The sequence below is a fragment of the Lactobacillus sp. ESL0228 genome, assembly GCF_003692825.1.
Taxonomy (GTDB): Bacteria; Bacillota; Bacilli; order Lactobacillales; family Lactobacillaceae; genus Lactobacillus.
Genome location: NZ_REHJ01000011.1, coordinates 1 through 57,671, shown reverse-complemented (window position 1 = coordinate 57,671; position 57,671 = coordinate 1). Strand labels below are relative to the sequence as shown.

The following is a 57,671-nucleotide window of genomic DNA, read 5'->3' as shown; positions in this document are numbered from 1 at the left end:
AGGTGGCAGTTTTGATCATATTGGCATGCCGGCAACTTTGCATGGTTATCAAGAAGGTGGTACAAAAGCCGTTACCAAACTGATTGAAAAGTTTAAATCTCTTGGTGGACAAATGTACTTCGGCTTTGCAGGGCAGAAGTTATTACAAGATGATGATGGTAAGGTAGTTGGCTTAATTGCGCAAGGTGACGATCAAGAATTACAAGTTAATGCTAAGAAAGTAATTATTGCAACAGGTGGCTTTGGCGGTAATGCCAAGATGCGCAAGCAATATCTGGGTGATGTCAGTACCCAAGGTCAGGTTCTACAAAATACTGGGGACGGTTTGAACATGGCTTGGGATGCTGGAACAGCTCGTCATATTAATGGTTCAACTCACTATTTCTGGCAAACTTTCAGCAATGAGGATATTGGCGCTATGGCCAAGTTAGTGGGACCGAATTGGATGCCATTAAATGCTTTAGCAGATTTTCCTAACTTACGGGTTAATAATCGTGGTCAGCGCTATGCTAGTGAAACTCATGCTTTGGATTTTGCAGTTCACGGTGCGGAATTATCAGAGCAGCCTAAGCAAACCGAATTTGTGATTTTGGATCAAGCGATGCTTGACAAGATTAAGGAAGGCGGCACGGTTGCGATTGAAGATCACTACGGTAAGTGGAAGAATAAGCGTGAATTCTATATGGAATTCAATTATCCGACTGATACCGACGAAAGTATTAAACGTGAACACGAAAAAACTGATTTTACAAGTCTTTTAAACAAATTGGCTTCTACAAATGTTGTCTTTATTGGCCAAACTATCGCAGAATTAGCTGAACAAATGGGTGTTGATCCTGATAATCTGCAAAAATCGATTACACAATATAATGAAGCCAAAAACAAAGGTGAAGATGATCTATTCTTCTCTGATACTAAGCGAATGATTCCGGTGGAAGAGGGACCATTTTACGCAGTTAAGTTTATTGCCCGCAATCTTGGTACATTAGGCGGTGCCACAATTGATGAAAGAATGCGTGCTTTAGCGCCAAACGGAGAACCAGTTGCTAACTTATATGTCGCAGGAGCCGATGCTTCAGGCATGTATGGTAAGGCTTATGTTGATTTTGAAGGCGGTACTTTGGGCTTTGCATATATTTCGGGTCGCTTAGCCGGAATTGATGCAGCCGAGTCAGTTAAGAAGAACAAGTAATTTTAAAAAGCATGGGCAAATTGTACATGCTTTTTATAAAATAATGAGGTCTGAATAATGGAAGAATATGATGTAGTAATCGTAGGTGCTGGGTTAGCTGGTTTTGCTGCCGCTACTGAAGCTGCTGACCAGCATTTGAAAACATTGTTGGTAGAAAAGGGCAGAACAACAGGTGGTACTGGCAATTATGTTGAAGGAGTCTTCGCTGCTGATTCTGAAATACAGCAAAAGGAAAATGCTGTTATTGATAAAGACGAATTGCTCAACGAAGAATTGACTTATTCTCATTACCGAGCTGATGGTAGGATGTGGCAAAAATACATTAATCACGCTGGTAAGAATGTATCTTGGCTACAAGATCACGGTGTTAAAATTGCAATGGTTGCCAGTTGGGGGTCTGGTGCAAGAACATGGCATTTGTTTGAAGGTAAAGGCCATGATGCAATTCACAATAGTCTTGAACCTTATGTTAAAGAAAAAGGAATTGAGATTGTAACTTTAACAAGAGTAACAAGTCTTAAGAAAAATAATGATCATACTTTTATTGTTACTCTGACTCAAGTTGAAGATAAGAGTGAGCGACTAGTCCGAACAAAGAATGTTGTTCTAGCAACAGGTGGTTACCTTAATGATCAAAAATTAATGCAAAAGACGCCGCATCAAAATCCAGATAATATTATTCCTGTTAATTCTGGTAAAAATACTGGAGATGGCTTGAGACTAGCATGGAGTTTAGGTGCCAAAAAATTCTTTACTGGTATGGCCATGATGTTTGGTGGTCAGCTAAAAGATCATACAATTCCTTCATTCAAACTGTGGGGAACCGCTATTTGGAGTTCTGTTTGTGATCAACCACAATGCTGGGTTAACGAATTGGGAGAGCGTTTTGTTGACGAAAGTGCAGCTGTAGTTAATTGGGCAAATGAGGGCAATGCCATGAACCGCCAAGATCGTGTTTTCTGCATCTTTAGTCAACAAATTTTGGACGATTTTACTGATAAATCTTATCCAAGGTCAATGAAGCCATTTGTTCCAGAGGATCGTTATCCAAGTTTGCGTTCTGACATTGAACAGGCAGAAAAAGATGGGCGCGAATATTTGCATAAAGCGCTAACCATAGAAAAACTTGCAGAAGAAATTGATACGCCAAATTTGCCAGCTTACATTGAGCATTATAATGAAATGGCAGCACAAGGTGAGGATACCGACTTTCATAAGCCAGCTAAGTATATGTTGCCAGTTGCTGGTGAAGGTCCATTTTATGCCATTGAATTAGGTGTTGGAGCCTATACGACTGGTGACGGCTTGCGTGTTAATATTAAAAATGAGGTTTTAGATACTAAAGGACGACCAATTCAAGGACTATATGCTATTGGCGGGGATGGTTCCGCTGTATTATATGGTGATACTTATGGAGTAAATGTACCAGGAACTCATGCCGGTTATTGTGTTTTTTCAGGTAGAAATGCCATCGAAAATATTGCGAGGAAGTAAAATATTAAAAATGAGTCTAAGGAAAAACAATAAATAAACAAAGAAGCTGATAATTTTCGTTAATTAAAACGTTAATTGATCAGCTTTTATTTTGGGATTTTTTTAATCTGCATGTCGCCACTTGGCGTCTGTCAAAATTCTTGCCGTTAGAAGGCCAATTGGTAAAGCAATGATAATCATTAAGGCATTCATAATCCAGTAAGCACCAATGTTAATATTTGTAATGCCAAAGTTGAATACAGCACGATACATATATAAACCTGGAACCATGATAACGATGGCTGGTACAGTAATTGCAATTCTAGGAAAGCCGACTCGATCGCGGACAAAACTAGCAATCAACCCCGCGAGTAGTGCACCAATGAATGCGGCCATGGCAGCAGGTGTATGTGAAAAGTCAACTAAACTTAAGCGTAGGGTGTTGGCAAAGGCGCCGATAGCTGCTGCAACTGTTGCCATTGCTGGTGTAGCATTGAACATGATTGAAAACCCATAAACCCCACAAAAACTAGCAATAATGCGAAATATTGTTAAGAAAAGAGGGGATAAATTAAGTGCGGGCATTGAACCAGGACGCAAATTAAGTAAAGTCGCCATTCCCCAACCCGCCATTGTTGCAATCATAACAACCAATATGGCGTATGCAAGTCGCTCAATTCCAGAACGCATATCTAGTTTTGACATATCAAGTCCGGAAGTGATGAATGGAAAGCCAGGAATGACATAAAGCATTGAACCAATATAACCGAATGCATGATGATAATCCCAATGAAGCATAGATTCGCCAAGCTTAAAGCCTAAAAAGTAAACAGCACACGAAATAGCTACACCCACAACAATTTTTGCTACTAAAGTAATTTGTTGTTTACCAAGCAAACCGCGGAAGTAATTTCCTATTGCGGCACCGAAAAACGTACAAAGCATTTCAGGCCATCCCCCACCAAGCAAAAAGATAAAACCAGCACATGCTACGCCTGCGCTTAGAGCTGAAATAAGTAGTGGATAACTTTTAGTATTGCGCTCAATTTGCGATAAGCGATGGTGAACTGCACCGATTGTGATGTAATCATTTTCTGCTTCAAAACGACGAACGAAGTTTTCAAGTTTATTTAATTTATTCATATTAACAGCGGTTGAAGCCAGCGATAAGGTTTGAGAATAAGATTGGTTATCAACATCAAAACAGGTATATTCAATAGTAATCAAACCAATATCAGCCGAACAGGTAATATTTAATGCCCGTGCAATTGTATTCATTGAATCTCTAACACGCCAAGCTCCAGTACCACAAGATAATAACATAATGCCAATTCTGCCAACTAAGGAGCCTTTTTCTACAAGTGTTGCGTCTTTGACCAAAGTATCATCTGAACTTTTAAAAAAATCTTTCCAATGAATTTTCATGTGATGTTTAGATGATAGATGATTTTCTACATTATTTGGATTGTTATGTTCCATTAATTAAAATTCCCCCTTAATAGCCAATTTTAATTTTACCACACCGATAATGGAGGAATTTTTTACGAAAATAAAAAAAGTCTGGTTAAATTTAATTTGTGTAGTATACTACATAAATAGAGGATAAATAATATGTCAAAAATGTTTTTAAATAATTTAGGACCCAAAATAAAAATCGCCAATACACTAATTGAAAAACAGTTGAATAATGAATTTGCTAAAGTATTTGATAAGTATTCTTTAACCGGTGCCCAAATTTCTTTACTGCTTTACTTATATGATTCTAAGGGCAGGACAGTTACCCAAAAAGAAATTGCTGATGCTTTTGTATTGAGTCATCCAACGGTTAGAGGAATTGTTAAACGGTTGGCTGATAGCAATTTAATAGCAACATCACACCTTGAGCATGATCAAAGGCAAGTTGTTCTGACCCTAACTAATCAAGGGTTCAATCTAATTAATGATAATGCTGAAAAAATACGCATAATTATGGATAACGTTAATCAACGAATTGTTCTAGGCTCTTCACCTCAAGAAGTTGAGAGGCTTGAACAGGCAATAGAAAAGATCATTTCTAATTTTTGATATTTTAATTTAACCAAAAATGTAGCTTACTACATATAAGGAGAACAAATGAAACAAGAGATTAAAAATATTTCTAGTCAACAAAGAACTACTATGATGGCAGTTTTGCTATTTGGAGCCTTTGTGGCCTTATTAGCAGAAACTTTTTTAAACAATGCCTTGCCGTCAATTATCAAATCATTTAATATTAGCCAAGCGACTGCTCAATGGTTGACTACTGCTTATTTGTTAGTGGTGGGATTAATGATTCCAATGTCGGCTTGGGTGTTTGAATCATTTAATTTACGGCAAAACTTTATAGCAATGATTGGCATCTTTTTTACTGGTTCGATAATTTGTATTTTTGCTTCTAATTTTTATGTTTTACTTTTGGGAAGAATTATTGAAGCAATTGCAGCAGGCGGCTTGATGCCATTTATTCAAAATGTTATTTTGATTATGTTTCCACCAGAAAAACGTGGCTTGGCAATGGGAATAACTGGTTTGGTTATTGGTTTTGGGCCAGCAGTCGGTCCAACAATTTCGGGTTTGATTTTAAAATATGCAGATTGGCAAATGCTGTTTATTATTCTAAGTATCACCAGTGGTTTAGTTGGAATTTTGGCTTTCTTTTTAATTCAAAACTTTACAGTACCCCATAAAGGTTCGATTGATATTATTTCGTTATTGGAATCAACTTTCGGCTTTGGCTTGATTTTATATACATTATCTGAAATCGGTAATACTGGGAAAATTTCACTGCTATTAATAATCACTTTTATACTTGGTTTGATAATTATTGTGTTGTTTTGCCTGCGTCAATTAAACATGAAAGAACCATTATTGGATATTCGTGTTTTTAAAAATATCGGCTTTGATTTATGTACGATGTTAAGCACAATTAGTAATATTTCAATGGTTGGTGTTGAATTGGTCTTACCTCTTTATTTACAGACAACTAGAGCAGAAACAGCTTTGACCGCTGGGCTAGTCATGATGCCGGGTGCGTTAATTATGATTATCTGTAACCCAATTTCTGGTATTATGTATGATAAAGTTGGCATTAAGAAATTGTCATTATTTGGCTTTGCAATGTTACTTCTAGGTACATTACCAATGGTAATATTTAATGCTCACTCTAGTCTAATATTAATTAGTGCTTGTTATGCACTACGTATGGTAGGTATCTCATTTACGATGATGACTACTTTCACAGCTGGAATTAATATGGTTGAAGATAATATGACAGCACATGCCAATGCCTCCTCATCGACTATCAGACAAATTGGTGGTTCATTAGGAACAGCCTTAGCAATGTTGGTAGTAACAGTTAGTGCTACCAGTTCAAAAGGTAATAAATTAGTAAAACTGACTAGCGGATATCGTTTTGGTTTCTTATTAATGCTGGGGTTTGCATTAATCGGGCTTGTGTGTTCATTTATGTTACCAGGTATTAAGAAAGATGAAGAATAAGTTATTTATATAAAATTAGGTTGTGAGGTAACTCATAACCTAATTTTTATTTATCAGACTTAGTCAAATTTAATAATTTTTGCATGAAAATGACGTATTTTGATTGTTAATGATTGATTTTATTTACTTAACAGAATAAAATACTTTGGAGGTGAATGGGATGCTCACTCAAGAGCGACAAAAATTAATTGAAAATCGTGTTAATCAACATGGCTTATGTCGGGTAAGCGACTTGTGTGCAATGACTTCAACATCCGAGTCAACAATTCGGCGTGATCTTAATCAAATGGAAGAAAAAGGTTTGATTAAGCGAATTCATGGAGGCGCTCAGTCGGTCACCAGTTTTGCTCATGATGTGTCACAACACATTCGTTTTACAATGAATCACGATGATAAAATCCGAATCGCCCAGTATGCTGTTCAGCACTATGTTCATGAAAATGACTACATTTTTATTGATGCTGGAACAACAGCTTACGAAATGGTGCCATTCTTGGCTAATATGGTCAACGTGACCGTTGTGACCAATGGTCTTGAAACTGCCTTAGGGGCACTTAACCATAATATTAATACTATACTTTTAGGTGGAAGAATTAAGGAAGATACACATGCGGTTGTTGGTCAATCAGCAATTAAGCAATTGAGGAATATGAATTTTGCAGCTTGTTTTGTTGGCACTAACGGGATTGATCATTCGGGGAGTCTGACCACTCCAGATCCTGAAGAAGCGGCAATCAAAAAATTGGCATGGAAACACGCAGAAACAACTTATATTCTTTCTGATATATCAAAGATAGGTGATCAAAGTTTTGCAACGTTTGGTAATATCAAAAATGCAATGTTGATCACTACTATCTTAGATAAAGCGCATCTGGACTTATTACCAGCTAAAATCAATTTGAAAGAGGTTAAATAATGATTTATACGGTCACTGTTAACCCTGCTTTAGACTATGTTATTCAGTTACAGCAGGTGAAAAGTGGGGAAGTTAATAGAAGCAATAATTGCTCATTTTTAGCGGGAGGCAAAGGAATCAATGTTTCTCAAATTTTGAACCAGTTAGGAATTGATAACACTGCTTGGGGATTCGTTGGTGGATTTACTGGTAAAGAACTTGTCCGTCAGCTTAATCAACGGCGAATTGTGAATGATTTTGTTACAATTTCTGATGCTACAAGAGTTAATGTTAAAGTTCATGCCGAAGCCGAAACAGAAATTAATGCTGCAGGTCCAAGCATTACTGAGCAGGAAATAACTGCTTTTAAGGATCGATTAAGTGATTTAAAAAAAGGTGATATTGTTGTTTTAAGTGGTTCATTGGCTCCCACCTTGCCACCCGATTTTTATCAGCAGTTGTTACCAACAATTACTCAGGCAGGAGCCAACTTTGTTGTTGATACTACTGGTCAAGCATTGCTGGATACACTTAGTTTTCATCCACTTGTTGTTAAACCCAATCATCATGAATTGGCGGAAATGTTTAATACAACGTTTAATTCTGATGATGAACTGCTTGATTGTGCTCGTAAATTGCTTCAATTAGGTGCACAAAACGTAATGGTATCAATGGCAGGTAAGGGAGGTTACTTAATAACTACTGATCATGTTTATCATGCTAAAGGTGCTGTTGGAACTGCTATAAACTCTGTTGGTGCTGGGGATTCAATGATTGCCGGCTTTGTAGGAACATACGTTAAAAATAATGATCCAGCTGAAAGCTTTAGAATTGGAATGGCTTGTGGTGCAGCAACCGCTTTTACCAAGGATATTGCAGTTAAGAGTCAGATTGAAGCTGTGTTACCGCAGATTAAAGTGGAACAAATTTTATAATTAAGGAAGGATTGTAATGAAAATTAAGGACATATTAGCTCCAGAATCAATGATTATGGAGCTAAAGGCAACTAATCAAGAAGATGCTATTAAAGAAATGGCGGACCTAGAGGTTGAGACCGGTATTGTTAATAATGAAGATGAATTTATTTCAGCAATATGGGCCCGTGAAAAAGAGTCGACTACTGGTATTGGTGACGGAATTGCAATGCCTCATGCTCGTAATAAATCGATTAATAAAGCACGGGTATTGTTTGCAAAGAGTAAAGCAGGAATTGATTATAATTCACTTGATGGTCAACCGGTTTACCTCTTTTTCATGATTGCAGCACCAGCAGGTGCGGATAATACTCACCTTGAGGCTTTAGCAAAGCTATCTAGTTTATTAATTAATCCAGATTTAGTCGAGGCATTGAAAAAGGCTCAGACTCCTGAAGAAGTAATTCAACTTTTTGAAGATGCAGAAGAAAAAACAGATGCAGAGAAAAAGGCAGAGAAAGAAAAGCCCGTTGTAAAGAGTGACCGACCTTTAATAGTCGGGGTAACTGCATGTATTAATGGTATTGCTCATACATATATGGCACAAGAAGCCTTAATTAAAGCTGGTAAAAAACTCGGTGCGGATGTAAGGATTGAAACCAACGGCTCCGAAGGTGTGAAAGACCAGCTGACCGCAGATGAAATTAAGCGCGCACAGGGTGTAATTATTGCTTCTGACAAAAAAGTTGATATGCCACGCTTTGATGGCAAACCATTAATTAATCGGCCTGTTGTTGATGGGATTAATAAACCTGATGAATTAGTTGAGAAAATTTTATCTGGTAATGCCAATGTGTACCATGCGGACGGTCAAGCGGGTGTCCAGGATAATTCTGGTGAAAATACCAAGCAAGGCTTCTGGGGATCCGTTTACAAAAACTTGATGAATGGTGTTTCTCACATGTTACCGTTCGTTATTGGTGGCGGAATTTTAATGGCTATTTCTTTCATCGTGGAAAACTATGCTGGTGGTCCTAAATCTCCTGCATTCATCTTCTTAAATAATGCTGGTAACATGGCCTTTGCCTTTATGGTACCAATCTTGTCGGGTTACATTGCTGAGTCGATAGGTGATCTGCCTGCTTTAATGCCCGGTTTTGTTGGTGGTTTTATGGCCACTGTATATAGCGGTGCATATGGTGGTGCATATGTTGCCAATGTGGTTACTAATGCAAAATCTCCTGCCGGATTTTTGGGTGGACTTGCCTCAGGATTTATTGCTGGATACTTGGTAGTTGGTTTAAAGAAATTATTCGCTAAGTTACCTAAGTCATTGGAAGGCATGAAGCCAATGCTGATTTATCCAATTTTAAGTTTGCTATTAGTCGCTTTGATTATGTATTACATTGTTAATCCGATTTTTAGTACGATTAACTTTGGTATTACCAGTTTCTTAAATCAAATGGGTACAGGAAACTTAACTGTTTTAACCTTGATTTTGGCTGCTATGATGTCAATTGATATGGGAGGACCTTTCAACAAGGCTGCTTATGTCTTTGCTTCTGGTGCATTTGCTAATGATCCTCATTCAACAGTGGCAGCTGTTATGATGGCTGCCGTAATGGTTGGGGGAATGGTTCCACCATTTGCGACTGCAATTGCAACTACTTTCTTTAAGAATAAGTTTACTGCTGATGAACGTCGTGCTGGTGTGACTAACTGGATTTTGGGCTTCTCCTTTATTACTGAAGGTGCTATCCCATTTGCTGCTGCTGATGCTAAACACGTTATTCCTTCATGTATTGTAGGTTCTGCAGTTGGAGGAGCTTTAGTCGGTTTTTGGCGAATTGGTGTGCCTGCACCTCATGGTGGTTTATGGGTATCACCATTAGCCAATCATATTGTTTTGTACTTTGTAGCTACAATCATTGGCTCAATTGTCGCAGGTGTAATTTTAGGTCTTTGGAAGAAAAATATTAAACAATCATAATTAACAACATAGTATTTAATAAAAAATCTCAATCGTTTGGATTGAGATTTTTTTAGTTCCTTTTTTTGGTTGTTTAAACTCCAAAAATGGTAATTAAACATGTTTTGTAAATTATGAAATTAATGTTATGGCATAATAAAAGATAAAACTGGGGTAGTCTAACATAAATTAAAGAAGTGAGTACAATTTGTTTAATCTATTTATTTTATTATCAGAGCGATTAGGTCTTATTATGGTACTGGCATTTATGCTAGTAAATATGCGTTTTTTTAGGAATCTAATTGAAAAAAGAACGCTTAAATCGCAGACATGGTTGTTTGTAATTTTTTCAATCTTTGTAATTATTTCAAATTTAACTGGGGTGGAGATTTCGAATTCAAAAGAGATTGTAACTCCACTAATTATTACTAAAATGTCTCAATCTGATTCGATTGCTAATACAAGAATGTTAGTGATTACCACAGCTAGCTTGACCGGTGGGCCTTACGTTGGAATGCTGGTTGGATTAGTAGGTGGCTTACATAGAGTCATTTTTGGTGGCTTTTCTGATTATTTTTATATTTTTAGTTCGGTCTTAATTGGATTCTTAATTGGCTTTTTGGGAGACCATGTTAAGAAAAATAATTTGTATCCATCTACACTTTGGACAGTGGTTTTAGCGTTGCTGGCAGAATTGATTCAGATGGCCTTTATTTTTGTATTCCGCGGTTTGGGATTGGTTAAATTGATTTTTGTTCCGATGATATTGCTCAACTCAATTGGCTCTTACTTGTTTATTGAGATTTTGCAGACTTATTTATCTAACGAAAGACAATTACGAGCAGTCCAAACTAAAGATGTTTTAGAACTGACTAACAAGACACTACCTTATTTTCGCAATGGGCTCGATCTCGATTCGGCTAAACACGTTTGTCAAATAATTAAAGAATATACTCATTTTGATGCAGTAGGCTTGACCGATCAAAGAAATGTTTTAGCTCATATTGGCATGGGAGAAGATCACCATATTTCAGGAGAACCAGTGCTTACTGATATGTCTAAGTATGTAATTTCAACTGGAAAGGAGAAGGTAGCGTATTCCAAAAAAGACATTGGCTGTCCTCACCACGATTGCCCTCTGACTTCAGCGATTGTTTGTCCATTAAGAGTTAATGATGCAACAATTGGAGCATTAAAGCTCTATTTACGTGAAGGACGGGAAATGACGGTTGTTGAGGAAAATTTGGTTCGTGGGTTAGCGATGATTTTTTCTGGTCAATTGGCAATTGGAATTGCTGAACATCAGACCAGCCTAGTTAATGAGGCTGAAATAAGAGCACTTCAGCTCCAAATTAACCCACACTTTTTATTTAATGCGATTAATACCATTGGGGCATTGATGCGGGTGAATGTTGATAAAGCGCACGAAGCATTAATGCAATTAAGTACCTATTTTCGACTCAGTCTTAAAAATGGTCAAAAACAAGAAATTTCATTAGAACAAGAAAAAAATATGTTGAAGCATACACAGGAATTGAGGCACTCCGCTTTCCTAATAAGTTTTCAATTGATTATCAAATCAAAGTACCGGCTGATACCTTGCTACCACCATTTTGTTTACAAATTTTCATTGAAAATGCCATTAGGCATGCTTTTAAGGGGAGAAAGACCGGAAATAAAATTATGGTTGGTTTGACAAAAAGGGGACAATCTTTGGAAATCAAGGTTAGTGATAATGGAAATGGAATCGATTCAATGGTTCTTGCTCGGTTAGGACAAGAAGTAATTGATGAATCACGTGGAAGTGGAACCGCACTTTATAATTTAAATCGACGACTGCAAGGGTTATACGGAACGAGTAGCAAACTTAAAATTGTAACCAGTTCTGCTGGTTCAACTTTCAGTATGAAAATACCAATGAAACAAAGCAAAAATATTGAGAAGATAGCAGGAGATTAAGTTGAAAATTTTAGTTGTAGATGATGAACCGCTGGCACGAACGGAATTATTATATTTAATTAAAAAGAGTCCAAGTCTAAAAAATTACCCGGTAACACTTTATCAAGCAGAAGATATTAAAGAAGCTCAAGGAATTTTGCTAAAGTATCCAATTGATTTATTATTTTTAGATATTTCATTAAATGATGAAAATGGCTTTGAACTTGCAGAAGAATTGAAGCAGTTAGCTCACGCACCACTAATTATTTTTGCCACCGCATATGATGAATATGCAGTTAAGGCTTTTGATATAGGGGCGTTTGACTATATACTCAAGCCATTTGAACAGAAAAGAATTGACCGTGCTTTAAAAAAAGCGACTGCAAATCTAACAGCTAAATTTCAGAAGACATCAAGTAGCGAAAGTGAAGTTTTAATTGTTGAACTTGATGATCGAAATGTGGTAATTAAAAAAGCAAATATAGTTGCTGCTACAGTTAATAACGGGGTATTAACGATTACCACTGTCAAACAAAAGTTTGAAACAAGGAAAACTTTGGCCTGGCTAAAGCAGCATTTAACTGATGTAACATTTGTCCAAGTTCATCGTAACGCTATCGTAAATATCGGAGATATTAAAGAAATTCAGCCGTGGTTTAATCATACCTTATTACTTTTGATGAATAATGGTGTCAAAATTCAAGTAGGTCGATCTTATCGAAAAGAATTAAAAAGAAGGTTAGACATGTAAGGACATAAATTCACCTTAATCGCATTGTGAAATCGCTTTTAGGTAATTCGTGGCTTATTTTTTGCAGTTCATCCAATAACCAGATACAATTTTCTCTATTTAGCTTATGGTATTACTTGAAAGCAAGTTGTGAGAGAAAGGGAATGGTTTTTATGGAAGAAAAGAAAGTGAAGTCAGCACCAATTTTGGTTCAGATGTTCATTTATGCCGCAATCTTATTTGTGTCACAAGTGATTTCAGATTTGATGCCGAAGTCATTTCCGGTACCAACACCAGTGATTGGATTGATTCTACTTTATGTGTTATTAACTACTAAAGTGATTAAGATAGAATGGGTTGACTCTTTTGGCAGTGTTCTAATTTCTTTAATTGGTTTTATGTTTGTTCCATCAGGAATTTCATTAGCAGCTAACTTGAAAATTATGAAAGCACAGGGAGTGCAGCTAATAATTGTAATTGTGGCAGCTACAATTATCTTGTTAGTGGTTATTGCATATACAACCAGATTTTTTAGTTGGCTTGTTAATAAGATAACCGAGAGTCAGGTAAATATACATCACAAAAAGAAAATAGGAGATGCTAAGTAATGAAGTTTATAACTAATCCGTTATTTGGGGTTTTCTTATCACTGGTCGTTTTCTTGATCGGTCAATGGCTATTCAAAAAGTCTAACGGCTTCTTTCTTTTCCAACCTCTGTTTGTAGGAATGATTTTGGGAATTGCTGTTTTAGCAATTTTAGCCAAATTCTTCAATACAACTACAGCAATAGTTTACACACAAGCCTATAAGCCTGGTGGAGATATTATTTTTTGGTTTATTACTCCGGCAACAATTGCTTTCGCTGTCCCGTTGTACAAGCGTAACGATGTTGTTAAGAAAAACTGGCTGGTAATTTTACTTGGCTTAGTTGTTGGTACATTTATTTCGATGATATTAATTACGCTTGTTTCTAAAGCAGTTGGCCTTGATAGTGTTGGTATTAAGTCAATGCTCAGCCAATCAGCTACCACTGCAGTTGCAATGCCATTAACTAAGTCAATTGGTGGTAATGCTTCAGTAACTGCAATGGCATGCATTATCAATGCGGTCGTTATTTATGCACTTGGTAAGCAACTGGTAAAATGGTTTAATCTCAATGAAGATACCTTAGGTGCAGGCTTAGGATTAGGAACTTCAGGTCACACAGTTGGTTCAGCTTTTGCGTTAGAATTAGGATCTGTTCAGGGAGCGATGGCATCCGTTGCCGTTGTTGCAACTGCTTTAGTTGATAATTTGTTGGTTCCAATCTTTAGTCATATGATTGGATTATAGTTGTTAAAAATTTTATTATTATGTTACTTACACTGAAAACGTACTGAATATCTGGTACGTTTTTTGTTTTAAAAAATGAATATAATTTATCACGATAAAAGAAAAATAACTGAAATGTAATATTAATCAGATTGTTAGCAATGTTTAATGCGTTACTTTAATCGTGGCGTTTTTTTAGTGTATAATTGTTATTAATTGTAAGTAACTTTAGTAGAAGTTACGGTTATTTTATTTGGCGATCCCTAACGATAGCCTAAAAATTGTAAAGGAATGACAACAATAATGAATTTTACTAAATTGAAAAAATTATTCGCTGTGACTACCTTAGGGTTACTAATGCTGACGCTTACTGGGTGTTCATCACAATCAAAAAAAACAGACAAAATTTCAATTATGACTACAACTAATGTTTATGCAGATATTGCAAAGAACGTTGTTGGCAAGTATGGCACAGCACAAGCAATTATTAAGAATGCCAATGTGGATCCCCATGACTTTGAGCCGACTACTAATGATGCTAAAGCTATGTCTCAAGCAGATATTGTTGTTGCTAACGGCTTAGGATATGACAGCTGGATGAATAAATTGGCTTCCTCTGTTGATAAAAAGCCTATATTAGTTGGTGAAGACTTGCTTGGCTTAAAAAAGGGAGATAATCCACATGTCTGGTTTGATTTGAAAATGCCTGCCAAGTATGTTGATTGGTTAGTTAAGGAACTAAGCCGTAAAGATCCACAACATTCACGATATTATCGCAATAATGGTCGTCGGTATTTGGCAGAGATTGCTCGTGTTCAAAAAGCTGCTTCAAAAATTGGTGGTCATCACCAGTCAGTCTATGTCAGTGAGCCTGTTTTTGATTATGCATTAAAGGCAGCTGGCTTCAAGGTTGCAGATAAAGATTTTGAAAAAGCAGTTCAAAACAATACGGATCCAAGTCCTGCAACAGTGCAAAAAATATCGCAGGGAATTAAAGAAAGAAAAATCTCGTTTTTTGTAGTTAATTCTCAGACTTCTAGTTCTACTGTTGATAATTTCGTTAAGATGGCCGATGAACATGATGTTCCTGTTTTAAAAATTCGTGAAACAATTCCAGCAAAAACCACTTATCTAGAGTGGATGACAACAAGTTATCAAAGTTTAGCAGAGATTGCACAAAAATAATATATGAGGAAATAAAAATGAAAAAATTAATTGCTACGATAGCTATGGTTATCGGAATGAGTACGATGCTAACAGCTAGAGTGGTGGAAGTTCATGCTAGTGCCCAGGGTAGTACAATAAATAGTAATGCTAAACAGGAAAGTTATGGCGGTCTGACCTATCTGCAGCAAATGTTGCAGCAGGAGGGGATTAAGTACAACTGTTTTTATACAGACAATCCGTTAAATTATCGTAATGGTAAACCTGAAGGAGTTGTCATTCATGAAACAGCAACTCCTAATGCTAGTGCACATGATGAGGCGGTCTATTTCAATCGTGAATGGATGAATATTTATTCTTATGTACATGCTTTTGTCGACCATAATGGTGTTATTCAGATGATGACGCCAGCATATGGTGTTTGGGGAGCCGGTCCTATCGCCAACAATCGCTTTTTCCAAGTAGAATTATGCGAAGAAAACAATCTTACTGATTTTACTAAGAGTATAAACAATGATGCAATTTATGTGGCTCAAATTATGCACAGATATAATATTGTTCCCGTTAATGCTGTACATACAGGTCAAGGAACAGTTTGGTCACATCGTGCTGTATCGCAGTTTCTTGGTGGAACGGATCATGGCGATCCTGATGGTTATTTTGCCAAATGGGGCTATTCTATGGATGACTTTTTTGACCTAATCAAATATTATTATGACAAACCAGGTTCGCAAGATTCACAAAGTTCGCAGGGAACGCAGAATCCAGACAATTCAGGTAATCATGATAAAGATAATCATACTTCTCAAAAGCCAACTTTGCCAGAAGCTATCGGAAATAAAACTTTAATGCACAATGCAAAAGTTTATGATGAAAATGGTGTAGCTACTTCTACAGAATTAAAAAAAGCTGGTGTAAAGCTTACTATTTATGGTGATAAGATAATTAAAAATAAAAAGTATTTACAAGTAGGACTAAACCAGTATGTTGTTGCCAGCAATGTTGAAGGAAAAATGCGACTTTTAAAGCATAACGCTTATATGTATGATGCAAGCGGAAATCGGACTAATCTAGGCAAATTGTTCCGCGGTAATTCTGTGCGAATATATGGCGGGGCACTCAAAATAACTAATCGCAAATATTATCAAATTGGAATAAATCAATTTGTTAAAGTTGGGAATTTCTGAATAACCAAGTAAGGAGTGTAAATTGTCTGATATTTTAGAAGTAAATAATCTTGCCATGAAATTTGACCAAGAATTAATTTTTGAAAATTTAAAATTTAAATTGAAGCAGGGATCGATGACTGCACTTTTGGGACCAAATGGGACTGGCAAAACGACTTTGATTAATATTTTAATGAAGATGCTAGTACCAACAGCAGGAAATTTCAAGTTTGATTCAAATACTCGTCTGGGATATGTGCCACAGTTTCGCAATATTAATCCAGAATACCCATTATCAATTGAAGCATTTGTTGGCTTAAATGCTCCCTTAATCAAGAATCGTAAAATTAAGCAGGCAATTAAAGCGCAACTTAAAGAAACAAATTTATATCAAATTCGAAATACTCGAATGGGTGAAGCATCGGGTGGACAAAAACAACGTGCATATTTAGCACAAGCATTGCTGGAAAATCCTAACATGATTATTTTAGATGAGGCAACAGCAAGCCTAGACCCACTTGCTAAGGATGAATTAATGAAGTTAATCAGACATTTAAATCAGAAGCATAAAATTACGGTATTGTTCGTAACCCATGATGTGCCATTGGCAAAAAAATATATGCAGGATTACCTTTATTTAAATCATCATAAAATTGAACAAGGGTCAATGGCACAATTTGAGGAGGCTTACGATTAATGTTTGCTTTTGGATTTATGCGTAACGCCTTTTTAGCTAGTACATTTATTGCAATTACCTGTGGTATTGTCGGTGTTTATGTGGTGGCGCGCAATTTTAGTTTTTTAGCACACACTCTTTCGGAGATTGGCTTTGCTGGAGCCGCTTTTGCAGTTTGGCTGGGAATTAATCCCCTATGGGGAATGCTGCTATTTACTTTGTTAGGGTCAGTTAGTGTTGGTGAGTTATCCCTGCATAGTGAACAAAAAGAATCATCGATTAGCGCAATTTCAGCGCTATTCATTGGGTTAGGGGTCTTGTTTTTAGCAATTTCAGGTAATAATAGCAATTATGCGACCAATATTCTTTTCGGCAGTATAATTGGAGTTGATAAGCAAGGGGTTTGGCAATTAATTATCTTATCTATTATTGTACTATTGCTAATTTTTGTTATTCAAAGACAATTGAATTTTGACTCTTTTGATCATATTGGTGCACTTGCTCACGGTGTCAAAACCGGCTTAGTTAGTTTGATTTTCTTGGTGACTTTGGCGATGTCGGTTTCAATTGGGGCTCAAATTGTGGGATCATTGTTAGTATTTATTTTGTTGACCCTTCCGCCATCAATTGCTAGTTATATTGGCAAGACTATTCCGGCAATGTTGGCTTGGTCAGTTTTCTTTGCATTATTAGGTGTTTGGCTTGGGCTCTATCTTGGGTTTATAACCAATTTACCAGTAACATTTTTTATTGCACTAATTGAAGTGATTATTTATCTTATTGCTTACTTTGTCAGTGTTATTAGACATAATTTATAAGTGAAGATAATATTTACAAGATAAATGTAATTGTTTTCACTAGAATAGGCGAACATATTGAAATTCAACTAACCTGTGTAAGCGATTTTATGTATAATGATAGTTGTGTAGTTTATTGAATAGAATTAACAAAAGGAGTTTTAAAAAATGACATCCTATTACAACGGTTTTCCGCAAAGTGATCGCGATGAAGCGATTAATATGATTAATCTTGATGAACTTGAGGAACGTGCAAAGAACGTTATGCCTGAAGGTGCATACTACTACATTGCTTCTGGTTCAGAGAATGAATGGACTTGGAGAAACAATACGACCGCGTTTAATCATTTCCAAATTATTCCGCGTGCTTTGACTAATATGACAGATCCTCAGCTTGATACTGAATTTATGGGCATGAAATTAAAGACCCCGGTTATGATTTCACCGATAGCTTGTCATGGAATTGCACATAAAGATGCTGAAGTTGCAACACAGATAGGTGCTTCCGCTGCCGGAGCATTGTTTAGCTCTAGTACCTATGCTAACAAGAGCGTTGAAGATATTGCTGCTGCTGCTCCAGAAGCACCACGCTTTTTCCAACTATATCTCAGTAAAGATTGGGATTTCAATAAAATGGTCTTTGATGCAGTCAAAAAAGCCGGCTACAAGGGAATCTTTTTAACAGTTGACGCATTAGTTTCAGGATTTAGAGAAGCTAATTTACGAACTAAGTTTGCTTATCCAGTACCGTTAGATTTCTTTACTCGTTACCAGGGTGCTAAGGGTGAAGGTCAAACAGTTGCTCAAATGTATGCTTCATCTGCTCAAAAGATTGGTCCGGAGGATGTGAAACGGATTAAAGAAATGTCAGGGCTGCCTGTTTTTGTTAAGGGTGTTATGTGTGCTGAAGATGCTTATCTTGCAATGGGTGCCGGTGCTGACGGAATCGTTGTCACTAACCATGGCGGTCGTGAAGTTGATTGTGGGCCTGCAACAATCGATATGCTTCCAGAAATTGCTAAGGCGGTTAATCATCGTGTACCAATCATCTTTGATTCAGGAGTTCGGCGCGGTTCACATGTCTTTAAGGCATTGGCACTTGGTGCCGATCTTGTTGGGATTGGCCGGCCATACCTCTACGGGTTAGCATTAGGTGGAGCAAAAGGAGTTCAATCGGTAATTGAGCAACTAAATAAGGAATTATTGATCGATATGCAATTAACTGGTTGTAAGACGATTGAGGATGTGAAACGAGCAAGAATAACGCATATTAACTATACGGCTGATAATTTGAGATCAAATACTGATCCTGCAAGGATTAAGCCATATCCTGTCACAAAAGAAAATCAAATGAAAGTAGATGACTCGGATACTGTTTCAGGTGCATCTCATTCATAATTAATTGTTTGCCTGTTAATGGGCATTGTTTAATTTTGAAAAGAATCACTATTGTAAAAATTGATAAAAACCCCGAAGTTAGGACAACTTCGGGGTTTTTATTATAATCAAATTTAGGAGACTTACTAAAATATTGAAATTTAAGTTGTAATTCTATAAAATAAATTAAATTATAATTATATTTATTTATTTTTGTTATCAATTAACTAAAATTATATAATTAAATTATTATATTTTTGTGGTAGGTTCTTTGGATGACTGCTATCTATGCCGAATTTTGAATTAGTCGTTGTACTTTTATTTTTTGATTATTATAATTATTTTTATTACATACACGGAGGGAAAACAATGAAAAAAGCATGGAAATGGCTTGAAAGTATTCTATTGTTAATGATACTACTAACCATAATCCCGCAAAATGTTGGTGCTGCTAGTAAAACAGCACCCAAGGTGACAGATAATTATTTACAAAAAGTTAAACAAAAAGGCGAACTGATAATGGGGACTAGTCCTGATTTTCCTCCATATGAATTTGTCAAAAATATTAATGGCAAGTCGAAAGTCGAGGGAATCGATGTTGAAATCGGAAAAAAGGTGGCGCACGATTTAGGTGTTAAGCTGGTTGTCCGGACAATGGACTTTGATTCATTACTGGTAGCATTAGAAACCGGCAAAATTGATATGGTTATTTCCGGTATGGATGCAACGCCAAAACGGGCACAAAGTGTAGACTTCAGTCATGCATATTACAAAAGTGGCCAGGATCTTTTAATTAGAACTTCCGATAAGAATAAATATCATGATTATCACTCATTTGCCGGCAAGGCAATTGGTGCACAAACCGGTAGTTTACAGGCCACGCTTATTAAGCAGCAGGCTAAAAAAGTTACATTAAAAACAATGGATAAAGATAGTGATTTGATTTTAGGTTTGCAAACCAAAAAGTTTGATGCTGTTGCCGTTGATACGGCTACTGCCGGTGCTTTTGCAAAGAATACTTCTGGTATTACTGCTATTCCATCAGGCTTTAAAGTTGATTCAGCTGGCTCAGCAATTGCCTTTCATAAGGGGGCAAAGAGCTTAGTGAATGCAGCTAATAAGTCGATAGCAGAAATTAAACAAAAAGACCTGATTAATCAGGTTTATTTACCTAAAGCTGGTAAATATTTGACCAATGGTAAAAACCAAAAGGCTGCTAAGGTCTCTAATTCAATGTGGGCATATAAGGATTTCTTTATAGCTGGTGTTGGGTATACTTTATTCATTTCAGCAATTTCGGTTTTCTTCGGCTTCTTACTTGGTGCAATCTTAGCGTTAATGCGGTTAAGCCATAATCAATTTGCTCATACAATTGCTACGGCCTATATTGAATTTGTCCGGGGAACGCCATTAATGGTACAGTTGCTTTTTATTTATTTCGGGTTAGGGCTAATTATTAATATTCCGGCATTATTATCAGGAATCATTGCTGTTGCTCTTAATTCTGCTGCTTATGTGGCTGAAGTAATTCGTTCGGGGGTTAGTTCAATTGCCAAAGGACAAACAGAGGCTTCACGTTCATTAGGGCTTTCTCGCTCAGCAACAATGCGTTATGTGATTATGCCTCAAGCAATGAAAAATATTTGGCCAGCTCTTGGTAATGAATTTGTTTCCCTTATTAAAGAAAGTTCAATTGTATCAGTCATTGGAGTTAAGGATTTAATTTACCAATCGCGAATTGTTCAAGCGGATACTTATCGAGGTGTTATGCCCTTAGTCATTACGATGATTTTATACTTTATTATTACTTTTAGTTTATCCAGTTTAATGAAAGTATTTGAAAGGAAAATGAAACATGACTAATGAGACAGTGATTAAAGTTGAACATTTAAAAAAATCGTTTGGTCAAAATGACATTTTAAAGGATATTAATGCTGAGGTTCGGGATGGTCAGGTTATTTGTTTAGTTGGACCATCTGGTGCTGGTAAAAGTACCTTTTTACGTTGTATTAACTTGTTAGATCAGCCAACTGCGGGGAAAGTTTTATTTAAAAACAAAGAATTAACAGCTTTAAGTGAAAATCAACTTGATACTTTACGTGAAAAAATGGGTATGGTTTTCCAACAGTTTAATTTATTTCCCCATATGAGTATTATTGAAAATATTAAGTTAGCTCCGATGAAAGTTAAGCATGTTAGTGATAAAGAGGCTACAGCAACGGGAATTGAGCTCTTAAAACAAGTGGGACTGGAAGATAAGGCTGATACTTTTCCAGCCAGTCTTTCTGGAGGGCAACAACAGCGGGTTGCTATTGCGCGAGCCTTAGCAATGGGACCAGAAGTAATGTTATTTGATGAACCTACGTCTGCACTTGATCCCGAGATGGTTGGTGAAGTTCTTAAAGTAATGCAGGATTTAGCACAAAAAGGAATGACGATGGTTGTTGTAACGCATGAGATGGGGTTTGCCAAAAACGTTGCTGATGAAATTTGGTTCATGGCTGATGGCTATATCCAAGAAAAGGCGAAACCAGAAGAATTTTTCTCACAACCAAAAACACAAAGGGCTCAAGACTTTTTGGCGAAGGTATTAGAAACGTAAGAGAGGGAAAATTGTGGATGAGAAGCGTGCAATAAAGATTTTGACTGATTTATTAGCAATTGATTCGGCGAACGATCATGAAAGCTTAGTGGCAGACTATATAGCAGCTTTATTTGCTAATTACCCAGTCCAAATTGAGCGTATTACTTATGAACCTGGTCGGGATAATTTAGTTGTTACACTAGGCAATAAGGGACCGTTATTAGGCTTTTCTGGTCATGAAGATGTTGTAGATGCTGGGAATCAAACCAATTGGCAATTTCCACCGTTCACACCAACGCTTTATAATGGAAAAATTTATGGTCGTGGAGCCAGCGATATGAAATCTGGATTAGCTGCGATGATTGTATCAATGCTTGACTTACTTGAGAGTGGCAAAAAGTTACCTGGTCGAATTCGTCTTTTGGCTTCAGTTGGTGAGGAAACTGGTGAATATGGGGCTGCACAATTAACCAAGAAAGGTTATGTTCAAGACTTGGACGGACTTATTATTGGTGAGCCATCCAATTTTAATATTCGAGTAACACATAAAGGTATAATTGATTATTATGTGTCTTCAAGTGGAAAATGCGTACATTCCTCTATCCCACAAGAAGGTAAAAATGCTATTATGCCACTAATTCAGTTTGCACAACAGGCGCAATCTTTAATGGATGGTCACCAAGAAAAAGATCCTATTTTAGGTTCTTTGACACATGTAATTAGTCAGATTCAGGGTGGTAATCAAATTAATTCTGTGCCAGATCAGGCTTGGCTTTCCGGTAATATTCGGACAACTCCGAAATATCCGAATGATCAAATTTGTGGTGAGTTAGAACAGATAATTGCAAAATTAAATTCTCAAGGAGCAAAGCTTTCAATTCGTTACAGTTATCCTGAAGTACCCCTACCAGATCAATCTAATAGTCAATTAGCCAGATTGGCACAAGAAGTTGTTCAGCAAGAATTTGGTAAAGACTGCGAATTTACAGCAGGAACAGGTGCGACTGATGCCTCTGAATATATTCAGGCTGGTAATTTTCCTGTAATTATTTTAGGGCCAGCGGAAGGTAAAACTGATCATCAACCAAATGAATTTATTGAAGTAGCAGATTATCTTGATGGCTGCAAGTTATATCAAAAGCTTGCATGGCGCTTCTGGCAGGAGCGGGTTTAATATAATCAAAAATCACTTTCCTATATAAAATGATGAAGTGATTTTTGTTTTTGTTATTTAAAATTGTTTTTGATAATACTTTTGAATTCCTCAAGGCGTTGAGCAAAAGTTTTAAAAGCTTCCTCCAAATAATCGGGCTTGGTCATGTCTATTCCTGCTTTTTTCATGATTTCAACTGGATAATTACTTGAACCGGATTTCAAAAAATTAATGTAGTTTTCTTTTTGTGTATAAGTTCCGTGGACTATGTTGTTAGCTAGTGCTGTCGCTGCAGCAAAACCTGTCGCGTACTGATAAACGTAAAAGTTATAATAAAAATGAGGGATTCGGGCCCACTCTTTATCAATATCACTATGTTCTTCAACAGCATCCCCATAATAACGCTGATTTAATTTGCCGTAAGCGTCATTAAGAAAGTCTGCGGTTAATGGTTCACCTTGAGCATCCATTTCATGGATATACTGTTCAAATTCAGCAAATTGGGTTTGTCTGAATAAGGTACCTTTAAAGGAATCAAGATAGTAATTAAGTATAAAAGCGCGCTCTTTTGGTTCAGTAAGATGATTGAGAAAATATTCAGTTAAAATATTTTCGTTAGTAGTTGAAGCAATTTCTGCTACAAAAATAGGGTAATCGCCATAGGCGTAAGGCTGATTTTGTCTAGTATACATGCTATGAACAGAATGACCGGTTTCATGGACTAATGTGTAAAGAGAATCAACGCTATCATTCCAATTGAGTAATTCATAAGCATCTGTGTCATAGCTACCGCCAGAATAGGCACCTATTACCTTATGTTGTGACTCAACGACATCGATAACGCGGTTGTTAAAAATGTAATCGACTTGTTTGAGATAATCACTTCCGAGAGGCTCTAGAGCTTCTTTTGTTTTATTTTTGGCTTGATCAAAAGTATAAGAAAGAGAGGGCGTGCCAGTCAGTGGCACATACATGTCCCACATTTGTAAGTCATCAAGTTGTAAAAGCTGCTTACGTAAAAATACGTAGTCGTGTAGCAAGTTAAGATGGTCGTCTACTTCTTTGATTAAGGTATCATATACTACTTTAGGAATACAATTTTCACTTAGGGCATTATTACAAGCCGAATCATAATGATGAATATTAGCGAGATAATTATGCTTTTTGACAACGCCTGCCAATGTTGATGCAAGAGTATTTTGAAATTGCCCATAAGTTGCATACATTGAATCAAAGGCATCATGTCGCACTTCACGCTTTTGCGATTGAATTAACAGCGAATATAGGCCATCAGACAATTGCACCATTTCACCATCATCGTTTTGGACATAACCGTATTCCATATCGGAGTTTGTTAATACATTATAAGTATTTTCGGGATTTTCTAGGGCATCTCCCGCCGCTGCAATCAATTTCTCATCATTAGAAGATAAGGTATGTGGTTTCATTTGAATAATTTCATCAAGCAGATGCTGATACTTATTTAAATACGGCTCTTGTTGCATAAATTTATGCAATTTTTCTGGAGAAAGATTTAAAATAGTAGGATTGATAAAAGCGGTAACTGATTCAAATTCATTAGCAAGAGTTTGTGCTTGCGCAACATACCCCAGATAATGTGTATTACTTGTATCAACATCACTTGCCATAGTGGCATAAGTATAGACTTTTTCAAGGCGCCTGCGTATATCAAGAATTTTGGTTAAACCAGTATATAGTTTTTGACCAGATGATATAAAGTCAGAGCGTAACTTAGATAAAGTGGGAATTTCTTGTTTGATTTGTTGGTATTCGGCTATCCACTCATTGTCAGATTTAAAAACACGAGTAAGGTCCCACTTAAGTTTAGTTGGAACTTGCGTTCTTTTAGGAATTGTCATTAGAAATCTCCTTTGAAATTTAGTAATAATTGTGCTCAAAAGCAAAAAATAAGATATTATTAATTATATTTGATAATATTTTAATTCAAGTTCTTAAGTGATACAAATAAAGATGCATAATATGGATGGAAGGATTAAATAAAGGAATGGATCCAAATTCAAAACGTAGAGAAGATTACCGTAAGAAACAATCATCGTTAAATATCCAGCGTAATCATGTCTTGGCTGGTCCAACAAGTACGCGTCACGGTAATTCCTTTGCTCGCTTATGTGGTATAGTTGCTGTTATTTTTGTGAGTCTGGCACTTGCATGGACAGCACACATGTATTTTGCACTCCATAGTGCCATTGATGGTGAAGGTGGTAATACAGCTACATCAGCTCGAATTGCTAAACGTCAACCAATTTCGATTTTAATTCTAGGTGTTGATCAAGGACTTGAGGGGCGGCATGATCGCGGTAATTCAGACACTATAATACTGGCTACCGCTAATCCAGCTAAAAGTAAGTCGACAATGACCTCAATTCCTCGGGATACTTTAGCCAATATTTTGGGCGATCCAGGTGATAAATATAATATTTTTAGGATAAATTCAGCTTATGGTGTAGGTGGTAGTTCAGCTGCAGTGAAGACGGTATCTGCGTTAGTTAATGTTCCCATCTACTACTATGTTGAAGTTAATATGAAAGCATTACGAAATTTGGTTAATGCAGTTGGCGGAGTAGATGTCAATGTCCCATTTAGTTTTTCGTATGATTGGTGCGATTTTCATAAAGGTAAGCAACACCTTAATGGTCGACATGCTGTTGCCTATGTTCGAATGCGACATGACGATCCTAGGGGAGATTATGGCCGACAAGTTCGTCAGCGACAAGTAATTACGGCTGTTGTTAATAAGGCGATTTCAGTTGATACTCTTGCGAATTATCGTAAATTAGTTAAAATTTTTACTAAATATGTTAATACGAATCTAACTTTTAATGATATGCTAGCTTTAGCATTAACCTATCGCAATTGTTCGCAGCATATTGATAGTGATTATATTCAGGGGCATGATGCGTGGATTAATGGGTCATCAATTCAAATAGCATCAACTGCTGAATTGCAACGAGTATCTAATAAATTACGTCTGAATTTAGGGTTAGATAGTGAGATTCTTGATAACGATGAAACAAGGCTCAATAAAATGAATGAACAAAATAACAATATTAAATGGAAAGATCCTACTCCATTTAATAATTATCAGATCTATCAATCAGTTCTTTCCAATGACTCTGATGCAACAACTAATAATCAAAATTCTGCAAATTAATAATTTCTCACTGATTAATTAAAAAATTTCAAGATGTGGAGGCTAAAGGATGCATAAGCAAAGAGTTTTTCCTATTGTCTATGGGATTATTTCATCATTAATCGCATTTATTGCTGTTTTTTTCATTAGTAATCGAACTTTTAAATGGTCTTTACCTATAGCTGTTATGGTAGCTAGTATCTTTGCAATGTTTTTCTTTGTTTTATCATGGTTTCGGGGTCATGCTTCAGTTGAAATTAAACGCATTGCTCATGAATTTCAGTTATCTGATGAGGATTTAGCACAAATTACTGGAATGAAGAGAAGTGACTTTCCAATTTATCATGATCGCTTACAGTTGATTCTTCCTAAGCGATATTGGCCTAAAGTATTAACAGCCCTACAAAAATTTGAGCGGGACCAAAAATAAGTTGTACTTTATATGAAATTATTAATTAAGAAGTTAGATATTATTTACAAGGTAATACCTAACTTTTTTATTGAATAGCAATTATTACTTGATTAATTTAAAAAAATTTAGCTGGCGAACAAAAACAAGCTAAAGATATAACTTTATTATATACTAGAGCAAGTTGTTTTTTACTTTAAGGGGATAGATAATGAGTTTACTGACTGTTAATAATTTAGGCCAGCACTTTGTTGATAAAACATTATATGAAGATGCAAATTTTGTTTTGAACAAAGAAGATCACATGGGAGTTACTGGACAAAATGGTGTTGGTAAATCAACTTTAATTAAAATTTTAACTGGTGAAATTTTACCAGATGATGGTCAAGTTAAGTGGCAAAGTCGGGTAAGTGTTGGTTATTTAGACCAGTATGCTAAGCTGACCCCAGGAGTTACAATTCGTGACTTTTTGAGAACCGCTTTTGCGCCACTTTATCAACAAGAAAAAGAGCTAACAAAGCTGTATATGCAGTATGGCGATAATGGTACTAATGAATTGCTGCAAAAGGCCGGTAAGATACAAACTTACTTAGAAGAGCATAACTTTTATGGAATTGATACGGAAATTGAACGAGTTGCCGCGGGATTAGGATTAGCTGATTTAGGTTATGATCATGATGTGGCAAAATTATCTGGTGGACAGCGATCAAAAATAATTCTGGCCAAGTTACTTCTGCAAAATCCAGATGTATTATTATTGGATGAACCTACAAATTATTTAGATGTAACACATATTGACTGGCTTGTAGATTATTTAAATGATTTTTCAGGTGCTTTTATCGTTGTCAGCCATGACTATGATTTTCTAGACCGAATTGCTAACTGTATTATTGATGTTGATTTAGGGACAATTACGCGGTACACGGGAACACTTAAACAGGCAATGCGCCAAAAAGAAGCCAATAAAGAGACCTATTTAAAGGCTTACACTAATCAACAGCGCAAAATTTCCAAGACTGAAGCCTATATTCGCAAGAATAAGGCGGGAACCAGATCCAAGAGCGCAAAGTCTCGAGAACGTCAACTTGCTAGGATGGATATTTTAAACCCTCCAAAAGAAAATCGGCATGCCCACTTTGAATTTCCTTATGTTGCAACTGCCTCAAATTTACTGTTGCAAACACAGGATCTGGTCATTGGATATAACGAGCCACTAGTTAAAAAAGCATTTAATTTTTCTATTGGTGGTAAAGAAAAAGTTGCTATCACAGGTTTTAATGGTATTGGTAAATCAACCTTGTTGAAGACTTTATTAGGCCAACTTAACCCACTTGCAGGTTCTTTTGAAATAGTGACAACTGCTAAAATTGCTTATTTTAAACAAGATTTAATTTGGCCCAATAATAACATGACTCCGCTTCAATATTTACAAGAAGAATTTGAACGTAAAAGGCCAAAGGAATTACGTGGAGCATTGGCTAGATTAGGGGTAACCGCCCAGCAGGCAATGAGTCCGTTAAAAAAATTATCCGGTGGCGAGCAGGAGAAGGTCAAATTAGCCAAAATGCAATTCGAACCAGCCAATTTATTGTTTTTGGATGAGCCAACTAATCATTTAGATCGTGATTCCAAGGATGCTTTAAGAAAAGCAATAATTAATTTTGCAGGTGGTGTCATTATTGTTAGTCATGAGCGAGACTTTTTCCAAGGAAATTGGATTGATAAAACAATTGATATTGAAACGATGAAATAAGTTTTGAGGTATAGAATTGTGAATGAGCAAGATAAGACTTTTTACCAAGAGTTGTTAGATACTTGTTTGACTGTAGGTGAATTGATGATTGAGGGGGGGAGTGAAATGTACCGCGTAGAGGATACAATGATTAGGATTGCGAAAACAGCAGGGGAACCAGATCCGCGTGTTTTTATTGTTCCAACGGGAATATTCATGAGCCTAGATCGAGGAAATTATTGTCAAACGGTGCAAGTTCATGAACGAAATATTAATCTTGAATTGGTGGATCGAATTAATTCATTGTCAAGGGCATTCGCAGATCAAAAAATCAATTTGCAGCAGGTCAGAAATGAGGTAGATAAAATTGCTCATGGAAGTTATCCGACATTTCCAATCTGGTTACAGGCTGTTGGGGCTGCTATAGTTAGTGCAACTTTAATGGTTATGTTTATGAATAATTATGATTGGATTGATTTTCCAGCTGCTGCAATAGTTGGAATGTGTGGCTTCATTTCTTTTTACTATTTTAAACGATTTACAAACGTTAAATTTTTGTCTGAACTAGTTGCTGCCATTGTAATGACAACAATGGCAGTTGGTATGGATCACATATTCCCTACAATGGTCATTGATCATATCTTAACGGGAGCACTAATGCCGTTGGTTCCAGGCTTAGCTTTAACAAATGCTTTGCGTGACTTATTTAAAGGTGACTTGCTTTCTGGAATGGTTAAAATTTGTGAAGCATGTTTAACTGCTTTTGCCTTAGGTGGTGGCGTTGGAATTATATTGAAGTTTTTAGGAGCATAAAAATGCCATTGTGGTTAGAAATAATTATTAATCTTATTTTTGCTTATGGAGCTTCGGTTGGTTTTGCGTTGACAATCAATGTTCCACGAAGAGTTTTGAATTTGAGTGGAATGGCGGGGGTTATTTGCTGGATAATTTATTGGCTGGCAATGAGAGCTAATATGGGGCGCTTAATTGCAAACTTACTTGGGTCCTTTGCTGTAGGAATTTTGGGAATTATTTTTGCAAGAAGAAAGAAGTGTCCAGCAACGGTATTTTATATTCCAGCTATTGTACCACTTGTACCCGGAGTTCCGGCTTATCAAGCGGTGCGTAGATTGACTTCTGGCAATATTCAAGGAGCCAATGATGCTATTTTGCGAGTGATTGTAGTTACAGGAGCAATTGCATTAGGAATGCTATTATCTAATATGTGTGTTGAAATCTTTTTCAGAATAAAAAAATTTTACAAGCGAAATAAAGATGTTTATAATAAGTAATTGCGAGTCGACAAAAACGCGAGATGCGGATTTGGATAAGGACACCCGCCTTAAGTGGCAGACACGGGAAGTGTTGGTCGTTGACTAACCTGATGTGAACAGAAGTGGTCACTCATTGTAAAAATGAGCCTTGATTTAAAAAGGGCAGGTTCTTAATTGAACCTGCCTTTTTTGTTATTTTAAAAATAATGCCTGCTTTCCTTGCTGATTATAGCTACGTTCTAGTCCACTCCAGGAAACTTTTTTATTTTTTTGACCAAAGGGATCATTAACGTAAATTTGCCTTTTTTCCTTGTTAAAACCTGTAAGAACACAAGCATGTGATGATGGCGTAACATGCACTATTCCTTGCTTAGTTGACCAAGTTTGCATGTCTTTAACGCGGTCAAAATTAGTGGTAGTAATAATCAACACGGGGTGACCCTCAGATACCAGTTTTACTACTTGAATAAAGTCGTGTCCAGTAAAATTTTGAATACGATTAGTATATTTGCGAGCTACCTGCATTAAGGGCTCGTTATAAACGCACCATCCTGCATTTGCTAGACTCATATAGCCCACAAAACCGACATGGGGATTTCCACGATACTGACCATTATCAGTAAAAGAAGCAACATGATTAATCTTTTCTGATAGGTCTAACTTAGTTACTTTAATATTATAATAGCGCAAAAGCATAGCTAAAGAGGTTACTTCACAGCCATTAGGCAGCTCTGGGTACTGATTTTCTAAAGGAACATTTATCTTCTGCTTCGAATTGAGAGTTAACCAATCATAATGATTTATGATCTCTTTTGAATTTAGGCAAACAAAAATAAGCCCCACAATAAGTAAGCCTGATACAACTTTAATTAAAACCTTGTTGAAGAATTTCTTTTTAGTCATAAGGTATTTATATCATGAAAAATAGTGTAAAGCAAAAATCGCTCAATAAAATGAGCGATTTTAATATTTTTATTAATGGTTAAATTAATGGTGACTAGCACCAGATAGAGAATCCATAGTATGGTCAGTGCCTTTAACATCCATTCCTTCGACGTCCATTCCTGGGCACCAAACTTCATCCATTGGGATTCCTTTTTCTTCAGCAAACGCCTTGGTTAAGGTTTCCATATCCATCAAATCATATTTCTTATCTGGTTCTTTTGGATCTACGATCTGGATTTGAGCCATCATTCCTGCATCTTCGTGTTCAATAATGTGACAGTGATACATGAAGACACCAGCATTTTGGAAGTAAACCTTAACGCGGACTGTTTCTTGTGGAGCAACTTCTACGGTATCCTTGTAAACATTTCTTTCATTTGGATAAGGTTCTTTGCCATCGCGCGAAACAACTAAGAAGTGAGCACCATGAATATGGAATGGGTGAAGCATACCATGAGTCTTGTCATTAGTATTAGTAATATCCCAATATTCAGTGCTCATTAGCTTTTGCTTCATATCAATTCTCTGCATTGAAAATTGCTTGCCATTGATCATGTTGTGATTATCCATTGTTACTTTACGTACTTCTGCATCTGGATTAACTTCAGGATCATTTGGCGTAAATAATGTGTCAGGAATAACGCTGTCGTCTTTTTCGTACTTATGAATTCTAAATTCAACCAATTTGAAGTCATCAGTATATAGGTTAACGATATCGCCATCATGATATGCACCAAAATCAACGACAACTTGTTGACGTTCACCGGGCCCGATTAAAACCTTAGTCATTTTCACAGGATGTTCCAAGAAAGAATCATCACCAGCGATCTGAGTCATTACAAGATCATCAGTAAAGTGGAGTCGCCATTCTCGTCGGTTTGAGCCACCTAAGAATAGTAAACGAACCTTTTGAGTAGTTACATCAACATAAGGTTTAATCACAGCATTGATAACAGGAACATCACCAAAGATTCCCATAGCATTATAATCTGCCTTGTAATCAAATTGGTTGTCTTCATGGAAAATTCGATCTTGTAAAATAATTGGAAATTCATCTTTGCCATAAGTCTTAGGAATTGGTAGCTTAGCCTCATTTTCGTCAGTTACTACAACCCCCATTGCTAACCCCATCCAAACTTGGGCAGCAGTTGATGGACATGGATGAGCATGTAGCCATGTTAAGGCAGCGGGTTGGTTAACAGTGAACTCAATGTGCTTTTCTTCTCCAGGATATACAGGTGAATGACATGCACCATCTGCTCCAGGTCCTGGAACTTCCATTCCGTGCCAATGATAGGTTGTTAACTCGGGTAAGCTATTTTTTAGTGTGACATGAACATTTTGTCCCTTTGTTAAGACCATGGTTTTACCAAGGACGGGGAAATTATATCCCCAAGTATGTGTTTTTTTACCTGGTAAAAATTGGAAATCTCCTTCTTGAGATTCAATTGTAAACCAAATATCGTTACCTTCCTGCTTATCTGGCTCCAAAACTGGAGGTACAATTAGAGGCTGTGCCTCGACACCTTCTGGAATATGAAGTTCTTTGTACCCCATATTATGATTTTTATCAAAGTCGGCTGATTTATAGAAATAATCTGTATAAACTTTATCTGACATTTTTGTCTACCTTTCACTAAAAAATTAATTTAATTTTTTATCTGTATGATAAATTTACTCTAGATGAAAACGCTTGTAAAGTGGTCATAGTTATGTTTTCCGAGTAGCTAACAAAAATAATGCGTTTTCGCAAAAATATAAATAATTTTGTTATTTTATTTTTTGGCAAAACACTTATAAATAAAGTGGTTTTATGATAACAATTTAACTTTTGGCAAAATAATTTTGTTTTTTAAATTTGATGTTTTTTAAAAATAATTTTAAAAGAAATAAAAATAAATTGTTTTTAGGTAAGAATTTGAGTATCGTTATAGAAGACTAATAACTAAGTTTTAAATTTGAAAAGGACTTTTACTTTGAAAATCAATTTAATCGATTTAACCAATAAAATTGAACAGCAAGATTATTTAGAAGATTTAGAAACGATTAAGTACGCTGAAATTAGCAAATCGAAAACCAAAATTAAGACATTGGCATCTAAGATGGTGAAAGAGTTGGGTGCGGCAATAAGGCATGATTCTTTAGGACATATTGCTCTTGAAGTGACAGGACAGCGACCAGTTACATTCGCGATAGAAAATAATATTATCAACTTGCCGTACAGTGATTATAAGAAAATTGCTAATTTTTTTGATGAAAATACGAAACAACCTCTGAATGTTTATTTTGAGACTGAATCAGACTATTTGAATGCATCTGGCTTTCGAATTGACCAATTGGCTACGGATAAGGAACTCATTGAAAATGAAGATGAAGTAAGTGAGCGTCTTGCTGATGCGGTAATGGCTAAACTCCATCAAGTGCGTGAGTATCAAAAAAATGAGACACCAGTAAAAAGCAAGACAGTAAGCAATAAAAAGGTAAGTACAAGCAAGGGTTAATTTGGAGTGAGTAAAATTTGGTTGATGAAGTGACATTCATTTAAAGCACCTATCCAAAATAAACTTTTTACAATATAATGGAACTTATAGGAGGTCTATTATGATAAGCTGGAATTTTCTTGGTGTTTTATTATGGGTTATCGCTATTCTTTATCTGGTGTTTATTGTTCAAAATATTCGTAAACGTCATTTAGCGATGATTATCAAGAAGCATCAGCAATTTAATTGGCCCAATTTATTAATCGATCTTTTGGAAGTTCTGGTTTTGCTAATCGGAGTAGGATACCTTTTTGGTAAAACAATGCTCGATAATCCTGATCTTGAAGATACGAGTGAAATTTCATCAACTATTACGTATCAACCATTAATTATTAATACGGGAGCTGGTAACTCCAGTTATGTAACGATTGATTCAAAAAAGAAAAAAATTGGTACCCAGACATACACCTACTATTGTGCTGGGAATAAGACAACAGTTTCAAGTAATTTTGCGACAGTGGCCTATGATAAGAATCCCTTAGATATAAACGCTGCTCGGATTCCATATAATGAAAAAGAATTAAGAAAGCAGGATCGCAAATATCAACGAGCCTATGTAGCGGTTTATACAGCAAAGTATAAATCGGTATGGCAAAATGGTATTGGGTTACATGCTGGTCATACTGCTACTCGCTATTATTTAATTAGAATTCCAGATGCTTCGTTTATTAAGCAAAAATAACTAAAAACAGGTAACAGCCAAAATAATGGTTAGTTACCTGTTTTAATTATTTAGTGTTACGAATATTTCAACAAATTACCCTCGATAAAGGCAAGAATAAAGCTGGCGGTTAGGAAATCAAGGACATTACCGGAAGAGAAAGCAGCTAACAAAATAAAGCTGCTTGAAAGAATGAGTGAGCTTACTAAGTAAGTTCGAGTAGATTGATACCGCAACCAGCGGTAGATTGCATAAATGATAATAATTAAGTACGGGCTAACAAAGAGTATCATCCCCAGCCAACCCAAGGAGTAAATTTGAGCAGAAAAGTCGCGCTCAAGATTAAAAATATTGTTCTCACGCACATAAGAAATGCCGAAGAACTTGTCACCCAAGTTATTATTAGTTTTAACAACTTGCTTAAGCATTGCTTGCTCAATATGACGATTTCCCATACGACTTTGGCCCGGCTCACGCATAATCTGCAGCCAAAATTCGGGATCATATTGGTAAGGATAACTTTTAAAAACAAATTTAGGATTAAGAGCGTATACTTGGTAGTATTGTTTAATATAGCGCTGTAAAAATTCAGTGCGCTTATTTCCTGTAGGATACTTTTTAAGTCCCTGCGTTAGTTCTTGCTTTGCTTTAGTTAAATCATGGTCGGACTGTTTTGCTAAATAAATTTCATAATGGTAGCGTTGAACAGCCGGACCTATAGTTATTAATCCAGCAGCAGATATTCCAAGCAAAATAACCACTAATAAAGCTCGCCCATCTGACTTAATGTCTTTAACTAGGTACTTATGGAAAAGAAATAATCCTAAACAAATGATTATTCCCCCAATTAGGCCAATTGCTGCAACCTTTGTCCCAATTTCCACCATTGCCAGTGCCTGAATGATATTTAAAGTGACAATGCGCCAATTAAAATTGGTGAATAGATAGTAGACCATAAGTGGTAATAGCATGAATAAGACTGCTGAAATCATATTGGTAAAATTGAAAAAACCTTTTGAAGCTAAGTGTGAGTAACCAATATTGGTATTAAAGAACCAAGCAAAAATATTGGCACTGATCGTTCCGGATTCGTAAGATCTTAATGAAATTACGAATAAATTAGATACGACAATTGTTCCGGAGAAAAGCGTTGAAATTCCTGTGATTACTTGGCGTAAATTTAACGCACTAAAGTGCAATTCTGAAGTTAAATATAAGACAATTAAGGGCAATATCATCCTAATTAAGTAAAAAATTTCACCACTAGTTGAGTAATTATAGCCACTGGGATTAATACTGGTAAAGTTTTTAACATGGAGAAGATGCAATACCGAATAAATGAATAAAACTAACAGATAACAAAATAACCATTTGTGGTTAATTAGCTGCTTGCGTGCCTTTTTTTGACTAAAGAAAAGGCCTAGCAGTATTCCAATTGTCACAAGACGAATAATAGTAGGTAAGGTAAATGGCAAAATATTGGCTAACTCTCCATGATAGAACCAATATAAATCTAAAAACGGTTGACTGAGGATGAACCAAAATAGAATGGTTTTTACTTTTTCTTTCACTTTTTTTCTCCAAGTAATAAATATTTATTAGTTAATTGTAGGCAAAAATAGTGTAAAAAAAAAGGCTTTAAGGATAACTAATAGTCCGATCTATTTTAATTACTATTTTTGCATGGTAATTAAATAACTTTTTATTGCTTGTTATTAATTTAAAAATTGCTTGTGACCCCAATTATGACAACAAAAATGAAATAATAATCAGTTGAAAAAGGACGTGCTTCTATTTGAAAGATAGGTAATTTTATATTGTTTTTTTTTTTTTTTTTTATAATCTGTACGAGCTGTCAAAATGATATATCATATTCTTAAGCACATTTGGTAATAGCTTTTAAGCCCTATTTATTACCACTTAATATGATATATTTGGTATTTGTAATTAATAAATACCTATCATAATTTATTGCTTATATATGACGTTACAAAATGTGTTATTCAAAAGTTGAATGCTCCCATAATTTTAAGAAGTGTTAACTTATAGTAGTTTTTGGAAGAAATAATAATTTTATAGCTTATTCTTATTACTGCTAGGTTAGGACAAACTAAAGAGAGCGTCATTTTTTGAAGTCATCGCGTTGGATTGACTCTAATTCAGCGGGTTTAAGTGCTAATTATATTTTTAAAAATTGAACAGTAGGAGTATTTTTGCAAGGTAGCAATGCAAAAGCTACAGATGGTAGCTAAGATTCAGTGAGTCCTGATTAAGTTTGCTTAAGGGCAAGTTATTTTACGCTAAGAGAGACTCTATTTTTAGTTAAACTAGCGATCATAGTTTTAGTGAAAGTTTGGGTTTATCTTGGCATTAGGTATTAATTCATACTAAAAAAGCGCAATTTTTGTTAACAAGAAATTGCGCTTTTTTGTTTAAAACTCACTAGAGAAACTATTATTTATCATTAGTTTGCTTTTCAGTAGAATTTTGCTCTGATATCTGGTCAGTTTTGGCAATTTTTTCAACTTTGACATCGCTCTCTGCAAGGTCTCGAATTTCTTTGATTTTGCGCTTAGGTGCAGTCTTTAAATTCTTAAAGTTGACGACAATCTTATGATTAAGATCACCAACTGAAGTTTTATCGATGGGATCAAAGTCAATGATCTTTAACAGGGCAGAATTTTCGTAAATTTTTTCAACCTTGCCAATAAAGGGTTGGGTGAGTTCTTCTTCAGATTTTGCACTCAGAATATCATCTATTTTTACATCTGTTTTTTTCATGATAATTTTTACTTCCTCTCTTACCCATGTTTCATTATAATAGAAAGATATTATTATAAAAGCAAATGGTTTTCAAGTAAAGGGGGCTTGGATTATGCGAAAATTAATTTTAATTGCTGGCCCGAGCGGTGCTGGTAAAACTACTATTTCGGAATATTTGACTCGCGAATTTGCTATTCCACGAGTAGTGACGCATACGACCAGACCCATGCGCCAAGAAGAAGTGCCTAATCAATCATATTATTTTGAAAGCGATGCAAGTTTTGAAAAACTACATTTTTTCGAACATATTAAGTATGGCTCTTACCAATATGGCTCTAGTAAAGAGGCTTTAGATGAAGCTTGGCAAGAACATGAATTAGTTTCACTAATTGTTGATATTAATGGCGTTAGGTCGTATCTTACGGCCTTGAAACAGCAAGTTTATTTTTTGTATGTTACTACCAGTACTAAAAAAGAATTAGCAGCACGATTAATGCAAAGAGGTGACAGTCCAGCCAAAATTAGTGAACGTCTAAGTGGCAGTGAATTAAACGAATTACCAAAAAGCCTAAAGAAACAAGCTCACATATTAGTTAATGATGATTGGGCCACTACCACAAAAAAACTTGCAACATTAGTACCAAAATTATTAAAAGCCTAAGCCTAATCCTAATCGTAGAGTTTTAAAATTACACTTCGACTAATTCTTAATGTTTTGTAGCTTCTTTGACATGAATGTGTAACATTTATTGAGTAGTATATAGATTGTCAGTCAAGTTAACTAGCAAATTAAACAAGAAACAATAAGAAATATTTAGTTGAGAGAAGAGATTGGTTTTGAAACACGGACATAAATATGGGTTAATAAAGATAATTGCAGTAGTAGCACTGGTTTTAATAGGAACTACGACTGCTGGTACAGCGTTGGTGACTACATCAAATGATGTTAGTGCTAATTCTATAACTAAATCCCGTAATGCTGTTGTACGACTTGCTAAAAAGCAGGTGGGAAAAGGTTATGTATATGGTGCAACTGGTCCTTATTCTTTTGATTGCTCGGGTTTAGTACAGTACGTTTATCGAAAAGCTGGTAATACCCAACTGCCAAGAACTACTTACTCTCAAGTGACACTTGGTAAGAATGTTTCTTTGAAGAAACTTAAAAAGGGCGATTTGTTATTTTGGGGGTCAGCTGCTGCTCCTTACCACGTTGGAATTTACGTGGGTGATAATCAGTTCGTTCATGCTGCAACTCCTGATCAAGGTGTATTACAGCAACCAATGAGTGCTTACTTTTATCCTTCTGCTGCAAAGAGAATAATTGAATAAAACCAATCAAACTCAATAATATTTCTAAAATACAAGAATCCAAATTTTAGTCCTTCAAGAGCAAAATTCCTGATAGGGCTTTTTTACGTATCAGTATTATTTTTGTAACATTTTTGTAACACTGCACGAGTAGAATTATAAATGTATGTAGAAGTAGATAAATATTGTTTAAATATTATTTGATTGAAAATAAACTTAATATTGGGGGGAATTTAATTTTGAAAGTTAAGAGTAATTTAGTAAAATTTACCACGGCCGCCGCTCTGGCAGTTACTAGTATTGGGGTTGCTACCACTGTTAATACAAAATTGACATCTTCTGATGTTGATGCGGCAACTGAAAAAGTCAAAATTAATTATATTCCTGGATACGGTATCAATGTTTGGGATAATTACGAGAATCCAACTTTTACCGGCGAAAGAATTAAGCACGGCAAGACAGTTTCAGTGTTGAGTAGTGCAGTTGATGAGAAAGGTAGAACTTGGTATCAAATAGGCGATAATCAATGGATATTAGCTCGTTATACTGTTAAGCCTGCTCGTCATATTAAAAAAGTAGTTCAAAAAAGTCTAGCATCTTCTATCAGTTCAACACAGGCGGAGAAAGTTGTAGACTTAGCCAATGCAGAAGTTGGGAAAGCTTATGCTTGGGGAAGTAATGGTCCTGGTGCGTTTGATTGCTCAGGCTTAGTTCAATATGTTTATAACAAGGCTGCGGGTAAAGAGGTTAGTCGTTCGACTTATACTCAAGTCAAACAAGGCAAAACAGTTTCAATGCAAAATTTGAGACCTTCAGATCTTTTATTCTGGGGGTCGCCTAATGCTCCTTATCATGTAGGTATTTATATTGGTAATAATCAATATATTCATGCAGCAGCACCAGGACAAGGTGTTGTCAAGGACAGTTTAAGTTCATACTTCTACCCCTCAGTTGCCAAGCGCGTGCTTGACTAGTCAAATAACTAAATAAGCAAAAAAATTGCACTTGGAGATAGTCTAGGTGCTTTTTTGTTAACATTAAGATGGCTGTAACTTGATTAAAAACTTTAAGCAGTTAAAATAAAGTTAATATTATTTCTTTTGATTACTTTAGGCTACTAATAAGGAGAGTATGGATTTATGAAGCGGAATTTTTGGAAAATGGGGTTAGCAGCAGCAATAACCATAACTGGTGTAGTGACTGCTGTACCTCAAAAAATGGTGAATGCCGCAACATTAAAAGCACCGATCAAGCGTGTTCAGATTAATTATTTGCCCGGAAAAAGTGTGAAAATTTGGACTAATTATGATGGTGGACAATTAATTGCCTTTCATGCAAAAGACAAAAGTAAATGGAACGTTGTTGAAGTTGCTGTAGACCGTAAGCAGCGATTATGGTATCGCATTGGTCCTAATGAATGGATTGAAGCACGTTATACAGTCGATATAAATCAGACTAAAAGTAAATCAATTGTTGCTAAGAAAAAGAATAATAGAAATAACCGTCAAAAAGAACGTAAAAGGCAAAGATTTGTGAATCAGGTAGCCAAGTCTAAAAATAAGGTTATTATTAGTAAGTTAAATATCAATAAAATTAAAGGGATCGAAAAAACATCAGTTAATAAACAGACTGCAACTGTTGAAGTAAATAAACGTGCCAAAGCTGTAGCTGATTTAGCAAGAAGTCAGGTTGGTAAAGGATATGCATGGGGTGGAAATGGCCCCGATAATTTTGACTGTTCAGGACTTGTCCAGTATATTTATAACAAAGTTGGTGGAATAAGCTTGCCGCGAGTAACTACTGATCAGGTTAAAGTAGGAGTAACAGTTGCAATGAATCAACTGCAACCGGGAGACTTATTGTATTGGGGATCTCCTGATGCCCCGTACCATGTTGGTATCTACATTGGCAATAATCAATATGTGAATGCAGCAAGTCCAGACCAAGGAGTGGTGCAACAAACAATTAGTTCTTATTTTTATCCTTGTATTGCTAAACGAGTGATACAATAATTTTTCTTATAATTAATAAAAAGAGGCCTTAATTTAAAGGTCTCTTTTGCTTGAATAAATATTATACTTATACGACGTATTGTGTGAATTGATTTTGCTTTTGCGAAGACATGCGCACAGTTAGGTGAACACCATCAGATTGATAAGTTTCACTAATAATTTGCGTGTCTTCATGTAATTGAGCTAGAGTCTTACCAGCAGATAGTGGCAAGAGTAAATCAACTTTTTGATAATCAGCAAATACTCGTTTAGTAATTAACTTAGCTAAAGTAGTGATTGAAGCTGTATCAATAGCTGAATACAAAATATTATTACCTTCAATTTGGGGATAATTACGATTGGCTTTATCAGCTTTATTATAAGCTGTAATCATTGGTGTATCTTTTACCCCGATTTCAGTTAGTACGTCTTGTGTAGTTCGAATCATTTGAATCATGTTAGGATCAGCAGCGTCAACAACGTTGATTAACAAATCAGCATCTTTGACTTCCTGTAAAGTGGCTTTGAATGATTCAACTAACTTATGTGGTAACTTAGAAATAAACCCAACCGTGTCGGAAAGAATAAAGCTAAAGTTATTATTTAATTCAATGCGGCGTACACTTGTATCTAGGGTAGCAAAAAGCATATTTTTAGCAAAAACCTGTTTATCATGATTTTCTTGAGAAAATTTTTTCAAAAGTCCATTCATTGTCGTAGATTTTCCAGCGTTGGTGTAGCCGACAAGAGCTACTTTTGGAATATGGTTTTGATTGCGACGTTTAGCTTTGATTTCTTCTTGTTCCGAAATTGCTTTTAGTTCTTGCTTAATAGCAGAGATTTGCTTACCCAGTGTTCGCCGATTCAATTCCAGCTTTGATTCTCCAGCACCACGGTTGGCAAAACCACCTCCTCGTTGCTGGTCTAGGTTGTTTTGCGATGGATGTAAACGTGGCAGTTCGTACTGTAAACGTGCTAATTGGACCTGCAATTTGGCCTGTTTAGTTCGTGCACGATTAGAAAAAATTTCAAGAATTAATTCTGTGCGATCAATAACTTGTAATTTAGTTAGATTTTCTAAATTGCGGATTTGGACTGGTGAAAGTTCATCGTTTAATATAAGAATTTTAGCCTTTAGTCCACGTGCCATCTCTTTAATTTCGTTAATTTTACCAAGACCTAGGTAAGTACCAGTAACTACTTTTTCTGCGTTTTGTCGTGATTGGCCAACAACTTCCATATTATCTGCTTCGGCTAAGTTAGCAAGCTCAGTCATGTAGTAGTCAAAATTAGGGTCATTTAAATTAACGCCAGCAAGATATGCTTTGGTTTGATGAGGGGTATTATCAATCATATTGTCCTCTTTCTAACTAAAAATTTGAGCAGAAATCATGTTGCCACTATATTTAGTTTGAAAATTCTGTAAGATAACCACTTTTTTTAGATAACTATAATTGTAATACAAAATTGTTTGTTTACCAAGATAATGGGTCAAAGCTAACTTTTATGATTTAGCCAGTAAGTTATTGAATCAAGTAAGTGGAAGAATTTTTGATAAATATAATTAAAAGCTAAAAGAACTAGCAAAAAATACTTATAGTGTTTCGACATGATTTAATGATTTGTTATAATAATATAAGTGATATTTAATTATTGATTGAGGTACTTAAATGAAAAATCGACTATTAAAAATATTATTACCTGTATTGCTATTACTAAGTAGTTGTGGTTTGATCAATCTTCTAGATAAAGACATTCTTCAACCAACAATGGTAGTTCAAGCTAAAGGGTATCACAGACAATCCCGTAATTATTTACACAAAATACATCGGTACATAGAAACAGGAACTAAAAGAATTATTGGCAACCGTAATTCAAAAATTTATCATGTACCTGGGCAACATAGTTATCGTCTAAATATGGTTAATGCGATATATTTTAACTCTGAAAAAGAAGCAATTAGGGCAGGATATAGATGCTCAAAGAGATAATAATATATTAAATTTTAAGCACACTATATATGGTGTGCTTTTTGTTTTGTAGAAAATTATTAGTTAATCGGTTGCACTAAAAATAAGTATAAATCTTGACTTAAAGCATGACTTATAAAATAGTTAAATAATTTTAAGAGAACATATTGAAAGCTAAAGAAAGAAGGTAAATAAATGTTAGAAAAACTAAAAGAAAAGGTTTATAAAGCAAATATGCAATTACCGCAGTTAGGATTAGTTACATTTACTTGGGGTAATGTTTCAGGAATCGATAGAGAAAGTGGTTTATTTGTTATAAAACCATCTGGAGTTGATTACCAACAATTGAAACCTCAAGACATGGTTGTAATTAATCTGCAAGGTAGAATAATCGAAGGTGATCTAAATCCATCAAGTGATACTCCAACTCATGTTATTTTATATCGTAAATTTGGAGAAATTGGCGGCATTGCACATACACATTCTCCATGGGCCGTATCGTTTGCTGCAGCTAAAATGGATATTCCAGCAATGAATACGACTCATGCTGATACATTTTATGATGCAATTCCAGTTTCTGATTCTCTTTCTCAAAGTGAAATTGCATCAGATTATGAAAAATATACTGGTGTTTCAATTGTCCGTACTTTTGAAGAAAGAAATCTTGATTATAAAGCGACACCTGGTGTACTTATTAGTCATCATGGACCTTTTTGTTGGGGAGAAACGCCTGAAAAGGCGGTTTATAATGCCAAAGTGCTAGAGACAGTAGCAGAAGAAGATTATCATACTATGCAATTAACACGAGCAAATTGTGAGTTACCACATTATTTGTTAAACAAGCACTATTATCGTAAGCATGGAAAAGCTGCGTATTATGGACAAAATAATCCTGTATCAAAATTACATGCAAAAAATAATAACTTTAATAGTTAATTGATTGCACTAAATTTTGTCATGTAATTGACTTAAAAATTGATTTTGTAAGTGCTTAAATTTAAAAAGAAACAATAAAGAAAGAAGTGAATTGATGGAACTTTTAAATCAATCATTAGTTTTTGCAAGAATAAATCTTAATAGCAGTGATGAAATTATTCATTATTTAGCCCAACAATTGAAAAAACAAGGGAAAGTTAAAGACACATTTGAGCAAGCCGTTAAAGACAGAGAGCAAGTTCATCCTACTGGATTACCTAGTGGTGAAATTGCCGTTGCTATTCCTCATACTGATATTCAGTATGTCAATGAAGCGGCTATTGCCTTTGCAACTTTAGCTCATCCTATAAAATTTCATAATATGGCCATTACAAATGAAACTTTGGAAGTCCAGATTGTGGTAATGCTAGCATTAAAAACATCTCATGGACAGGTAAAAATGTTACAAAAATTAATGGCGCTATTTCAAAACCAAGATTTATTAAGTAATTTAATACAACTTAAAAATAATGTTGAATTATATAAAGCTATTTCAAAGCAAATTTAAATAAAGTTTATGGGAGGAAATATTTATGAAACCTATCATTGATTTCATTATGTATATTGTTGGCTTAGGTCCAACTGTTCTAATTCCAATTATTATGTTGATATTTGGCTTATGTGTAAGAGTTCCTTTTACAAAAGCGCTACGTGGTGGCTTAATGGTGGGGATCGGATTTATTGGATTAAATGCTACTGTTTCTATTTTAACTGATGTAATGAATCCGGCCATTAAAAATATGATCCAAGTTATGCACTTAAATTTGCAAGTAATTGATGTTGGCTGGCCATCAGCATCAGCTATTGCATATGGTACAGCTGTTGGCGTAAGTATGATTCCTCTTGGAATTGCTATAAATGTTTTGATGTTATTAACAAAAACTACATCAACAATAGATGTTGATATTTGGGACTTTTGGCATTTTGCATTCAGTGGATCATTAGTATACGCTTTAACTAAAGATATTGTACTTAGCCTTTTTTTAGCTAGTGTAAATATGATTGTGATAATGGTAACTGCGGATAGAACTGCACCACTTTCTGAAAAATATTTAGGATTGCCAGGAATTTCAATTCCTCATGGATATGCCGGTTCATTTGTTCCGATTGCCATTGTATTTAACTGGATTATTGATAAAATTCCTGGAATTAACAAGATCCATATGGATGCTAAAGATTTTAATAAAAAATTTGGTTCATGGGGTGAGCCTACTCTTTTAGGATTCGCTATTGGTATTATTATTGGAATTTTGGCTTATGGCTTTATTCCAGGAATGAGTGTAGCTACTAAATTAGGTAAGATAATGTTGATGGGTGTAACCTTATCGGCAGTAATGATTATTACACCTAAAATGGCTGCGTTACTGTTACAAGGTGTTGTACCAGTATCAAATGCAATTCAAGCATTTACCCAAAAGAAGTTTTCAGGTAAAAGAAAAATTTATATTGGAATGGATACTGCCGTAGGTATAGGTAGTCCAGTTGTTTTGGCATGTGCTACTTTAATGATTCCGGTTGCTTTATTATTTGCTTTCATTTTACCAGGTAATCAATTCTTACCGACAATTGGACTTGTTGGATTCGTATTTATGTTTCCACTAATTGTATCAATTACTCATGGTGATTTCTTTAGATCATTTATTATTGGTGCGATTAATGTCGTATTAGGGTTATGGATTGGTACTAATTTGGCACCATTAATTACTAAATGTGCAATAGCAGCTCATTTTAGTATTCCTAAAGGCTCATCATTGATTTCTAGTATTGATTATGGTTCAAATCCATATCCATGGTTGATTGTTCAAGTAGCCCCATTTAAATTGGTAGCGTATATAGTAGGAATTGTTTTGATTTTAGGATTATGCTGGTGGAACAGAACAAAAATTATTGCAGAAGAAAAACAAATGGCAGTAAAAAAATAAAAAGGTTTTAAGGAGTAATTTTTATGAAAAAGATTTTAGTTGCATGTGGAGCAGGTGTTGTTACTAGTACATCGGCAATGAATAAGTTACAAGAAGAATTATCTAAGAGAGGTATTTCAGAAAACAAATATACGTTAGGTCAGTCATCAGTTGCTCAAGTAGAATCACTTGCAAATGATTATGACCTAGTTATAACGACAACTCAATATGATAATGATGCAGTTAGTACACCAGTTATTAATGGACTTCCATTATTAACCAATATTGGTATTGATCAAGTAATAAATGAAGTAATTGATAAATTAAGTCTGTGATATTTTGGGCAAATTGCTATGTTACTAAATTTGAAGGGTGATAAACGTGGTGGCAAGCAATTCTACCAGTTTGATTAGGGCTAATCGATTATTAAATTATTTAATTAAATCATCAGATTTTGTTAGCTTAAAAGAAATTATTGAAACTTTTAACATATCTCGGAGAACTGCTTTTAATTGGTTAGAAACAATCAATCAAAATTTACGTAAGCATAATTTAGATGAAATTGTTAATGTTCCTAGGTATGGTTATAAAATTACGAATCGTACAAGAAAAAAATTGATTAATGAACGTAACATAATGGTTTCAAAACAAGATTATAATTATGAAAACAATTTACATTCTATTGATCGTCAAACGGTTATTATTTTATTGTTAATACAAGATGATTATTTATCTATTAATAAATTAGCTAAGAAATTTAATTGTTCTCGTAACACCATCATTAAAGATTTTAAGACAATTAATGGAAGGTTTCCTCAATTAAAAATTGCTAGCTCTAGAATGGGTCATAAAATTACTGGTAATGAAGTGGCAATTAGATTAACAATTTATAAATTATTACTTTATCAAAATAGGTTAACTTATTCTTTTATTAAAGATTTACGTTATTCTATTTCAAAAGCTAGGCAACTAGTCATTAATACCCAACAACGAATGAAAATTAATTTTTCAGAAAATTCAATAGAACAGTTAGCCTATTTGTTGGTTTTTATAAAGTGGAGAATATTAAAAAAATTTACTATTCAAGAAGATTCAGAATATAATTGGATAGCAACCAATACGACAAATGTTTTGACAACATGTGAAGATTTATTGCGGTCACTTATTGGGGAAAAAGTTTGCAATGGTGAAATAGTTTTTTTTAGTAAAATTATACTTTGTTCACAAGCTACAGAAGTTAATTGTGTTAATAAAAATTTATATAAGGATTTAAATAATATTGCTCAGGATATTATTTTTAGATATGAACAATTAACTGAACAACAAATTTCTTATAAATTATTTACTAAGGTTTTATGTAATCATTTATATGCTACTTTTTTTAGAGTGAAATTTGACGTACCATTTTCTTCAAGTGAAGTAGATGAAATTAAACGACAATATCCAGAATTAATTAAGTTTACTACGATTGCATGTGCTCCATTAGAAAATTATTTAAGAAAAAAATTGCCAAGTGAAGAAATAGCACTGATATGTCTTTATTTAGGATCGGTTAGTCAAAAAAATTACCATGATTTAACCAATAGCGATAAATTTAGAAGAGCTTCACTAGCTGATGTATTAGTGGTTTGCTCGAGTGGTATAGGTACTTCAGCGATGCTTTATCAAGAACTCAGAAAGATGTATCCCTTAATTAAATTTTCTTTACCTCTTGAGATACGAGATTTACCTAACATATTTAAACATGATTACCAAGCAAAATTGATTATTAGCACAGCAATATTATCTAGTACAAAATATCCTATTCCTGTAGTTAATGTTAGAGCAGTTATAACTAAGCATGATCAAAGTCTAATTGAAAATATTTTGCGCCAGAAGTATCCACTTAAGGTAGAGCATAATACTAGTGTGGTAAATAGTTTAGTATCAATTATAAATGAATATGCAGATGTTAAGGATGAAAGTGGACTTAGACAAAGCATTGATCATTTTATTTTCCCTAAAAGCAAAAACGTAAAGAAATCTAATTTACCGACATTAGGTAGTATATTACCTACTGAACGCATCATGGTTTACCATAATAATACTACCGATTTAACTTGGCAAAAAGCACTTCAGTTGGGATGTAATTTACTTGAACGAGATGGAATTATTGACCAGTATTATTTTGAAAAAATCGTACAACTGATTAATCAATATGGACCTTATATGTTAATTGCTAATGATATTTTTTTAGCTCATGCTGCGCCTAGTATTAGCAATAAAAACATTGGTTTATCGTTGATTCTATTTGATCATTCATTAGAAATAAATACATGTAATCAATATGCTTCTGTTACTTGCTTATTTGTTCTTTCACCGGGATTAAAGCATGAACATGAAAAAGCTTTGGAGCAATTAGTTGATATTGTCCGCGACAACAATAATGTCGAACGGTTACTCAAAGCCGAATCTCCTCGGGATGTGCGAAAAATATTATTATCATGCTCATGATTTTTAAAAATTAGTATTTAGTGTACTTATATAAGAAGTAAAAGCGGTCACATTATCAATGTGGCTGTTTTTTGCTACTTGGCAACTGCAAAAATAAGTGTATAATTTAATCAAATAAGGTACCTAACTAAAATTTGAATTGAGGAGATTGGTAAAAATGTCGCAAACTGTAAGTTACCAAACTAACGAAAAGGTGCAAAAAAATCGGTGGTGGATATTAGTAGCTGTTGGGCTATTTACATTTATGTCTACCCTTGATGGAACAATTGTTAATATTGCATTACCAGTAATTAGTAATGATTTACAAATTCCGATGAGTCAATCGGAATGGGTTGTTTCTCTTTACTTAATTGTTGTTTGTAGTTTTATTTTATTTTTTGGAAAGTTAAGTGACCTGCAAGGAAAAATAAAAATTTTCCGTTTTGGAGCTATTTTCTTTATTGCAGGTTCATTGTTATCTGGTATTAAAATCAATTTACCGTTCTTATTGTTGGCACGGGCTATTCAAGCCGTTGGTGCGGCGATGACAATGGCTACTAATAACGGAATTATTACTGAAATTTTTCCTTCGACTGAACGAGGTAAAGCTCTGGGAACAATTGGTTCTTTTGTGGCTTTGGGTTCGATTGCAGGTCCTGGACTTGGTGGCCTGATTTTGAGTAAACTTTCGTGGTCATACATTTTTTGGTTAAATGTTCCCGTTGGAATCATTGCTGCGATTATTGGTGCGATTTATCTTCCTAAAGATATTACATTTACTAATGCTCCTCTTGATAAGACTGGTTCAGTTGGGTTTGCTTTAGGAATGATTACTTTATTTGGCGGAATTTTCTTAGGTCAGCAGCTTGGCTTCACAGCTTTGCCAGTTTTAGCGTTATTGATAATTGGAATTATCAGCTTTGTCTGGTTTGTTTCTGTTGAAAACCATACTGAAAACCCGCTATTGCAATTTAACTTGTTTAAAAATCCTGACTTTTCAATTAGCTTATTGTGTGCACTGTTAATTTTTATAACGAACTTTTTCTTTAATGTTGTTACTCCTTTTTATTTAGAAAATGCGCGCAGCTTGGCTCCAAGTCAAACAGGTTATATTTTAATGATTTTGCCAGTTGTTCAGCTTTTTGCAGCTCCTATTGCTGGTACGCTATCTGATAAAATTGGGCCTAAATTGATTACCTTTATTGGCTTAGTTTTATTATTAATTAGCCAAATTGGTTATACCTTGTGTAACCTTAATTCGTCAATTTGGTTATTCATTATTAGTATTGCCATCATGGGACTTGGAAGTGGTATTTTCAGTTCACCAAATAATTCTTTAGTAATGAGTTCTGTTGAACAGAAAGATTTAGGTGTTGCTGGTAGTATTAACTCGCTTTCAAGAAATTTAGGTATGGTTATCGGAATTTCCAGCGCAACAACCGTTCTTTTTGCGGCAATGAGTCATGCAAAGGGCTCTCGTGTTACCGCATATTTACCTAAACAACCAGAGATCTTTATCTATGGTATGCACGTAGTTTTTATCATTTCAACAATTATTTGCTTAGTAACTGTAATTTTGAGTGGATGGCGCCTATTCAAAAAAGATGTAAAGTAAGAATTTTTAATATGGATATTTAATAGATAAGAAAAATTATTCAAAAAAACATCCCAAAGATATCTTTGGGATGTTTTCTTATTAACTTGTTCCAAAAACTAATTTTATAATTCTCGGGAACACCATTATTATAATATATCAAAGTGAAATTTGCTAATAATTTTAATGCTTTTAATAGAATAATTGCTAATTTAGCTTTAATTATCTATTCTTGATAAATGCATTTTTTATATTAATGAAGAATTTGAATTAATTTTAAGCTTGAATTGATGCCATCAAAGTGATATTTTCTAGGGAGGAGAAAGTTTGGAGAAAGTTATGCAAATAATTGAAAGTTCCGTCTTGCAAGTTGCTGTGGATGAAAAGGGAGCACAACTGGTTAATCTTGTTTCAAAGAATAACCAGTCTGATTATTTTAAAGATGGCGACACGCAAAATAGGTTGAAGATTGTCTTTGCAGAAAATGGTCAAGATGAAAAAAATTTGGCCGAACTTCTGCCATGGACGGTCGTTGATAAAGGAGATGCAAGAGTTAGTTTAACTCTAATTGATAACAGTGCAAGTTATAAAAAGTTTCCATATCATTTTGAAGTGATTGTATCCTATGTACTTGAGGAAAATCGTATCAATATTAAATGTTATTTGAAAAATAATTCTCATAAAGAGATGCCTTTTTCATTAAAATTTCTTTTGCCAATTTCTGAAGAATGGGATATTAAAGAGAATATTAATGAATTTGAGTTGAATAAAATGGATATTAAAGTGAAATTTGCTTCTACAAATCTTACACTAGTTTTAAGAGATGAAAATTTTATTGCTACAACGAATGATGAAATATTGAATGGTAATCAAAGTACAGAATTTACGATGACATTAACTGCGAATTAATAAGTTAATGATTTTAATAAGATACAAGAAACAAGCCAGCAACGGCTTGTTTTTTTTGCTATAATATACTCATTGTAATTAAAAATTGGGTAAACGAAGAATATGGATCACAACGATAATCATCCGAAGAAAAGTCGGGTTGAAATACACGCAAAGGATTACAACAAGAAAAAGAGTCTCTTAAAATGGATATCGATCATTTTGTTTTTTGCAATTGTCGCAGTAGTGGCATACTCTGCTTATATTTATTGTCGAACCAAGAATGCGGTTGATGATACCTATGATAACAATAATCAGGTTCAGATAAAAAAGGGTGAATTTAACGGCAAGAAAAAGTTTGCGGTATTGTTAATGGGTACGGATACGGGAGCTCTTGATCGTACCGAAAAGATTGGTAATACTGATACAATCATTATTGCTGTTGTTAATCCACAAAAAGAGCGTTATACACTAATGTCTGTACCACGTGACACGATGGCACAAATGGTTGGTACAAAAAAGTTCCAGATCGAAAAAATTAATGCAGCATATCCATTGGGTGGGGCAGCAATGTCAATGGCCAGTGTTTCTAAGTTGGTCAATATACCAATCAAGTATTATGCCTTAGTTAATATGAAAGGCATAATGCGTTTGATTCGCTATGTTGGTGGAATCAAGATACGACCAACGCTTAGTTTTGAGTATAGTGGCTATATTTTTAAAAAAGGTCAGTTAACTCATATGGGTGGCGGTGGTGCTTTGGCATACTCACGGATGCGTTATGATGATCCGCAAGGAGACTATGGCAGACAGAAGCGTCAGCGACAAGTAATTACAACGCTAATTAAAAAAGCGGTAGCACTCAACACATTAACTAAATTGGACTCAGTTTTGACTTCAATTTCTGGTAATGTAAAAACCAACTTACCATTTGATGCTTTGCAGCAGATTGCTTTTAATTATCGCAATTCAACTAAAAATGTTAAAAATGATTATCTCCATGGGCATAATGCCACAATTGAAGGTGCTTCTTATCAGGTTCAGTCGACTCAGGAATTACAACGAGTGTCTGATTATTTACGCTTAGAATTGGGATTAGAACCTGAACGGATTCAAAATAATGAAACTTATCAAAATCAGCGTAATAAAACTCATGGTTTTGATTTTACTAATCCTGCTACTCAAGATTATAATATTTATCAAGACTATTGGGATCTGCAGGAAGAAGGTGAAAATTGATGGCCCATCTTTATGTAGCTCTAATTGGACATGTATCTGATTAGTTGTTGTTTGTGGGTAGCATTGCTCTTCAAGATTACGCTAGAGTTGGGTCTACCAATACGGTTGTCATTTGAGAGAAAATGGGAATTATAACTTGGATTAGTGGTTTATTAAAGATAGCTACTTGTTTAATCCCGATCAATTATTTATTTCAAAGGAAAGTGAACTTGATTTGTTCGGTTTTAGGACTAATTTTAGGATATATTTTTCTTTTGGAATCATTCTAAAGGTAACAAGAGGGTAAGAGTTGCCTATTACTAGTAGTGATGTAGATATCCAAGCTGTTGTAGCAGCACTGTTGATTACTTTGCTATCGGTGATAAGAATACGAAATTTAATAATTTTCCTTTAGTGTTTAGGCTGTGGTTTAGCTTGTATTATGCAGATTAAGGAAAAGGTCATTGTGTCAGGGACTGTCACATTAATCATGGCTTCAAAGTTGAGGCGTGATTTGCAAGAATTCTTTACTGAGTAAAGGTAAAGAGTGAATGTCTTGTACATAATAAAGTATAAGACGAATTCATTAATAACATTACTTTTAGTTAGGATATGTACTGGAAATATGAATAAAAATAAAAAAACGTTAAAAGCTGCCAAGATTGTTTGTCTTCTAGTAGCAACTCTTTTCATGCTAGTACAAATGTACAGTTTGAAAGGAATTGCTTCTAGAGCACATTATTCTTTTATTCGCTTTATACCGAATATGTTGCATAATGCAACTTTAATGATTGTACCAATGGTTTTTGGTGCTGTTTATAGCAAGAAAAAGCTGAGTGTCAGCGAAAGTTTTAAATGCTGGTTACTTGCTAGTGTAACGCTGATTGTGTATTACATTCTTTTCTTCTTCAAATTGCCTAGTAGCTTTAATATGTGGCGGGTATGGGGGATGTTGTTCCCGATTATTGCCAGTACTTCAGTTTTATTTGCTGGGTTATTTTTTAGTCTTTTACTACAGCCATATTTATATGACTTGCTTAATAGGCAAACCGAAAAGCAGAAGTTACTGATACTGAGTCTGCTTACGCTTTTAGGTTTTGCTTTAAGTGCGGGTAATTTGTCATTTCAATACTCGTTTTATGGTCTTTATTTAGTGCTCTTTTTTGCTTGGGGCATGTTCCTATCCAATGTTTCGGTTGATGGTAAATTACTGACCTTATCTGTAATTATTGGACTGTTTTCGTTTTTTATTGTCGTAATTGGAGTATCTGGCTTTGATGCTGTTTATTGGTCGCAAATTATTTCTGGAAATGGTGGCGGTGACTGGAATCGTGAATTCTTAAACAATCCATCATCTCCATTCATGTTTTTATTGGTTATTGCTGTTTTTCTTATCTTTAAAAAGATTATTGTGACTTTTAGCCCGCGGCAAATGCGCTATTTGATTCCAGTAATTATGTTTATGGATGCGCCAATCTCTCCTAAATTCATGAATGCATTTCGTTTCACGGGTTCATCAACTGTTAATAAGCTGTTGATGCTTATGATAATGTTTATAGTAGTTATTGTTTGGGATGATGTGCTTGAACGATATTTATTTAAAATTAAGCCGTTTGCTCGAACCATTAATTATCTTGATCATGAATCTAATTTAGCTAAAATATGTGAACGAGCTTGGTCAATTTTTGTTAAATTTATTGTAACTAATCGTGTTAACCTCCTTACTTGGACTTGGTTCTATATATTGAGTTTTGGTTCATTTTTAATTGAGTCAGATAAATTGCGTATCCAAATTAGCACTGCATCAACGATTAATGCGATCGTTTACTTGCTCGGAACAAGATTTTTCGCCATTATTTTGACAACAATCTTTCTAGATGCATTGTTTTCTATTCTATATTTTGTGACTACACGATATTGGACTTCTAATATGTTGGTCAGTCTAATTGCAATTGGTTGGGCTGTTGCTAATAAGATCAAATTAATCCTTCGTGGTGAGCCAATTTATCCGACTGAATTAAGTGAAATTGTTAATTGGCGTACTTTGTTACCAATGATTGGCAAGACAACCGTAATTGCAATCTTGATCGCAATAGTTGTTATAGTTGCACTTGATGTCTTTTTGGAATGTAAATTTTCAATCAAGAAACGAGGATCATGGAAACATCGTGGTATATGGGCATTGCTTAGTTTGTTACTGTTCATGACCCCATTTCGTTTGAATCACGATGGTGGAATGATTTACCACATTAACCGTGGTTTTGATAATAAACAGAAGTTTCGTAATCCAGAACGTGATATTCAAGTTAATGGTCCTGTATTGAACTTCTTGAATTATATTGATTTACAAATTATGGATGAACCAACGGGTTATTCTGCTTCAGCGATTAAGCAATTGGATCAAAAATATACAAAAGTAGCAGCTCAAATTAACAAGGGTAGAAAAAATGATCTGCGTGATCAGACGATCGTCTTTAATTTGAGTGAGAGTTTTGTTGATCCTAACACTTTCCCGACTATTAGATTTGAACATTCTGTTCCTAACCCAGTTAAGTTTATCGAATCAATGAAGTCTCGTTCTTCTTATGGTACGATGCTAAGTGCCGGTTATGGTGGTGGAACTGCCAATATGGAATGGGAAACACTGACTGGTCTGAACATGGGGATGTTTAAGTCAACCTTGACACCATATGTTCAGGTTGTTCCTAATTATGAATTTTATCCTACAATTGGAATGAACTTTGACTACAAATCTGCGGTTCACCCATTTATTGGAACGTACTATTCAAGACAAGAAGATTATCACAGATTTAAGTTTGATAAATTTATTTATACCGGCTCTAAATATAAGATTATTGACCAGAAAAAATTGGGTCGTAGTGGTTATAATTCAGATTTCACTACTTATGCTAACGGCTTACACCAAATTAATTCTCGTCAAGGTGGCCAATTTATCAATTTGATTTCTATTCAGAATCATATGCCATATAATAACTGGTACCCGAATAATGAATACATGGGTAAAATTTCTGGTGATTTATTTAATTCATCAGGTGTTCGTGAACAGATGGCAACTTATGTTAAAGGGACTCAATACACTGATCGGGCCGTTAAGCAGTTCGTGAATGAAATTGATAAGATTAAAAAACCGATCACGCTGGTCTTTTATGGTGATCACTATCCAAGTATTCTTTCACAAAGCTACACTGCGAAATACCCAGTTCAAATGCACTCAACGCGTTACTTTATTTACTCAAATAAATATGCACGTGAACATGGTGCAAAGATGAGATTGCCGCGTAAGGCAAATAATTTTGTTAGTTCCAGTGATTTCATTGCAATGATGTTACAACAGACTGATTCGAAAGTGACGCCATATCAAGCATTGTTAACGGAAGTTCACAAGAAATTACCGGCAATCACAATTAATTTTGAGGGTGATAAAGGTTTTGAATTAATTGGACGTAAGGGTCAAGTGATTGATCCGAAGTATTTGACCAAAGAGCAGAGAGAATTGCTTTCTGATTATGAAACTATCCAGTACGATATGACTGCTGGAAAAGCTTATGGTTTGCAGGTCAAGGGCTTTTATAAATAGTCTACATTGGTATTGACTTATCAATAAAAAATAAGTATTATTTTGAGTAATAGTTAAGTAACATCTCAATTCAGTGTTCAGAGAACTAGCGGTTGGTGTGAGCTAGACAGGTTGATGATAGTGAAATACAAAGTAGGGTGGTTCCAATAATGACCGTAGTTGAGACGCTGATAATAGCGTAAACGTGGGTGGTACCACGGCTAAAATAATTAATTTAGTCGTCCCTAGATTCTATTTAGAATCTAGGGACTTTTTTATTGGAGGAAAAAGATGGCAAACTTTGATATTTTGGAAGATTTGAAATGGCGTGGAGCAATCAATCAGCAAACAGACGAAGCTGGATTGGCTAAATATTTGCAAGAGCATGATGAATTAGCCCTATATTGTGGTACTGATCCAACTGGAGACTCACTTCATATTGGTCATTTGATTCCCTTTATGATTCTAAAAAGATTTCAGTTGGCTGGTTATCATCCGGTAATTGTAATCGGTGGTGGGACAGGAAATATTGGTGATCCATCAGGTCGAAAATCGGAGCGGGTTTTACTCAGTGCAGAAAAATTGCATCAAAATGAAGTGGCTTTAACTAGGCAAATGGAAAAATTGTTTGGTAGCGAAAATTTTGAAATTGTGAATAATGCTGAGTGGCTAGACAAATTAAGTCTAATTGATTTTTTGCGTGATTATGGCAAATACTTCCAAGTTAACAACATGCTGAATAAAGATGTAGTTGCCAGTCGATTAGAAAATGGTATTTCTTTCACAGAATTTTCTTATCAAATTTTACAGGCAATTGATTTTTATCATCTTAACAAAGACCATGATGTTCAAATGCAAATTGGTGGTAGTGATCAATGGGGCAATATTACGGCGGGAATTGATTTGATTCATAAATTGTTAGGGACAGAAAGGCCGGCTTTTGGGCTAACAATTCCTTTAATGCTAAAAGCCGATGGTACAAAATTTGGTAAATCAGCTGGTGGAGCTGTCTGGCTTGATCCCGAAAAAACCAGTCCGTATGAATTTTATCAATTTTGGATTAATCAAGATGATCGTGATGTTATTAAGTATTTGAAGTACTTTACTTTCTTAAGCCGAGAAGAAATTAACGATTTAGCTATTCAAGTTAAGAATGAGCCGTGGAAACGCACAGCACAAAAGACACTAGCTAAAGAAGTAACCAGATTTGTGCACGGTGATGAAGGATTGGCTGAAGCAGAAATGATTACTGCCTCATTGTTTTCTGGTGATATTAAAAACTTATCAATTAAGCAGATTGAGCAGGGGCTTAAGAATGCTCCAACTGTTGAATCAGAACCTGGAATAAAAAATATTGTTGATTTCTTAGTCGATACAGAGATTGAACCATCCAGGCGGCAAGCTCGTGAAGATATTGCAAATGGTGCCATTTATATTAATGGTGATCGTGAAGAATCGGTTGACTATCAAATTGATCCTGATAGAGCTTTTGCGGGCAAATACGTAATCGTCCGTAAGGGTAAGCGAAAGTATACTTTAGTTAATATTAAAGACTAAACGTGAACCAGCCACGCTGCATTGCTGTGTGGCGGGTTTTTAGATTGGAGAAGACAAAAAAATGCGAGCTCGTGTAGTGTTATATAATCAAAAAGTCGATAAGGTTTTGTTAATTCATCGAACTAAATATGGACGTGATTATTGGGTAGTTCCCGGTGGCGGAAGTAAAGGGCGTGAAAGTCCACAAGAAACAGCCGTGCGAGAAATACATGAAGAATTAGGAATTGAGTTAGTATCTACAAATTTAGAATATTTATTCACAAAAACAGATCAAATTGAGGAACAAGTATTTTTTTGTGAGCAAATTCCATATATTGCTGCACCCAAAATTGGTGGTGAAGAAAAAAAACGGCAAAATTCTGATAATCTTTATTTCCCATCTTGGATTGCGGTTGATGATTTATTGAAAGTTAATTTACTACCAACAGCGATAGGAAGAGCTATTTTGACTGCAATAAAAATAAATAACAATAAAGGGTAAAGAATATGAAATTCTTGGTGAACAACCCCGTTTTAAAAGTATGTTTAAAGATTTTGACATTCAATTAAAGTTGATAGTTAGTAGCGAGGTGTGCAATGAGATAAAAGTATTGAACAATTCACAAAATTAAATTGCAGAGTGGATAAAAAAATGGATACTGATAATGTCGTAGTCCTGTGATTACAGCTCAATTAGTAAAGATATGCAGTCATACAAAAATTGTAATAAATTTTGGTATTCACCAACATGGCGAATATTTTTTTGTTACAATTGACTTGCCGCTTTAGCTCAGCAGGTAGAGCACCCCCGTGGTAAGGAGGAGGTCCTCAGTTCAACTCTGGGAAGCGGCTTTGATTAACATCATATAAAATAGTTATCTTTAATTTATCGGATTTTGTTAAGATAAATTAAGGATAGTTTTAATATAGTGCTAATGCTAATATTAAATTTTGATGGTTTTAGAATTAACTGATCAAAGGATGATTAACTATTTATCGCGTTAAACAAATTAGTTTAAGGAAAAGGAATACTTGAGTTGGATTTAAGAAAAATAATTAATTTTGTTAAAGAACAATTAAAAGACGAAAAGACTGGTCATGACTTTTATCATGGACAGCGTGTAGCACATTTAGCCAGTCAACTTTACTTGCAGGATAATCCGGATGCACATTCTGACAGTAGATTGGTGGCGATTATTCAAACAGCAGGCTATCTACACGATACGATTGATGAAAAGATTTGTGCTGCTCCAGAATCAGTTTTAACGCAAATTAAGACTCTGTTACCGCAGGTTGGTTTTACAGATTTGGAGATTAAGGATATCTTATTTACGATGCAACATATGTCTTTTTCTAAGAACATTGAGCACCATTACCAATTACCATTATCTGGCGCCTATGTGCAAGATGCTGACCGCATTGAAAGTTTAGGAGCAATAGGAATTGCACGGGCTTTTACATATGGCGGCGCACATGGAAATTTAATTTATGATCCACAAATTAAACCTCAAAAATTGTTCAGTCATGATCAATATCGCCAGCATCAAGAAACAACAATTAATCATTTTTATGAAAAATTATTTCAGTTAGAAAAAACAATGAATACAGAGGGTGGAAGAAGGGAAGCTCACCAGCGAACAGAATTTATGCGTAATTTTGTCAAAGAATTTATGGCAGAATGGAATATTTAACGAGTGGGTTAAAACGAGGTATTAATTAAAAGATTTGGCTTTTGCGAAAATTAAATGCAAAAAAATTATTTGGTAAATTGTAAAATGAAGTTGAACACTTGCCCTAATTAAAAAATGAAAAAAGTCCATTGGACTTCTTTGATAGAATGTAATTACCCAATCAATTCTAGAAAGAAGTTACCAATGAACTCGCTTAAT

General features: G+C 35.0%; 48 protein-coding genes, 1 tRNA gene and 2 pseudogenes (1 of these 51 running past the window's edge). 44 read left to right on the top strand and 7 right to left on the bottom strand.

The genetic code is table 11. From position 1 onward, the window contains the following. Both F5ESL0228_RS07375 and F5ESL0228_RS07370 read left to right on the top strand, forming a co-directional pair. Positions 1-1,192: the 3' portion of an FAD-dependent oxidoreductase gene (locus tag F5ESL0228_RS07375; protein ID WP_122023338.1), read on the top strand. Its footprint begins 671 nt before the window's first position; 1,192 of the gene's 1,863 nt are visible here — the last part of the coding sequence; the start codon falls outside the window, past its left edge; the stop codon is at positions 1,190-1,192. Between the two features lie 57 nt (positions 1,193-1,249). Further along, positions 1,250-2,686: an FAD-dependent oxidoreductase gene (locus F5ESL0228_RS07370; protein ID WP_122023337.1), complete on the top strand. Its 1,437-nt coding sequence runs from the start codon at positions 1,250-1,252 to the stop codon at positions 2,684-2,686. A gap of 102 nt (positions 2,687-2,788) precedes the next feature. Here F5ESL0228_RS07370 and F5ESL0228_RS07365 read toward each other — a convergent pair whose 3' ends face one another. Then, positions 2,789-4,144: a threonine/serine exporter ThrE family protein gene (locus F5ESL0228_RS07365; RefSeq protein ID WP_122023336.1), complete on the bottom strand. Its 1,356-nt coding sequence runs from the start codon at positions 4,142-4,144 to the stop codon at positions 2,789-2,791. A gap of 132 nt (positions 4,145-4,276) precedes the next feature. On the opposite strand from F5ESL0228_RS07365, the gene F5ESL0228_RS07360 reads away from it, so the two are divergent. The 17 genes and pseudogenes from F5ESL0228_RS07360 (at position 4,277) to F5ESL0228_RS07280 (ending at position 22,877) form a co-directional block, all read left to right on the top strand. Beyond that, positions 4,277-4,729 carry a MarR family winged helix-turn-helix transcriptional regulator gene (locus F5ESL0228_RS07360; RefSeq protein ID WP_122019069.1) on the top strand — a complete coding sequence of 151 codons (453 nt, stop codon included), beginning with the start codon at positions 4,277-4,279 and terminating at the stop codon, positions 4,727-4,729. A gap of 48 nt (positions 4,730-4,777) precedes the next feature. After that, on the top strand, positions 4,778-6,181 hold the full coding sequence (locus F5ESL0228_RS07355; RefSeq protein ID WP_122023335.1) for a DHA2 family efflux MFS transporter permease subunit: 1,404 nt from the start codon (positions 4,778-4,780) through the stop codon (positions 6,179-6,181). Positions 6,182-6,341: 160 nt separating this feature from the next. After that, positions 6,342-7,097 (top strand): DeoR/GlpR family DNA-binding transcription regulator, encoded by a 756-nt coding sequence (locus F5ESL0228_RS07350; RefSeq protein WP_122023334.1) that lies wholly within the window; start codon positions 6,342-6,344, stop codon positions 7,095-7,097. Next, the gene (pfkB, locus tag F5ESL0228_RS07345; protein WP_122019064.1) at positions 7,097-8,011 is read left to right on the top strand and encodes a 1-phosphofructokinase; all 915 of its coding nucleotides are present in this window, start codon (positions 7,097-7,099) and stop codon (positions 8,009-8,011) included. Before F5ESL0228_RS07350 ends, pfkB begins: the two co-directional genes overlap by 1 nt. 16 nt (positions 8,012-8,027) lie before the next feature. Next, the gene (locus F5ESL0228_RS07340; protein ID WP_122023333.1) at positions 8,028-9,980 is read left to right on the top strand and encodes a fructose-specific PTS transporter subunit EIIC; all 1,953 of its coding nucleotides are present in this window, start codon (positions 8,028-8,030) and stop codon (positions 9,978-9,980) included. A 232-nt stretch (positions 9,981-10,212) separates the two neighbouring features. After that, positions 10,213-11,918 (top strand): annotated as a pseudogene (locus F5ESL0228_RS07335) (LytS/YhcK type 5TM receptor domain-containing protein). Between the two features lies 1 nt (position 11,919). After that, positions 11,920-12,648: a LytTR family transcriptional regulator DNA-binding domain-containing protein gene (locus F5ESL0228_RS07330; protein WP_122023332.1), complete on the top strand. Its 729-nt coding sequence runs from the start codon at positions 11,920-11,922 to the stop codon at positions 12,646-12,648. Between the two features lie 143 nt (positions 12,649-12,791). Beyond that, positions 12,792-13,235 (top strand): CidA/LrgA family protein, encoded by a 444-nt coding sequence (locus tag F5ESL0228_RS07325; RefSeq protein WP_233553577.1) that lies wholly within the window; start codon positions 12,792-12,794, stop codon positions 13,233-13,235. Then, positions 13,235-13,960, top strand: a complete 726-nt coding sequence (locus F5ESL0228_RS07320; protein ID WP_122023331.1) for an LrgB family protein — start codon at positions 13,235-13,237, stop codon at positions 13,958-13,960. Before F5ESL0228_RS07325 ends, F5ESL0228_RS07320 begins: the two co-directional genes overlap by 1 nt. Before the next feature lie 279 nt (positions 13,961-14,239). Further along, positions 14,240-15,124 (top strand): metal ABC transporter solute-binding protein, Zn/Mn family, encoded by an 885-nt coding sequence (locus F5ESL0228_RS07315; protein WP_369916877.1) that lies wholly within the window; start codon positions 14,240-14,242, stop codon positions 15,122-15,124. Between the two features lie 11 nt (positions 15,125-15,135). Continuing rightward, complete coding sequence (locus F5ESL0228_RS07310; RefSeq protein WP_122023440.1) at positions 15,136-16,290, top strand: SLAP domain-containing protein; 1,155 nt, start codon at positions 15,136-15,138, stop codon at positions 16,288-16,290. Positions 16,291-16,345: 55 nt separating this feature from the next. Further along, positions 16,346-16,966 carry an ATP-binding cassette domain-containing protein gene (locus F5ESL0228_RS07305; RefSeq protein WP_122019136.1) on the top strand — a complete coding sequence of 207 codons (621 nt, stop codon included), beginning with the start codon at positions 16,346-16,348 and terminating at the stop codon, positions 16,964-16,966. Then, positions 16,966-17,763 (top strand): metal ABC transporter permease, encoded by a 798-nt coding sequence (locus F5ESL0228_RS07300; protein ID WP_122019055.1) that lies wholly within the window; start codon positions 16,966-16,968, stop codon positions 17,761-17,763. Before F5ESL0228_RS07305 ends, F5ESL0228_RS07300 begins: the two co-directional genes overlap by 1 nt. A gap of 147 nt (positions 17,764-17,910) precedes the next feature. Further along, the gene (locus F5ESL0228_RS07295) at positions 17,911-19,140 is read left to right on the top strand and encodes a lactate oxidase (RefSeq protein ID WP_122023330.1); all 1,230 of its coding nucleotides are present in this window, start codon (positions 17,911-17,913) and stop codon (positions 19,138-19,140) included. A gap of 348 nt (positions 19,141-19,488) precedes the next feature. Next, positions 19,489-20,982 carry an ABC transporter substrate-binding protein/permease gene (locus F5ESL0228_RS07290; protein WP_122023329.1) on the top strand — a complete coding sequence of 498 codons (1,494 nt, stop codon included), beginning with the start codon at positions 19,489-19,491 and terminating at the stop codon, positions 20,980-20,982. Beyond that, entirely contained in the window at positions 20,975-21,721 is a 747-nt protein-coding gene (locus F5ESL0228_RS07285) for an amino acid ABC transporter ATP-binding protein (RefSeq protein WP_122019049.1), read from the top strand. Before F5ESL0228_RS07290 ends, F5ESL0228_RS07285 begins: the two co-directional genes overlap by 8 nt. Before the next feature lie 13 nt (positions 21,722-21,734). After that, positions 21,735-22,877 (top strand): ArgE/DapE family deacylase, encoded by a 1,143-nt coding sequence (locus F5ESL0228_RS07280; protein ID WP_122019047.1) that lies wholly within the window; start codon positions 21,735-21,737, stop codon positions 22,875-22,877. Between the two features lie 53 nt (positions 22,878-22,930). Here F5ESL0228_RS07280 and pepF read toward each other — a convergent pair whose 3' ends face one another. Further along, entirely contained in the window at positions 22,931-24,736 is a 1,806-nt protein-coding gene (gene pepF, locus F5ESL0228_RS07275; protein ID WP_122023328.1) for an oligoendopeptidase F, read from the bottom strand. 146 nt (positions 24,737-24,882) lie between these two features. Here pepF and F5ESL0228_RS07270 point away from each other — a divergent pair, with 146 nt between their 5' ends. The 5 genes from F5ESL0228_RS07270 to F5ESL0228_RS07250 all read left to right on the top strand — a co-directional run bounded on the left by F5ESL0228_RS07270 (position 24,883) and on the right by F5ESL0228_RS07250 (position 29,461). After that, positions 24,883-26,049, top strand: coding sequence for an LCP family protein (locus F5ESL0228_RS07270; protein WP_122019043.1), 1,167 nt, complete (start codon positions 24,883-24,885; stop codon positions 26,047-26,049). Between the two features lie 49 nt (positions 26,050-26,098). Continuing rightward, complete coding sequence (locus F5ESL0228_RS07265) at positions 26,099-26,458, top strand: hypothetical protein (RefSeq protein ID WP_122019041.1); 360 nt, start codon at positions 26,099-26,101, stop codon at positions 26,456-26,458. Between the two features lie 190 nt (positions 26,459-26,648). Then, a complete protein-coding gene (locus tag F5ESL0228_RS07260; RefSeq protein ID WP_122019039.1) occupies positions 26,649-28,190 on the top strand; it encodes an ABC-F family ATP-binding cassette domain-containing protein in 1,542 nt (513 codons plus the stop codon). A 15-nt stretch (positions 28,191-28,205) separates the two neighbouring features. Next, entirely contained in the window at positions 28,206-28,982 is a 777-nt protein-coding gene (locus F5ESL0228_RS07255) for a threonine/serine exporter family protein (RefSeq protein WP_122019134.1), read from the top strand. Positions 28,983-28,984: 2 nt separating this feature from the next. Further along, positions 28,985-29,461 (top strand): threonine/serine exporter family protein, encoded by a 477-nt coding sequence (locus F5ESL0228_RS07250; RefSeq protein WP_122019037.1) that lies wholly within the window; start codon positions 28,985-28,987, stop codon positions 29,459-29,461. Between the two features lie 174 nt (positions 29,462-29,635). Here F5ESL0228_RS07250 and F5ESL0228_RS07245 read toward each other — a convergent pair whose 3' ends face one another. Together F5ESL0228_RS07245 and F5ESL0228_RS07240 are read right to left on the bottom strand one after the other, a co-directional pair. Beyond that, complete coding sequence (locus F5ESL0228_RS07245; protein ID WP_122019035.1) at positions 29,636-30,346, bottom strand: C39 family peptidase; 711 nt, start codon at positions 30,344-30,346, stop codon at positions 29,636-29,638. Positions 30,347-30,430: 84 nt separating this feature from the next. Next, a complete protein-coding gene (locus tag F5ESL0228_RS07240) occupies positions 30,431-32,008 on the bottom strand; it encodes a multicopper oxidase family protein (RefSeq protein ID WP_122019033.1) in 1,578 nt (525 codons plus the stop codon). A 356-nt stretch (positions 32,009-32,364) separates the two neighbouring features. Between F5ESL0228_RS07240 and F5ESL0228_RS07235 the strand changes: the two genes are divergently transcribed. Then, positions 32,365-32,889 carry a hypothetical protein gene (locus F5ESL0228_RS07235; RefSeq protein WP_122023327.1) on the top strand — a complete coding sequence of 175 codons (525 nt, stop codon included), beginning with the start codon at positions 32,365-32,367 and terminating at the stop codon, positions 32,887-32,889. 100 nt (positions 32,890-32,989) lie between these two features. After that, on the top strand, positions 32,990-33,610 hold the full coding sequence (locus F5ESL0228_RS07230) for an LVIS_2131 family protein (protein WP_122019029.1): 621 nt from the start codon (positions 32,990-32,992) through the stop codon (positions 33,608-33,610). Positions 33,611-33,666: 56 nt separating this feature from the next. Here F5ESL0228_RS07230 and F5ESL0228_RS07225 read toward each other — a convergent pair whose 3' ends face one another. Together F5ESL0228_RS07225 and F5ESL0228_RS07220 are read right to left on the bottom strand one after the other, a co-directional pair. Beyond that, complete coding sequence (locus F5ESL0228_RS07225; RefSeq protein ID WP_122019027.1) at positions 33,667-35,160, bottom strand: O-antigen ligase family protein; 1,494 nt, start codon at positions 35,158-35,160, stop codon at positions 33,667-33,669. 883 nt (positions 35,161-36,043) lie between these two features. Then, the gene (locus F5ESL0228_RS07220) at positions 36,044-36,370 is read right to left on the bottom strand and encodes a DUF2187 domain-containing protein (RefSeq protein WP_122019025.1); all 327 of its coding nucleotides are present in this window, start codon (positions 36,368-36,370) and stop codon (positions 36,044-36,046) included. 94 nt (positions 36,371-36,464) lie between these two features. On the opposite strand from F5ESL0228_RS07220, the gene F5ESL0228_RS07215 reads away from it, so the two are divergent. The 4 genes from F5ESL0228_RS07215 (at position 36,465) to F5ESL0228_RS07200 (ending at position 39,672) form a co-directional block, all read left to right on the top strand. Next, complete coding sequence (locus F5ESL0228_RS07215; RefSeq protein ID WP_122019023.1) at positions 36,465-37,013, top strand: guanylate kinase; 549 nt, start codon at positions 36,465-36,467, stop codon at positions 37,011-37,013. 176 nt (positions 37,014-37,189) lie between these two features. After that, entirely contained in the window at positions 37,190-37,681 is a 492-nt protein-coding gene (locus tag F5ESL0228_RS07210) for a C40 family peptidase (RefSeq protein ID WP_369916870.1), read from the top strand. Between the two features lie 218 nt (positions 37,682-37,899). Next, on the top strand, positions 37,900-38,634 hold the full coding sequence (locus F5ESL0228_RS07205; RefSeq protein ID WP_122019130.1) for a C40 family peptidase: 735 nt from the start codon (positions 37,900-37,902) through the stop codon (positions 38,632-38,634). A gap of 165 nt (positions 38,635-38,799) precedes the next feature. Continuing rightward, positions 38,800-39,672: a C40 family peptidase gene (locus F5ESL0228_RS07200; RefSeq protein ID WP_122019021.1), complete on the top strand. Its 873-nt coding sequence runs from the start codon at positions 38,800-38,802 to the stop codon at positions 39,670-39,672. A gap of 67 nt (positions 39,673-39,739) precedes the next feature. Here F5ESL0228_RS07200 and hflX read toward each other — a convergent pair whose 3' ends face one another. Then, positions 39,740-41,005 carry a GTPase HflX gene (gene hflX, locus F5ESL0228_RS07195; protein ID WP_122019019.1) on the bottom strand — a complete coding sequence of 422 codons (1,266 nt, stop codon included), beginning with the start codon at positions 41,003-41,005 and terminating at the stop codon, positions 39,740-39,742. A 493-nt stretch (positions 41,006-41,498) separates the two neighbouring features. Between hflX and F5ESL0228_RS07190 the strand changes: the two are divergent. The 14 genes and pseudogenes from F5ESL0228_RS07190 to F5ESL0228_RS07125 all read left to right on the top strand — a co-directional run. Further along, positions 41,499-41,642, top strand: a pseudogene (locus F5ESL0228_RS07190) (DNA-entry nuclease); the annotation flags it as partial. A gap of 174 nt (positions 41,643-41,816) precedes the next feature. Next, positions 41,817-42,557 (top strand): L-ribulose-5-phosphate 4-epimerase, encoded by a 741-nt coding sequence (locus F5ESL0228_RS07185; protein WP_122019018.1) that lies wholly within the window; start codon positions 41,817-41,819, stop codon positions 42,555-42,557. A 94-nt stretch (positions 42,558-42,651) separates the two neighbouring features. Then, on the top strand, positions 42,652-43,104 hold the full coding sequence (locus F5ESL0228_RS07180) for a PTS sugar transporter subunit IIA (protein WP_122019016.1): 453 nt from the start codon (positions 42,652-42,654) through the stop codon (positions 43,102-43,104). 25 nt (positions 43,105-43,129) lie between these two features. Beyond that, the gene (locus F5ESL0228_RS07175) at positions 43,130-44,518 is read left to right on the top strand and encodes a PTS galactitol transporter subunit IIC (RefSeq protein WP_122019014.1); all 1,389 of its coding nucleotides are present in this window, start codon (positions 43,130-43,132) and stop codon (positions 44,516-44,518) included. A gap of 23 nt (positions 44,519-44,541) precedes the next feature. Then, positions 44,542-44,832 carry a PTS sugar transporter subunit IIB gene (locus F5ESL0228_RS07170; RefSeq protein WP_122019012.1) on the top strand — a complete coding sequence of 97 codons (291 nt, stop codon included), beginning with the start codon at positions 44,542-44,544 and terminating at the stop codon, positions 44,830-44,832. Positions 44,833-44,881: 49 nt separating this feature from the next. Next, on the top strand, positions 44,882-46,990 hold the full coding sequence (locus tag F5ESL0228_RS07165) for an HTH domain-containing protein (RefSeq protein WP_158592504.1): 2,109 nt from the start codon (positions 44,882-44,884) through the stop codon (positions 46,988-46,990). A gap of 157 nt (positions 46,991-47,147) precedes the next feature. Further along, complete coding sequence (locus F5ESL0228_RS07160) at positions 47,148-48,584, top strand: MFS transporter (RefSeq protein WP_122019008.1); 1,437 nt, start codon at positions 47,148-47,150, stop codon at positions 48,582-48,584. Positions 48,585-48,890: 306 nt separating this feature from the next. Then, on the top strand, positions 48,891-49,472 hold the full coding sequence (locus F5ESL0228_RS07155) for an aldose epimerase (protein WP_122023326.1): 582 nt from the start codon (positions 48,891-48,893) through the stop codon (positions 49,470-49,472). Between the two features lie 102 nt (positions 49,473-49,574). Next, entirely contained in the window at positions 49,575-50,690 is a 1,116-nt protein-coding gene (locus tag F5ESL0228_RS07150) for an LCP family protein (protein WP_122023325.1), read from the top strand. 604 nt (positions 50,691-51,294) lie between these two features. Next, positions 51,295-54,267 (top strand): LTA synthase family protein, encoded by a 2,973-nt coding sequence (locus F5ESL0228_RS07145; RefSeq protein ID WP_122023324.1) that lies wholly within the window; start codon positions 51,295-51,297, stop codon positions 54,265-54,267. Positions 54,268-54,537: 270 nt separating this feature from the next. Next, entirely contained in the window at positions 54,538-55,803 is a 1,266-nt protein-coding gene (gene tyrS / locus F5ESL0228_RS07140) for a tyrosine--tRNA ligase (RefSeq protein WP_122019001.1), read from the top strand. A 61-nt stretch (positions 55,804-55,864) separates the two neighbouring features. Next, entirely contained in the window at positions 55,865-56,284 is a 420-nt protein-coding gene (locus F5ESL0228_RS07135; RefSeq protein ID WP_122023323.1) for an NUDIX domain-containing protein, read from the top strand. Between the two features lie 277 nt (positions 56,285-56,561). Further along, positions 56,562-56,634, top strand: a tRNA-Thr gene (locus F5ESL0228_RS07130). A gap of 185 nt (positions 56,635-56,819) precedes the next feature. Next, complete coding sequence (locus F5ESL0228_RS07125; RefSeq protein WP_122023322.1) at positions 56,820-57,473, top strand: HD domain-containing protein; 654 nt, start codon at positions 56,820-56,822, stop codon at positions 57,471-57,473. Positions 57,474-57,671 lie beyond the last annotated feature (198 nt).

Bases quoted from the DNA above. Each gene is read 5' to 3' on its own strand.
- F5ESL0228_RS07370 (WP_122023337.1), top strand. From the start codon at position 1,250: ATGGAAGAATATGATGTAGTAATCGTAGGTGCTGGGTTAGCTGGTTTT.
- F5ESL0228_RS07365 (WP_122023336.1), bottom strand. From the start codon at position 4,144: ATGGAACATAACAATCCAAATAATGTAGAAAATCATCTATCATCTAAA.
- F5ESL0228_RS07360 (WP_122019069.1), top strand. From the start codon at position 4,277: ATGTCAAAAATGTTTTTAAATAATTTAGGACCCAAAATAAAAATCGCC.
- F5ESL0228_RS07355 (WP_122023335.1), top strand. From the start codon at position 4,778: ATGAAACAAGAGATTAAAAATATTTCTAGTCAACAAAGAACTACTATG.
- F5ESL0228_RS07350 (WP_122023334.1), top strand. From the start codon at position 6,342: ATGCTCACTCAAGAGCGACAAAAATTAATTGAAAATCGTGTTAATCAA.
- pfkB (WP_122019064.1), top strand. From the start codon at position 7,097: ATGATTTATACGGTCACTGTTAACCCTGCTTTAGACTATGTTATTCAG.
- F5ESL0228_RS07340 (WP_122023333.1), top strand. From the start codon at position 8,028: ATGAAAATTAAGGACATATTAGCTCCAGAATCAATGATTATGGAGCTA.
- F5ESL0228_RS07325 (WP_233553577.1), top strand. From the start codon at position 12,792: ATGGTTTTTATGGAAGAAAAGAAAGTGAAGTCAGCACCAATTTTGGTT.
- F5ESL0228_RS07320 (WP_122023331.1), top strand. From the start codon at position 13,235: ATGAAGTTTATAACTAATCCGTTATTTGGGGTTTTCTTATCACTGGTC.
- F5ESL0228_RS07305 (WP_122019136.1), top strand. From the start codon at position 16,346: ATGAAATTTGACCAAGAATTAATTTTTGAAAATTTAAAATTTAAATTG.
- F5ESL0228_RS07300 (WP_122019055.1), top strand. From the start codon at position 16,966: ATGTTTGCTTTTGGATTTATGCGTAACGCCTTTTTAGCTAGTACATTT.
- F5ESL0228_RS07295 (WP_122023330.1), top strand. From the start codon at position 17,911: ATGACATCCTATTACAACGGTTTTCCGCAAAGTGATCGCGATGAAGCG.
- F5ESL0228_RS07290 (WP_122023329.1), top strand. From the start codon at position 19,489: ATGAAAAAAGCATGGAAATGGCTTGAAAGTATTCTATTGTTAATGATA.
- F5ESL0228_RS07285 (WP_122019049.1), top strand. From the start codon at position 20,975: ATGACTAATGAGACAGTGATTAAAGTTGAACATTTAAAAAAATCGTTT.
- pepF (WP_122023328.1), bottom strand. From the start codon at position 24,736: ATGACAATTCCTAAAAGAACGCAAGTTCCAACTAAACTTAAGTGGGAC.
- F5ESL0228_RS07270 (WP_122019043.1), top strand. From the start codon at position 24,883: ATGGATCCAAATTCAAAACGTAGAGAAGATTACCGTAAGAAACAATCA.
- F5ESL0228_RS07265 (WP_122019041.1), top strand. From the start codon at position 26,099: ATGCATAAGCAAAGAGTTTTTCCTATTGTCTATGGGATTATTTCATCA.
- F5ESL0228_RS07260 (WP_122019039.1), top strand. From the start codon at position 26,649: ATGAGTTTACTGACTGTTAATAATTTAGGCCAGCACTTTGTTGATAAA.
- F5ESL0228_RS07250 (WP_122019037.1), top strand. From the start codon at position 28,985: ATGCCATTGTGGTTAGAAATAATTATTAATCTTATTTTTGCTTATGGA.
- F5ESL0228_RS07245 (WP_122019035.1), bottom strand. From the start codon at position 30,346: ATGACTAAAAAGAAATTCTTCAACAAGGTTTTAATTAAAGTTGTATCA.
- F5ESL0228_RS07240 (WP_122019033.1), bottom strand. From the start codon at position 32,008: ATGTCAGATAAAGTTTATACAGATTATTTCTATAAATCAGCCGACTTT.
- F5ESL0228_RS07230 (WP_122019029.1), top strand. From the start codon at position 32,990: ATGATAAGCTGGAATTTTCTTGGTGTTTTATTATGGGTTATCGCTATT.
- F5ESL0228_RS07220 (WP_122019025.1), bottom strand. From the start codon at position 36,370: ATGAAAAAAACAGATGTAAAAATAGATGATATTCTGAGTGCAAAATCT.
- F5ESL0228_RS07215 (WP_122019023.1), top strand. From the start codon at position 36,465: ATGCGAAAATTAATTTTAATTGCTGGCCCGAGCGGTGCTGGTAAAACT.
- F5ESL0228_RS07200 (WP_122019021.1), top strand. From the start codon at position 38,800: ATGAAGCGGAATTTTTGGAAAATGGGGTTAGCAGCAGCAATAACCATA.
- hflX (WP_122019019.1), bottom strand. From the start codon at position 41,005: ATGATTGATAATACCCCTCATCAAACCAAAGCATATCTTGCTGGCGTT.
- F5ESL0228_RS07185 (WP_122019018.1), top strand. From the start codon at position 41,817: ATGTTAGAAAAACTAAAAGAAAAGGTTTATAAAGCAAATATGCAATTA.
- F5ESL0228_RS07180 (WP_122019016.1), top strand. From the start codon at position 42,652: ATGGAACTTTTAAATCAATCATTAGTTTTTGCAAGAATAAATCTTAAT.
- F5ESL0228_RS07175 (WP_122019014.1), top strand. From the start codon at position 43,130: ATGAAACCTATCATTGATTTCATTATGTATATTGTTGGCTTAGGTCCA.
- F5ESL0228_RS07170 (WP_122019012.1), top strand. From the start codon at position 44,542: ATGAAAAAGATTTTAGTTGCATGTGGAGCAGGTGTTGTTACTAGTACA.
- F5ESL0228_RS07160 (WP_122019008.1), top strand. From the start codon at position 47,148: ATGTCGCAAACTGTAAGTTACCAAACTAACGAAAAGGTGCAAAAAAAT.
- F5ESL0228_RS07150 (WP_122023325.1), top strand. From the start codon at position 49,575: ATGGATCACAACGATAATCATCCGAAGAAAAGTCGGGTTGAAATACAC.
- F5ESL0228_RS07145 (WP_122023324.1), top strand. From the start codon at position 51,295: ATGAATAAAAATAAAAAAACGTTAAAAGCTGCCAAGATTGTTTGTCTT.
- tyrS (WP_122019001.1), top strand. From the start codon at position 54,538: ATGGCAAACTTTGATATTTTGGAAGATTTGAAATGGCGTGGAGCAATC.
- F5ESL0228_RS07135 (WP_122023323.1), top strand. From the start codon at position 55,865: ATGCGAGCTCGTGTAGTGTTATATAATCAAAAAGTCGATAAGGTTTTG.